This window comes from Flavobacterium sp. Leaf82, assembly GCF_001422725.1.
GTDB lineage: Bacteria > Bacteroidota > Bacteroidia > Flavobacteriales > Flavobacteriaceae > Flavobacterium.
The window spans coordinates 57,672-115,342 of record NZ_LMMA01000004.1 but is presented as its reverse complement, the minus strand read 5'-3'; the positions used below and the strand labels follow the sequence as shown (position 1 = coordinate 115,342).

At 33.1% G+C, this 57,671-nt stretch carries 50 protein-coding genes and 1 pseudogene (2 of these 51 cut by a window edge); 37 read left to right on the top strand and 14 right to left on the bottom strand.

What is annotated here, in order from left to right:
- Positions 1 to 768, top strand: the 3' portion of a protein-coding gene (locus ASF10_RS05380; RefSeq protein ID WP_056246403.1) for an aldo/keto reductase. The gene continues 243 nt to the left of window position 1, outside the view; 768 of the gene's 1,011 nt are visible here — the last part of the coding sequence; its start codon lies beyond the left edge, outside the window; the stop codon is at positions 766 to 768.
- A gap of 141 nt (positions 769 to 909) precedes the next feature.
- Positions 910 to 1,830 carry a helix-turn-helix domain-containing protein gene (locus ASF10_RS05375; RefSeq protein WP_056246400.1) on the top strand — a complete coding sequence of 307 codons (921 nt, stop codon included), beginning with the start codon at positions 910 to 912 and terminating at the stop codon, positions 1,828 to 1,830.
- Here the strand turns inward: ASF10_RS05375 and ASF10_RS05370 are convergent.
- From ASF10_RS05370 to ASF10_RS05360, 3 genes are all read right to left on the bottom strand, one after another.
- Entirely contained in the window at positions 1,827 to 2,627 is an 801-nt protein-coding gene (locus ASF10_RS05370) for an ABC transporter substrate-binding protein (protein WP_056246397.1), read from the bottom strand. The two genes, ASF10_RS05375 and ASF10_RS05370, sit on opposite strands and share 4 nt — an antisense overlap.
- A gap of 271 nt (positions 2,628 to 2,898) precedes the next feature.
- Positions 2,899 to 3,717, bottom strand: a complete 819-nt coding sequence (gene pyrF, locus ASF10_RS05365) for an orotidine-5'-phosphate decarboxylase (protein WP_056246395.1) — start codon at positions 3,715 to 3,717, stop codon at positions 2,899 to 2,901.
- Positions 3,718 to 3,832: 115 nt separating this feature from the next.
- Positions 3,833 to 6,016 carry a DUF5723 family protein gene (locus tag ASF10_RS05360; protein WP_056246392.1) on the bottom strand — a complete coding sequence of 728 codons (2,184 nt, stop codon included), beginning with the start codon at positions 6,014 to 6,016 and terminating at the stop codon, positions 3,833 to 3,835.
- A gap of 161 nt (positions 6,017 to 6,177) precedes the next feature.
- Here ASF10_RS05360 and ASF10_RS05355 point away from each other — a divergent pair, with 161 nt between their 5' ends.
- The 11 genes from ASF10_RS05355 to ASF10_RS05310 all read left to right on the top strand — a co-directional run bounded on the left by ASF10_RS05355 (position 6,178) and on the right by ASF10_RS05310 (position 12,928).
- Entirely contained in the window at positions 6,178 to 6,651 is a 474-nt protein-coding gene (locus ASF10_RS05355; protein ID WP_056246390.1) for a Dps family protein, read from the top strand.
- Positions 6,652 to 6,757: 106 nt separating this feature from the next.
- On the top strand, positions 6,758 to 6,943 hold the full coding sequence (locus ASF10_RS05350) for a CsbD family protein (protein WP_055098382.1): 186 nt from the start codon (positions 6,758 to 6,760) through the stop codon (positions 6,941 to 6,943).
- A gap of 157 nt (positions 6,944 to 7,100) precedes the next feature.
- A complete protein-coding gene (locus ASF10_RS05345; protein WP_055098383.1) occupies positions 7,101 to 7,652 on the top strand; it encodes a helix-turn-helix domain-containing protein in 552 nt (183 codons plus the stop codon).
- 21 nt (positions 7,653 to 7,673) lie between these two features.
- Positions 7,674 to 8,123 (top strand): response regulator, encoded by a 450-nt coding sequence (locus ASF10_RS05340; protein ID WP_055098384.1) that lies wholly within the window; start codon positions 7,674 to 7,676, stop codon positions 8,121 to 8,123.
- A 12-nt stretch (positions 8,124 to 8,135) separates the two neighbouring features.
- On the top strand, positions 8,136 to 9,920 hold the full coding sequence (locus ASF10_RS05335) for a CHASE3 domain-containing protein (RefSeq protein ID WP_056246387.1): 1,785 nt from the start codon (positions 8,136 to 8,138) through the stop codon (positions 9,918 to 9,920).
- 486 nt (positions 9,921 to 10,406) lie between these two features.
- Positions 10,407 to 10,907 carry a DUF4142 domain-containing protein gene (locus tag ASF10_RS05330; RefSeq protein ID WP_241774910.1) on the top strand — a complete coding sequence of 167 codons (501 nt, stop codon included), beginning with the start codon at positions 10,407 to 10,409 and terminating at the stop codon, positions 10,905 to 10,907.
- Between the two features lie 38 nt (positions 10,908 to 10,945).
- A complete protein-coding gene (locus ASF10_RS05325; protein WP_056246382.1) occupies positions 10,946 to 11,593 on the top strand; it encodes a porin family protein in 648 nt (215 codons plus the stop codon).
- Between the two features lie 37 nt (positions 11,594 to 11,630).
- The gene (locus ASF10_RS24055; RefSeq protein WP_109746162.1) at positions 11,631 to 11,783 is read left to right on the top strand and encodes a lmo0937 family membrane protein; all 153 of its coding nucleotides are present in this window, start codon (positions 11,631 to 11,633) and stop codon (positions 11,781 to 11,783) included.
- Between the two features lie 48 nt (positions 11,784 to 11,831).
- Positions 11,832 to 12,116 carry a YtxH domain-containing protein gene (locus ASF10_RS05320; RefSeq protein WP_056246379.1) on the top strand — a complete coding sequence of 95 codons (285 nt, stop codon included), beginning with the start codon at positions 11,832 to 11,834 and terminating at the stop codon, positions 12,114 to 12,116.
- Between the two features lie 35 nt (positions 12,117 to 12,151).
- A complete protein-coding gene (locus ASF10_RS05315) occupies positions 12,152 to 12,535 on the top strand; it encodes a hypothetical protein (protein WP_056246377.1) in 384 nt (127 codons plus the stop codon).
- 18 nt (positions 12,536 to 12,553) lie between these two features.
- On the top strand, positions 12,554 to 12,928 hold the full coding sequence (locus ASF10_RS05310; protein ID WP_056246374.1) for a hypothetical protein: 375 nt from the start codon (positions 12,554 to 12,556) through the stop codon (positions 12,926 to 12,928).
- Between the two features lie 456 nt (positions 12,929 to 13,384).
- Here ASF10_RS05310 and prfA read toward each other — a convergent pair whose 3' ends face one another.
- Positions 13,385 to 14,461 (bottom strand): peptide chain release factor 1, encoded by a 1,077-nt coding sequence (gene prfA, locus ASF10_RS05305; RefSeq protein ID WP_056246371.1) that lies wholly within the window; start codon positions 14,459 to 14,461, stop codon positions 13,385 to 13,387.
- A gap of 334 nt (positions 14,462 to 14,795) precedes the next feature.
- On the opposite strand from prfA, the gene ASF10_RS05300 reads away from it, so the two are divergent.
- The 4 genes from ASF10_RS05300 to ASF10_RS05285 are packed head-to-tail and all read left to right on the top strand — an operon-like array spanning position 14,796 to position 17,851.
- The gene (locus ASF10_RS05300) at positions 14,796 to 15,176 is read left to right on the top strand and encodes a hypothetical protein (protein ID WP_056246368.1); all 381 of its coding nucleotides are present in this window, start codon (positions 14,796 to 14,798) and stop codon (positions 15,174 to 15,176) included.
- Between the two features lies 1 nt (position 15,177).
- Positions 15,178 to 16,368 (top strand): PfkB family carbohydrate kinase, encoded by a 1,191-nt coding sequence (locus tag ASF10_RS05295; protein ID WP_056246366.1) that lies wholly within the window; start codon positions 15,178 to 15,180, stop codon positions 16,366 to 16,368.
- Positions 16,356 to 16,955, top strand: a complete 600-nt coding sequence (locus ASF10_RS05290; protein ID WP_056246362.1) for a 7-cyano-7-deazaguanine synthase — start codon at positions 16,356 to 16,358, stop codon at positions 16,953 to 16,955. The genes ASF10_RS05295 and ASF10_RS05290 overlap by 13 nt, the downstream gene beginning before the upstream one ends.
- Positions 16,956 to 17,011: 56 nt before the next feature.
- Positions 17,012 to 17,851: a hypothetical protein gene (locus ASF10_RS05285; RefSeq protein ID WP_131726508.1), complete on the top strand. Its 840-nt coding sequence runs from the start codon at positions 17,012 to 17,014 to the stop codon at positions 17,849 to 17,851.
- Positions 17,852 to 18,102: 251 nt separating this feature from the next.
- Here the strand turns inward: ASF10_RS05285 and ASF10_RS05280 are convergent, their stop codons facing one another.
- A complete protein-coding gene (locus tag ASF10_RS05280; RefSeq protein ID WP_056246358.1) occupies positions 18,103 to 18,351 on the bottom strand; it encodes a helix-turn-helix domain-containing protein in 249 nt (82 codons plus the stop codon).
- 148 nt (positions 18,352 to 18,499) lie between these two features.
- Here ASF10_RS05280 and ASF10_RS05275 point away from each other — a divergent pair, with 148 nt between their 5' ends.
- Both ASF10_RS05275 and ASF10_RS05270 read left to right on the top strand, forming a co-directional pair.
- The gene (locus ASF10_RS05275) at positions 18,500 to 18,796 is read left to right on the top strand and encodes a hypothetical protein (protein WP_056246355.1); all 297 of its coding nucleotides are present in this window, start codon (positions 18,500 to 18,502) and stop codon (positions 18,794 to 18,796) included.
- 106 nt (positions 18,797 to 18,902) lie between these two features.
- Positions 18,903 to 19,310: a hypothetical protein gene (locus ASF10_RS05270; RefSeq protein WP_056246352.1), complete on the top strand. Its 408-nt coding sequence runs from the start codon at positions 18,903 to 18,905 to the stop codon at positions 19,308 to 19,310.
- Between the two features lie 121 nt (positions 19,311 to 19,431).
- Here ASF10_RS05270 and ASF10_RS05265 read toward each other — a convergent pair whose 3' ends face one another.
- Both ASF10_RS05265 and ASF10_RS05255 read right to left on the bottom strand, forming a co-directional pair.
- Complete coding sequence (locus tag ASF10_RS05265) at positions 19,432 to 20,193, bottom strand: response regulator transcription factor (RefSeq protein WP_056246349.1); 762 nt, start codon at positions 20,191 to 20,193, stop codon at positions 19,432 to 19,434.
- A gap of 385 nt (positions 20,194 to 20,578) precedes the next feature.
- Entirely contained in the window at positions 20,579 to 20,917 is a 339-nt protein-coding gene (locus tag ASF10_RS05255) for a hypothetical protein (protein WP_056246343.1), read from the bottom strand.
- A gap of 115 nt (positions 20,918 to 21,032) precedes the next feature.
- Here ASF10_RS05255 and ASF10_RS05250 point away from each other — a divergent pair, with 115 nt between their 5' ends.
- From ASF10_RS05250 to ASF10_RS05210, 9 genes are all read left to right on the top strand, one after another.
- The gene (locus tag ASF10_RS05250) at positions 21,033 to 21,269 is read left to right on the top strand and encodes a helix-turn-helix domain-containing protein (protein WP_056246341.1); all 237 of its coding nucleotides are present in this window, start codon (positions 21,033 to 21,035) and stop codon (positions 21,267 to 21,269) included.
- 31 nt (positions 21,270 to 21,300) lie between these two features.
- Positions 21,301 to 22,098 (top strand): PhzF family phenazine biosynthesis protein, encoded by a 798-nt coding sequence (locus ASF10_RS05245; protein ID WP_056246337.1) that lies wholly within the window; start codon positions 21,301 to 21,303, stop codon positions 22,096 to 22,098.
- 295 nt (positions 22,099 to 22,393) lie between these two features.
- Positions 22,394 to 23,473 carry an acyltransferase family protein gene (locus ASF10_RS05240; RefSeq protein ID WP_056246334.1) on the top strand — a complete coding sequence of 360 codons (1,080 nt, stop codon included), beginning with the start codon at positions 22,394 to 22,396 and terminating at the stop codon, positions 23,471 to 23,473.
- Positions 23,474 to 23,508: 35 nt separating this feature from the next.
- On the top strand, positions 23,509 to 24,264 hold the full coding sequence (locus ASF10_RS05235; protein ID WP_056246331.1) for a helix-turn-helix domain-containing protein: 756 nt from the start codon (positions 23,509 to 23,511) through the stop codon (positions 24,262 to 24,264).
- 61 nt (positions 24,265 to 24,325) lie between these two features.
- Positions 24,326 to 25,486 carry an FAD-dependent oxidoreductase gene (locus ASF10_RS05230; RefSeq protein ID WP_056246330.1) on the top strand — a complete coding sequence of 387 codons (1,161 nt, stop codon included), beginning with the start codon at positions 24,326 to 24,328 and terminating at the stop codon, positions 25,484 to 25,486.
- A 246-nt stretch (positions 25,487 to 25,732) separates the two neighbouring features.
- On the top strand, positions 25,733 to 28,036 hold the full coding sequence (locus tag ASF10_RS05225; RefSeq protein ID WP_056246327.1) for a type IA DNA topoisomerase: 2,304 nt from the start codon (positions 25,733 to 25,735) through the stop codon (positions 28,034 to 28,036).
- A gap of 244 nt (positions 28,037 to 28,280) precedes the next feature.
- Positions 28,281 to 28,757 (top strand): DUF6265 family protein, encoded by a 477-nt coding sequence (locus ASF10_RS05220; protein ID WP_056246324.1) that lies wholly within the window; start codon positions 28,281 to 28,283, stop codon positions 28,755 to 28,757.
- 97 nt (positions 28,758 to 28,854) lie between these two features.
- Positions 28,855 to 29,205, top strand: a complete 351-nt coding sequence (locus tag ASF10_RS05215; RefSeq protein ID WP_241774909.1) for a DUF4844 domain-containing protein — start codon at positions 28,855 to 28,857, stop codon at positions 29,203 to 29,205.
- Positions 29,206 to 29,374: 169 nt separating this feature from the next.
- The gene (locus ASF10_RS05210) at positions 29,375 to 29,914 is read left to right on the top strand and encodes a hypothetical protein (protein WP_056246318.1); all 540 of its coding nucleotides are present in this window, start codon (positions 29,375 to 29,377) and stop codon (positions 29,912 to 29,914) included.
- A gap of 106 nt (positions 29,915 to 30,020) precedes the next feature.
- On the opposite strand, the gene ASF10_RS05205 is transcribed toward ASF10_RS05210, so the two are convergent.
- Complete coding sequence (locus ASF10_RS05205) at positions 30,021 to 31,181, bottom strand: MFS transporter (RefSeq protein ID WP_056246315.1); 1,161 nt, start codon at positions 31,179 to 31,181, stop codon at positions 30,021 to 30,023.
- Between the two features lie 254 nt (positions 31,182 to 31,435).
- On the opposite strand from ASF10_RS05205, the gene ASF10_RS05200 reads away from it, so the two are divergent.
- From ASF10_RS05200 to ASF10_RS05175, 7 genes and pseudogenes are all read left to right on the top strand, one after another.
- Positions 31,436 to 33,340: a TonB-dependent receptor gene (locus ASF10_RS05200; protein WP_241774908.1), complete on the top strand. Its 1,905-nt coding sequence runs from the start codon at positions 31,436 to 31,438 to the stop codon at positions 33,338 to 33,340.
- 56 nt (positions 33,341 to 33,396) lie between these two features.
- A pseudogene (locus ASF10_RS24495) lies at positions 33,397 to 33,759 on the top strand (TonB-dependent receptor domain-containing protein); the annotation flags it as partial.
- A gap of 305 nt (positions 33,760 to 34,064) precedes the next feature.
- Complete coding sequence (locus ASF10_RS05195; protein ID WP_056246313.1) at positions 34,065 to 36,521, top strand: TonB-dependent receptor; 2,457 nt, start codon at positions 34,065 to 34,067, stop codon at positions 36,519 to 36,521.
- 117 nt (positions 36,522 to 36,638) lie between these two features.
- A complete protein-coding gene (locus ASF10_RS05190) occupies positions 36,639 to 37,364 on the top strand; it encodes a hypothetical protein (RefSeq protein ID WP_056246310.1) in 726 nt (241 codons plus the stop codon).
- Positions 37,365 to 37,875: 511 nt separating this feature from the next.
- Positions 37,876 to 40,170, top strand: coding sequence for a TonB-dependent siderophore receptor (locus ASF10_RS05185; RefSeq protein WP_056246307.1), 2,295 nt, complete (start codon positions 37,876 to 37,878; stop codon positions 40,168 to 40,170).
- A 201-nt stretch (positions 40,171 to 40,371) separates the two neighbouring features.
- Positions 40,372 to 41,682, top strand: coding sequence for an APC family permease (locus ASF10_RS05180; RefSeq protein ID WP_241774907.1), 1,311 nt, complete (start codon positions 40,372 to 40,374; stop codon positions 41,680 to 41,682).
- Positions 41,683 to 42,176: 494 nt separating this feature from the next.
- The gene (locus tag ASF10_RS05175; RefSeq protein ID WP_131726507.1) at positions 42,177 to 45,092 is read left to right on the top strand and encodes a S8 family serine peptidase; all 2,916 of its coding nucleotides are present in this window, start codon (positions 42,177 to 42,179) and stop codon (positions 45,090 to 45,092) included.
- Between the two features lie 121 nt (positions 45,093 to 45,213).
- Here ASF10_RS05175 and ASF10_RS05170 read toward each other — a convergent pair whose 3' ends face one another.
- On the bottom strand, positions 45,214 to 47,850 hold the full coding sequence (locus tag ASF10_RS05170; RefSeq protein WP_056246298.1) for a valine--tRNA ligase: 2,637 nt from the start codon (positions 47,848 to 47,850) through the stop codon (positions 45,214 to 45,216).
- A 277-nt stretch (positions 47,851 to 48,127) separates the two neighbouring features.
- Between ASF10_RS05170 and ASF10_RS05165 the strand changes: the two genes are divergently transcribed.
- Positions 48,128 to 48,508: a DUF1573 domain-containing protein gene (locus ASF10_RS05165; RefSeq protein ID WP_056246463.1), complete on the top strand. Its 381-nt coding sequence runs from the start codon at positions 48,128 to 48,130 to the stop codon at positions 48,506 to 48,508.
- Positions 48,509 to 48,906: 398 nt separating this feature from the next.
- Here ASF10_RS05165 and ASF10_RS05160 read toward each other — a convergent pair whose 3' ends face one another.
- The 5 genes from ASF10_RS05160 to ASF10_RS05140 form a co-directional block, all read right to left on the bottom strand.
- Positions 48,907 to 49,377, bottom strand: a complete 471-nt coding sequence (locus tag ASF10_RS05160; RefSeq protein WP_056246295.1) for a hypothetical protein — start codon at positions 49,375 to 49,377, stop codon at positions 48,907 to 48,909.
- 159 nt (positions 49,378 to 49,536) lie between these two features.
- A complete protein-coding gene (locus ASF10_RS05155; RefSeq protein ID WP_056246460.1) occupies positions 49,537 to 51,708 on the bottom strand; it encodes an OmpA family protein in 2,172 nt (723 codons plus the stop codon).
- 10 nt (positions 51,709 to 51,718) lie between these two features.
- The gene (locus tag ASF10_RS05150; RefSeq protein WP_056246294.1) at positions 51,719 to 52,654 is read right to left on the bottom strand and encodes a type IX secretion system membrane protein PorP/SprF; all 936 of its coding nucleotides are present in this window, start codon (positions 52,652 to 52,654) and stop codon (positions 51,719 to 51,721) included.
- A gap of 32 nt (positions 52,655 to 52,686) precedes the next feature.
- The gene (locus ASF10_RS05145) at positions 52,687 to 55,314 is read right to left on the bottom strand and encodes a gliding motility-associated C-terminal domain-containing protein (RefSeq protein WP_056246291.1); all 2,628 of its coding nucleotides are present in this window, start codon (positions 55,312 to 55,314) and stop codon (positions 52,687 to 52,689) included.
- A gap of 159 nt (positions 55,315 to 55,473) precedes the next feature.
- On the bottom strand, positions 55,474 to 56,799 hold the full coding sequence (locus ASF10_RS05140) for a PDZ domain-containing protein (RefSeq protein ID WP_056246288.1): 1,326 nt from the start codon (positions 56,797 to 56,799) through the stop codon (positions 55,474 to 55,476).
- A gap of 122 nt (positions 56,800 to 56,921) precedes the next feature.
- Between ASF10_RS05140 and ASF10_RS05135 the strand changes: the two genes are divergently transcribed.
- Positions 56,922 to 57,671: the 5' portion of a pyridoxal phosphate-dependent aminotransferase gene (locus ASF10_RS05135; protein ID WP_056246285.1), read on the top strand. Its footprint extends 447 nt past the window's final position; the window shows 750 of its 1,197 coding nt (coding positions 1-750); its start codon is at positions 56,922 to 56,924; its stop codon lies beyond the right edge, outside the window.

Sequence of the window (57,671 nt, the reverse complement as noted above, 5' to 3'; positions counted from 1 at the left end):
AACGCCTATAGTATTGCAACTAAGTTTGGTTATGAAATAGACGACAATGAGCAACTTACGTGGCAGTTTAACGGTAAAAAAGAGTATGTAAAAAAAGCTGTAGAACGTTCCCTGAAAAATTTAGGTACAGATTATATCGATTTATATTATCTACACAGACTTGATCCTAATACACCAATTGAAGAAACTGTTGCTGCAATGTCAGAATTGGTAAAAGAAGGAAAAGTGGGTTATATCGGACTATCCGAAGTTTCATCAGACACGATTCGAAAAGCACACAAAATTCATCCTTTGACTGCTGTTCAAACCGAATATTCTTTGTTTGAAAGAAGTGTTGAAGAAGCTGGTATTTTAGATACGCTGAACGAATTAGAAATTGGATTTGTGGCTTATTCTCCGCTAGGAAGAGGTTTTATTTCCGGAGATATTAAAAGTCCTGATGATTTTCCTGAAAATGATTTCAGAAAAGCAATTCCACGTTTTCAGGGAGAGCAATTTCAGAAAAATATTGAACTGGTAAATGAAATCACGAAATTAGCAAATGAAAAGCAAATTACAGCTTCGCAATTAGCGCTGTCATGGATTGCTTCAAAAAATATTTTATCGATTCCGGGAACGAAACGTGTAAAATATGTAGAACAAAACATTGCTGCTGCCCAAATGGTTTTATCAACTGATGAAATGAATCGTTTAGAAAAAATTATTCCGCTTGGAACCATTACCGGTGCAAGATATGATGTGGCGAACATGGCGGGTATTGATCAATAAAATTCTTTGGCTTCGCTCAGTCTGAAAATAATAATCTCCTGAGCGAAGTCGAAGATTATTGCAAAGAACAATTAAAAGAAAAGTTATCTTTACGAAAGCTTTGCTGTTTATATATTTCTTAAATATTCTATATATTTTATCATGAAAAAAGAAGCCCAAACTCCTTATACCATTCACTCTGTTTCTGAATTACATGCTTTATTAAAAATTCCAAAACCGGAACATCCGTTAGTAAGTTTTGTAGATTTAAGCAATATAACGTGCCATTTTGATGACAATCTAAAAAGTGTTGTCTACGATTTTTATACGGTTTGTATCAAGAAAGGTTTTACAGGAAAAATGAAATATGGACAAAATTATTATGACTTTGATGAAGGTGTCATGACTTTTATGTCGCCCGGACAAGTAATATCTACAGAAGTCTCTGTTGATTCTGCAGTTTATGGTGCAATGTTGGTCATACATCCTGATTTTATCCAGAATTATGCTTTAGCCAAAAACATCAAAGATTTTGGTTATTTTGCTTACTCTGTTAATGAAGCGCTGCATCTTTCTGACAAAGAAGAAATTATGATTACGGGAATCATGAAAAATATTGAACAAGAATATCTTTCATCAATTGATGCTTTTAGTCAGGATGTAATGATTTCGCATATAGAATTGCTGCTTAATTATTGTAACAGGTTTTATAACCGACAGTTTCTAACGAGAAAAAGTGCCAATCATACGCTTTTAACTAAGTTAGAAACGTTGTTGTCTGATTATTTTGAAGGTGATAAAGTGCAACAATTCGGATTGCCTACAGTAGCATATATTTCGGATGAGTTGAACGTTTCTGCTAATTATCTAAGTGATATGCTTCGTTCTTTAACGGGACAAAGTACACAGCATCACATTCATAATAAAATCATTGAAAAAGCAAAAGAATTACTATCGACTACTTCATTAAGTGTTAGTGAAACGGCTTATCAATTGGGCTTTGAATATCCGCAATCGTTTAATAAATTATTTAAAAGTAAAACCAATTTTTCGCCTTTAGAATTTAGAAGTTCTTTTAATTAATCCTTTAATCGTTCGTGCAGTATTTTAAAGTAACTAAATGCTTTAAGTAATCTGCTCCCGTGCCAGGAGAACATTTCGCCGTCAACAAAGATCGTTTTGGCGTGATGCGTAAAACGTCCTATTTCAAAAGCGTCTTCTTCCTTAAAAGGATAAGGTTCTGATGAAAGAAAGACAATATCAGGATCGCCTTCGATACGCATTTTTTTTATTTCGACTTCGGGATAACGTCCTTTGTCCTGGTAGATATTCGAGAAATGATTTAATTTTAATAATTCATTTATATAAGTATCATTTCCAGCGACCATAAATGGATTTTTCCAGATAAAATATGCCGCTTTCTTTACAGGAATATCTGCCATATATTTTTTGAAATCGCTTAAAGCGAAAGCCAATTTGTTATTCCATTTTTGCGATTCGGTTCTGCAATTAAAAAGCTGACCAAAATCTGAAATCATCTGAAAATTATCTTCTATTGTAACAATATTCGTTACCCAAACCGGACAAATGACACTTAATTGTTCGACAATTTCTGGTGTGTTTTCTTCTTTATTACAAATGATAATATCCGGCTGAAGCAGTTTTATTTTTTCAAAATGAATTTTCTTAGTTCCGCCAACCATTTTTTTAGTTGATTTAAAATGATACGGATGTACACAAAACTTAGTGATTCCGATAATTTTATCTTCTAATCCCAGATCATAAAGCAATTCGGTTTGAGAAGGCACCAACGAAATAATACGTTTAGGAGTCGTCTCAAAAGAATGTAAAGTGCCGAGTTGATCTGAGAATTGTTTCATTTTTTTGTTTCAGGTTTCAGGTTGTTTGATTGTGTTGATTTTACCGCAAAGAGCGCAAAGTTTTTTCGCAAAGTTCGCTAAGCTTTGTGCTGATTTTACCGCAAAGTTCGCTAAGTTTTTTCGCAAAGGACACAAAGTTTTCGCAAAGCTATTCGTAAAATTTTGTGAACTTTGACTACTTATTAGATATCGATTAAAAAATCTTTGCGAAAAAACTTAGCGAACTTTGCGGTAAAACTATGTTCAAAGTAAAGTAATGAGACTGTAAACTTTATTTATTAGCCAGAATCTCTTCCATTTCCTGTTGTACTTTCAAAGCTTCTTCCCTCGCCTTTTCTGCGAAATCAGTTCCTTTTGAGGCATAGATAATTGCTCTTGCAGAGTTTACTAATAAACCCACTTTATCATTCATTCCGTATTTGCAAACTTCAGACAGACTTCCGCCCTGAGCGCCAATTCCAGGAACTAATAAAAAACTATCCGGAACAATTTTTCTGATATCAGCAAAATATTCTGCTTTTGTTGCACCAACCACATACATTAGATTATGGCTGTTTTTCCAAGTTTTAGAGGTTTCCAGAACTTGTTTGTATAATTCTTTTCCGTTTGTTGTTAATGTCTGAAAATCAAAAGCACCTTCGTTTGAAGTCAAAGCTAACATTATAGTATGTTTATTTTCGAAAGCTAAAAACGGTTCTACCGAATCTTTTCCCATATAAGGCGCAACGGTTACACTATCAAAATTCAAATCTTCAAAAAAAGCTTTCGCATACATGCTCGAAGTATTGCCTATATCACCGCGTTTTGCATCTGCAATGGTAAAAATCTCAGGGAAATTCTCGTTGATATAGTTGATCGTTTTTTGCAAAGACATCCATCCTTTTATTCCGTATGCCTCAAAAAAAGCGGTATTAGGCTTGTAACCTACTGCAAGATCGTGTGTCGCATCGATTATGGCTTTATTAAATTCGAAAATAGGATCTTCGGTTTCTAATAAATGAGGTGGAATTTTGGTTAGATCGGGATCTAATCCAACGCATAAAAATGATTTTTTCGAAAGGATTTGTTCGTGTAGTTGTTGTGTTGTCATTCGTGATTTTTTAATTCTTCTAATACATCGGTAGTAATTCTTTTTTAGAAGTACGCAAAAATAAAAAAAGCCATTCAATTACGAATGGCTTTTTAGTTTTATATTCTGTTTAGGCTTATAAATTACCTAAGTAAACAATTTCTGTTCTTCTGTTTTCTGCTCTTCCTGCAGCAGTTTTATTAGTTGCAACCGGTTTTGCAGAACCAAATCCTTGTGAAGATAAATTCTCAGGATTTATTCCTTTTGCGATTAAAGCATCCATAACAACTTTTGCTCTGGCTTCAGATAATTTTTGGTTTGCTTTTGCATTTCCAACATTATCTGTATGTCCGTTGATTGCAAATTTAGCATTTGGATAATTTTTCAGGATTTCTTTAATAGCATCTAGTCTTCCTGAAGTTACTCCTTTTTTAGCATCGCTTAATGTTGCTTTTCCGGTTACGAAAAAGATAGATTTAGCTTCTACTTTTAATTTTTCTAAAGTTGCTTTAGTTACTTTAGGGCATCCTTTATTTTCTGCCGGACCAGCAATTAGCGGACATTCGTCAACATTATCCGGAACTCCGTCTTTGTCAGCATCTAAAACCGGACAACCTTTATTTTCTACTAAACCTGCAACAGTTGGGCACGCATCGTCTTTATCAAGAACTCCGTCTCCGTCTGTATCCGGCCATGGACAACCTTTGTTTTCTACCGGACCAGCAATTGCAGGACAAGCATCTACATTATCTAACAGTGTATCTCCGTCAGAATCTTTCCAAGGACATCCTTTATTTTCTACAGGACCCGCAACATCAGGACAAGTGTCATCTTTATCAAAAACTCCGTCTTTATCTGTATCCGGCCATGGACAACCTTTGTTTTCTGCCGGACCAGCTACTTTTCTACAAGCATCTTCTTTATCGATAACGCCGTCTTCGTCTGTATCTTTGAATTTCTTTTCGTAAACCGGAATTTTTATCCCAAGATGAAAATCAGCTGCTTTTGATTCTTTCGAAACTAAATTTGTCAGGATAGAACCAGAACCAATAAAGAAAGCTCCAACTCTTAATCCAGAACCAACCTGAACTCCGCTATATTCCATGTATGTCATTGGCACATAGAAACTAAACCATCTTGTTTCGTAACGAGGCGTCAATGTTACACGATCAGCGATTCCGTAACCGTTTAGTTTGTTTGCAGAAACCATATTGATATCTCCGTTAAGATTCAAATAGAATTTTCTGTACATATTCCAATCTACATCAGCGTGAAGTGCCGTAGGTAAATTCGTTTTCATTCCTTTTGTCGAAGATGTTTTTGTATAATGTTCATCAAGGAAATCATAGAAATTATCAGCATCATTGATCATTTCCTGAGTAATAGTTCCGTTTACATTATAAACATCCTGTCTTGAGTTTTTGTAATTGATTGATCCAATATCAGTAACCGATAAACCAAAACGTAATTTGTATTTATTTAAATCTCTAAAATTATTATCAGCTGGTTTTGCCTTGCTTAAATCATATTGATCATAATCAGGTCTCCATTCGTACACTAATCCAAAATCAAAACCAAATCCTCTTGAAGCTGAGTCAAATTCATAATCTTCATTTTCTTCAAAATCCTGGCTTGTTCCTACAGTAATTTGTCCGTTTGAGGTTAGTGTTCCTTTATCCGGATTTATGGTGTTTTCGTTGTATTTAACATTAACATCATTTCCTTTAATATATCCGTTTACACCACCTTGCAGGTATTTTGCCGTTAAACCTCCTTTAAGAAAATGTTGGTCTTTTTGGTATAAAACAGCTGCATACGAAAGTCCAAGTTCTGCCCATGTATTCGACGCGCCATTTGCATTTCCTGCATTAAAGTTAAAATCATTTGCTTTATCAAGACCTTCTTTAACCTGATCTACAAGGCTACCATTTATGTTTCTAAGATTAGTAACAGACCTTGCTCTTGTAAAAACAGCAATAGTATGTTTAGGAGCAATATTAAACATAAAAGATGGTCCCATGATATCAAAATTCACGATAGCATTGTTAGCGTTTTTGGGTGTCATGATAGACTGACTGTCAAAATCATATCCTTTTTTATAGGTATCAAAAACATTAACACCATATAAATCGTTTCCTACTGAACCGCTGATCGAGAATAGATTAATATCGGTTTTAAAACGAGAATCGGCAATAGAAGCCGGATTAAAAAGTACACTTTGAACTCCTGCATAATTATCATGAGTATATCCCATATAAGATTGGGCTTTGGCCGAAAATGTAATTGCGATAAGTAATAAACTGAGTAAAGTTTTTTTCATTAATATTTGGTTTTAAGATAAATTCGGGGGCAAAACTACACTTTTAGAATCAGAATTATGTTACGCTAACATTGAATTCATGTAACATCTACAATAAATTATGTAAGAAAAATGGAAAGCCACTTTTATATTTTTGGTAACGAACAATAAATCAAACAATTATGACCCCACATATCGGAATAACGCCAAAAAATCTAAAAAAAAGTGCCACTATATTAGCCACAATCTTATCTAATGAAATGACTTTGTATGTAAAAACAAGAAAATTTCACTGGAACATTTCCGGAAATAGTTTTATGGAACTGCATAAATTGTTTGAAGACCAATACCGAATTTTAGAAGCTAATATTGATGAAGTTGCAGAACGTATTAGTCAGCTTGGAGAAAAAACAATTGGAACAATGAAGGAGTTTATCGATAATTCGACTCTAAAGGAATCTCCAAAAGAATATGCTTCGCAAAAACACATGCTTGAGGAACTTTTAGAAAACCACGAGCAACTGGTGACAGAATTTAGAGATTATATCCCTGCTTTTGAAGAAGATAGCAATGATATAGGATCGGCAGATTTTGTAACAGGCTTATTGCAACAGCACGAAAAAATGGCTTGGGTTTTACGCCGTTATCAGGTTTAATTAATAGTGAAATGTGAATTATGAAACGGTTTGCGAAATAAATGTAACACAAACCTAAGCCTTAATTCAGAATTTTACATGACTATTAATACTTAAAAATAATATCATGAATACTACAGAGATAAAAGGAAACTGGAATGAGTTAAAAGGTAAATTGAAACAACAATATGCAGATTTAACTGATGACGATTTATTATATGATGAAGGTAAAGAAGACGAAATGTACGGAAAACTTCAACAAAAATTAGGAAAAACAAAAGACGAGGTTCGCAAAATCATTGCTGACTTGTAACATGTTCTAAATCAATCAAAAATACCGTCTAGTAAAACATATTAGACGGTATTTTTTTGAGACTTTTATTTAAATTCATTAATGTTCTATATAGCTAACAAGCATTAAACTCTATAACCAAAAATAAATTAATTATCTTTAACCAAATTTCTATAAAATGAAACTATTTATAAAGTTCGACATAAACACCATTTGCTCGCTTTTTTTGAAACAAAACCTGGAACAACAAAATGTAAATTTTACAACTCTGGGATTTGGTGAAATCGAAATTGCGGATAATCTTGATGCGGATGCGCTCGAAGCTTTAAAAAATAATTTGCTGCCGTGTGGCTTTGAGGTTGTCGAAAACCAAAAAAGTGTATTAGTACAAAAAATAAAAGATGCTATAATTGAGCTTGTTTTCATGGAAGACAGCAATAATTATAAGAGTTCTGTGTTTTTAGCTGAGAAATTAAACCACAGTTACGGCTACTTGTCAAATGTTTTCTCAGAAGTTACATATTCTTCTATTGAGAATTTTATCATTTTACAGAAAATTGAAAGAGCGAAACAATTAATTATTATTAATGAAATGAGTTTGACCGAAATTGCTTTTTTACTTAACTACTCTAGTGTTGCCCATTTGAGTACGCAGTTTAAGAATACGACAGGAATTACGCCGTCAGCATTTCAGAGAATAATTAAGAAACGTAGAGAAAATTTAAAATAAAAACCCAAATACCATACTAAAATGCAAAAAAACGCATTATACATTTTATTGGCTGATGATGATGAAGATGATCGTCTTTTTTTTAAGGATGCTTTTGAAGAAATAAAAATTCAGACTAAAGTAGATTTTGTTCATGACGGAATGCAATTAATGGATCATTTAATGGATCCTGAAACTAAATTGCCGGATATCTTGTTCCTGGATTTGAACATGCCTAAAAAAACAGGTAAAGAATGTTTGATCGAAATTAAAAAAACAGAACATCTTAAAAATATTATTATTGCTATCTACTCTACTTCATCATCAGAAGAAGATATTGAAGATACTTTTATTCAGGGAGCCAATATTTATATAAAAAAACCAAGCGATTTTAATACGCTTAAAAAAATAATAAATGAAGTCGTAACAGTAAACTGGCATTATCATACTTCAGGTTTAAACCGTGATAACTTCTTGCTACGATTAAAATAATAATGCATACCAATGAAATGGATCCCAAATTTTAATTCTTCAAACTCTTTGAGAGTTATATTTGTAATCGCGGTTTTCATTCTGTTATTTCTTTCTTCTATTGCTTACAAACACAACAGGGATTTAGACGAATCCAGTAAAGTGGTAATGCATACGTATGAAATAAACATTCAATTAGAGCGATTAATGTCGGCGATTAAGGATGCCGAAACCGGACAACGAGGTTATATAATTACTCGTAATGCCCGATTTTTAACTCCTTATATTTATTCGCGTGATAAGGTAAATACTTCCTTTATTACTTTAAAGAAGTTGACTGCCGATAATCCAAGACAGCAAAAAAATCTTCAAAAGTTATTCAAACTAATTATCCAGCGGTTTGTTTCTTTTGAAAATTGTCTAAAATACAGCGACCCAAAAACATATGATAAACGAAAACTCGACAATCATATGTTTGGAGGCCGAATCCTGATGGAAAACATTCGTTTTCAGGTTGATGAAATGAATGACATCGAGAAAAACTATCTGGCAAAAAGACTTAAAATTTATGCCGCAGAAATCTCCTTAAGCCCACTATTTTCTATTTCGTTATTTCTGGTTGCCTTAACTTTTATTTTATTGGCATACAGACAAATTAGCCGTGATTTTGAACGTTTGAAGATTTACAATAAAAAACTTCTAATTTCAAGCGGTCTTATGGCTGAATCTGAAAGTATTGGTAAATTCAGCACCTGGCAATGGGACCTGGATTCTAATAAAATAGATTACTCAGACAATCAGTTTCGTTTACTGGGTTTTGAACCAAATGCATTTGTTCCTGAAAAAGAAACTTTTCTGGAATTTGTTCATTCTGATGATAAAGCAAAAGTTGCAAAATCCATGGAAGGTATTGTCGACAAAAAACAACTGCCTTTTGTTTACTATAAAATTACAAGACCGGATTATGAGATTCGCTATTTTAAATCTACCGGAAAACTGCTGACAGACCAACAGGGAAGTAAAATTTTACTGGGTATTAATTTTGATATTACCGATGAGCATTTATTAAACATAGAACTTCAGGAGCGTAATAGAGAACTTGAAAAAAGCAATAAAGAACTGGCTTCTTTCAATCATGTTGCAAGTCACGATTTACAGGAACCATTAAGAAAAATCCAGACTTTTATTTCGAGAGTTTCAGATGCTGATAAAGCTGTTTTATCTGACAGTGCAAAAGATTACATTTCTAAAATCGAAGTTTCGGCTAAAAGAATGCGTGTATTAATAGACGACTTACTTTTATTCTCAAGAACAAATACTACCAAAAAAGAATTTATAAAATTAAGCTTAAACGAACTGCTTGAAAACGCAGAATCTGAGTTGGCTGAAATCATAGAAGAAAAGAAGGCTGTTATTACGGTTTCTAAATTGCCTAAACTGGCGGTTATTCCCTATCAAATCGAACAGCTTTTTATAAACCTTATTGGTAATTCTTTAAAATACGGAAGACAAAATTCAGTTCCTGAAATTAAGATTGAAAGCGAAAAAGTAAATTCAAGTGATTTTCCTGATTTATTAGAACCTAATATAAAAAAGTTCTACAAAATTACTTTTACAGATAACGGAATGGGATTTGACCCTCAGTTTAAGGAAACGATATTTGTTTTATTTCAGCGTTTGCATTCAAAAACAGATTATCCGGGAACGGGAATTGGTCTTGCAATTTGCAAAAAAATAGTAGACAATCATAAAGGTCATATTATTGCCGACAGTATTCCTGGTAAAGGTTCTGTTTTTACCGTTTTCCTGCCGGAGTAGACTAGTTTATAGTATTCAGTATTCAGTCGCAGTTTACAGTAAAACCGAAACTGAGACTTGCAAACTGAGACTGTAAACCGAGACTGAAACTGAGACTGTAAACCGAGACTGAATACTGAGACTGAATACTGAGACTGAAAACTGTAAACTGAGACTGCAAACCGAGACTAAAAACTAAGACTAAATCTGTAAGAAAATAAAATCCCTTTAATTATACCCAAACATAAAAAGAAACCATCAGTTGCGGCTGATGGTTTTTTTTATGCGCTAATTTTAAAATAATAAATACCTGAAAATAAAGGATAAAACGTGTAAAAATTTGGATTATGGGAATTATATAAAGTTTCTTTTTTATGCTGTAAAGTAAAATGTTTGTTTCGTTAGCATCTTTGTAATGTAATACTTTAGGAACTAATAATGAAAGCAGCGTCACAATTAAAAGCGACAAATTTTAGACTAATTTTTTTATTGATAATGATAATTTGCATGTCATCATGCAAGAAAAATAATCCGATAGAAAATTCACTAAAAAATGAAACTTTTACTAAAACGGAGAAAGAAGAAATAGAAGCCTTTTTTTTTATTGCGACAGCAAATGTGAGTAAATCAATTATTTCTAAAAGTCAAATTGCACAACAAAAAAGTTCAGATTTTACGATACAGGAGTTGAGTAAAAAAATAGAAAGCAATCAAAATCAATTGTTGCAGGAAGTATCAAAAATGGCCAATAAAAAGCTCATTATTATTACTGAAATAAATGCAACACATAAACGGGATTTATACGATTTGATTGATGCAACGAGCGCAGATTTTAATAAAACATATCTGGAGTCTATAACAGAATCTTTACAAGAGCAAATAGGATTGCTGGAATCGATTTCGAAACAGACAAACGACAAAACAATATTAAAATTAGTGCTGCAATATTTACCTGAACAATATCAAATCCTTCGTGAAATGCAAAGGATCAAAAATGAGATTAACTAAATGCCTATATATTATTTTATTAACTAAATTATTTAACTATGAAAATGCAATCAAATTTTTTATGCGCCTTAACACTTTTTTTAACAGCTTCATTTGGAATGCTACACGCTCAGGACACTAATGTAACTACGGAGTTTGGTGTAAAGGGAGGATTCAACATGTCTAACTTATATAACGGAGATGCTGATGACAACAATATCTTATACGGTTTTAACGCCGGTCTTTATGCAACATTGCCTATCTCAGACTTTGTAGCAATTCAACCAGAGATTTTGTACACTACAAAAGGTGCAGAATTAAAATATGACAACGCTTTTGCGTCAGGAGAAGCAAAATTTAAATTAAACTATATCGAAGTTCCTTTATTAGTAAGAGTTAATATCACTAAAAACTTTAACGTTCAAGCCGGTGGTTACGCTTCATACTTAGTAAATTCTAAAGTAAAAGGAACTGGAGATGTTGAATTTGAAGAGGATGTAGACACAGACGATTTAAACAAGTTTGATGCCGGTATCGCTGCTGGTGTTGGAGTAGATTTTAATCCAATTAGTGTTGGTTTACGTTACAACTACGGTCTTACAAAAGTTGGTAAAGACAGAACTGATGCATTAGGAAACTCTTTCAATACTTTGGGAGATGCAAAAAACAGCAATTTGACTTTATACGTTTCGTATAAGTTAAACTAGAAAAAAAACAATTAATTAACCCTTAATAATAAAAACCATGTCAAATTTATTATATACAATCGCAGTAATATTGGTTATCCTTTGGGCTTTAGGCTTCTTTGTTTACAGCTTAGGAAGTATCATCCACATATTATTAGTAATCGCCATTATCGCAATTCTATTCAGACTTATTAAAGGTCGAGAAGTTTAAAAATCAAACATTTTAACAATAATTATATTAATCACTAAATCAAATATTATGAAAGCAAGTAACACAATTTTAGGAATTTTAGGAGCTGCAGCTGCAGGAGCATTTTTAGGTGTATTATTCGCACCGGACAAAGGGTCAAACACAAGAAAAAAAATCTCAGATAAATCAAAAGATTACGGAGATAAAGCAAAATCAAAATTTGATGGTATCGTAAGTACTATTACTTCAAACAGTAAAGATATTATCGAAGAAGGAAAAGCAAAATTCAATCAAGCAAAAGAAGACTTCAATTCTATCAAAGACGAAGCAAAAAGTGTAAAAACGAACTACTAAAAAGTGAAATTTTTAAACCATAAATACCCTATATCATGGAATCAAATGCAACAACAAACGAGGACTTAAATCTTTATGAAAAAGCAGAAAACTATACCAAAACAAGTTTAGAATTACTTAAGCTTAAAACGGTATCAGCTGTAGCCGATGTTTTATCGACACTAACATCAAGAATAGCAGTTGGGGCTGTTGTTGCATTTTTTACCCTGTTCCTGAATATAGGGATTAGTTTATGGCTTGGTAAAGTACTTGGGGAGTATTATTACGGATTTTTTATCGTAGCGCTTTTTTACCTTATAGTTGCCGTTCTAATGCATACACTGCAACATAAGATCATTAAAACACCTATTGGAAACATGATAATTTCCAGTATACTTAAAGAAACTAAAAAAGATATTAAAACTGATTTAAATAATTAATAACTAAAAAAGATTGTTATGGAAACTCTTTATACTATTGATGGATTAAATCAGACGATTCAACAATTAGAAGCCCGACAGGACGCAGAATGGTGCGCTATAAAAGACGAAATAGATGATATTAAAGAGAATTTAAAACCTCTTAATCTAATCAGGAATACAGTTGAGGAAATTAACGAAACTGTAGGTTTTAAAAGCAATATAGCACAATCTGCATTAAGTATAGGAATTGGATATCTTGCTAAAAGATTTGTAGTAGGTAAAAGTACCAATATGTTCAAAGGCATTGCCGGTTCTTTATTACAACTTGTCGTGACTAATTTAGTTTCAAAACCACATCATAATGAATCCTCAAATGAGGAATCATCACAAAAAGAATCATCAAGAGAGTAATTGTCTAACATAAATTTATGTATTATGGAAAAGTTAAGCGAAATAGTATTAAAAAATGGTGTATACGTTTACTCGAATCTATATAAATGTTTCGAATTTTCGAGAGTATTTCTAGGTATCTAACTTGCTTTATACGTTTTATAAACAAACGGTTAAAGGGTTAATATCCGTCACTATATCTAAGGTTCTGAGGTGCTAAGTAACAAAGGCGCAAAGGTTTCTTTGCAAACCTAAAATAAGACATAGCCTGAACCAAAAAAAGAGACTGTTTCATATATGAGACAGTCTCTTTTTCTTTTTGTTAAGAAACAAAGAATTTTGCTGGCAAGCCTAAATAAGATTTAATCTCAACTGAACAAATAAAAAAATCCTGTTTCACTAATTGCGAAACAGGATTTTTTTTATAGATATCAGAAGCCTTTGCTCCTCTGTAACTCTGTGCCTTTATACCTATTTTTAGAATACCTCCGAAGCTTCTTTCAATTTCTCCATATTATTTACCAATTGAAGCTCGGCAACGATTTTCTGAATGTCACCATTCATGATATTTCCTAAATCGTAAAGTGTCAAACCAACTCTGTGATCTGTTACACGACCTTGTGCGTAGTTGTAAGTACGAATCTTAGCAGATCTGTCTCCAGAACTAACCTGAGAAGTACGCTTTGTAGCATCTTCGGCTTCTTTTTTAGCCAATTCTTGTTCGTATAAACGAGAACGTAAAACGTTCAACGCTTTATCTTTATTTTTATGCTGTGATTTCTGATCCTGACATTGCGCCACTAATCCCGTAGGAATGTGCGTTAAACGTACCGCAGATTTCGTTGTATTTACAGATTGTCCTCCAGGTCCTGATGAACAGAAAAAATCAACACGAACATCATTCATATCAATTTGTACATCAAACTCTTCTGCTTCCGGTAAAACCATTACAGTAGCTGCAGATGTATGCACACGACCTTGCGTTTCTGTCTGAGGAACACGTTGTACACGGTGTACACCAGCTTCAAACTTCAAAGTTCCGTAAACGTCCTCTCCCGATACTTCAAAAATTACCTCTTTGAAACCTCCTGAAGTTCCTTCGTTCATATCTACTACAGAAGTTCTCCAACCCTGATTTTCGCAATACTTGGTATACATTCTAAATAAATCTCCTGCAAAAATACTCGCTTCATCCCCACCCGTTCCGGCACGAATCTCGACCATAACGTTTTTAGCATCTTCAGGATCTTTAGGGATCAACATAAACTTGATTTCTTCCTCAAGTTCCGGCAATCTGTCTTTTGCTTCATCTAGTTGCATTTTGGCCATTTCGGTCATATCTGCATCACTTCCGTCAGCAATAATTTCGTTTGCCTCATCTATATTAGCCATCAAAAGCACATATTCATCGCGCTTTTCAGCCAATGCTTTCAGGTTTTTGTACTCTTGATTCAATTGCACATAACGTTTTTGATCAGAAATAACATCCGGCTGGATAATCAAATCTGAAATCTCGTCAAAACGTTGTTTTACTATTTGAAGTCTATCTAACATTTTCTAATTCCTTTTATTGGAGTGCAAAATTACGAAATTTTTGTTTAAAATTCTAGTATTGATGTTTTGAGTTTTTTACGACTGATTTTTGTTGGAATTGTGGTTGTTTTTTGGAGCTTTTTCCTGCTTCCGAATCCTCGGGACGTTACAATCTTTTGTTTCGCTAAAGCTTCACAAAGGATTTTCACTTCTATCAGGGCTAGGTATTTCAGGTTTTTAATTGGCTTTTATGGATTTCCGTAAAATTGTTGAAGTGAAGGAGTTTATTTTTAATAAAAATTATTTCAAACAAAATCAGGTGTTTTTACTTGGTGGTTAATTTGAAATAAAGGCGATGTTTGTTAATTACGAAAATTCTATTAAAAAAAATGATATAAAATTAATTAAAAAAAAACTTATGAGTGGATCGGGAGGAGGTGGATATCAACCACCACAAAGAACTAAATTTGATTGTTATACAAGTATTATTATAACTACTGTTTCTTCTGTAAATATCAAAGTACTTGAGAAGCGTAAAATAGCCGATATTTTAGATGTTGTGCTTGGGAAAAATGAATCTTTATTATTGGAAGACGGAGATGGAGAAATACTTGGAGCAATTCTTCATCTAAATACCCCAGATATAATTGACTGCATTAAAAATGGATCATTATACATAGCAGAAATATTAATCATAAATTCACCTGCATGTCGTGTGCAAATAACAAGAAAATAATATGATAAAAGTTATTGGTGGAACTTATCGAGAAATCGATTATGATGATATTTCGATTGAAATTTATGGCTCCGGTTTTCGAGCAACAAAATTTCTTTTAGAAAACGGGTGCACTGTAGATTTTAAAACTGTGGGGAATAATGACATAATTGGATATCTTAAAGAAAATAAAAAAGTTTATGATGGATTTACTTTTCAATGTAAAGAATGTGATGAAATAATAACGTTTAAATATAGTTTTTCTCTTGACCAACCAACTATATTTCCTCATTTACTTACTATACCAAAAGCTGAGGATTTAAATGCAAGTTCTGAAAATCTCATCGCTTTTGGTATGTTAGAAGCAGATTTTATATTATCTGGAAACAAAGTTGTTTACGATCCACAAACTCCTATAAAACCAAAGAGATTTAGTGAATTTGGCAAGGCAAAAGAACTTATATATATTGTTAACAAAAATGAAGCATCATCAATTGCTTCTTCTGAAGATATTGAAGAAATTAAAAATTACTTTTTTAATTCAGAACAAGCGAAAGCGTTTATTATTAAAAATGGACCTTTTGGAGCAATTTTATATTTGAACAATAAGGAAATAAAAATTCCTTCTTACATTACTAATAATGTAAACAAAATTGGTTCTGGTGATATTTTCACATCTAGCTTTGGCTTTTATTGGATGGAAAAAGGTTTATCTTTAGAAGAATCAGCTATATATGCTTCAAGATCGACTGCTATTTACTGTGACAAAAAGGTGTATATTGACACATCAATTTTGGAATTTTTTAACTATAAGGAATTCAATAATCCAATATTTTCAGAAAGACAAGTTTATTTAGCATCTCCCTTTTTTTGTATTTCTGAACTAATCTTAATAGACAAGATACGTTCCGCTTTTTTATCATTGGGAGTTAAAGTTTTCTCTCCATTTCATGATATTGGTTTAGGTGAAGATACAATTATAGCAAAAAAAGATTTAGAAGGTATCGAAAAATCTGATATAGTTTTTTTTGTTCTAGATAACCTTGATTCAGGCACACTAATAGAGTCTGGATATTCGTTAGCTAAAGGAAAAAAAATAATTGGATATCATAGAACTTGCGAAGAAAGTAAACTATTAATGCTTAAGCCAGCTAATATCAATTTTTATCAACATCTAACAACTGCTATATATCACACAATATGGAATCTGTAAAAAAAGCGATTTTATTATCTGGTGGAATTGATTCAATATGTTTAACTTATGATCTTAAACCTGATATTGCTTACACAATTGATTACGGTCAAACAGTTGCTGAGAGAGAAATTTATGTTTCTGATTTTGTCTGCCAAAAATTAAAAATTCAACATAAAGTAATCCGTGTTGATTGTAAAAGTTTAGGAAGTGGAACTTTAGCAAATTCCGAAAATTTAAGTATTTCTCCTTCCGAAGAATGGTGGCCATTCAGAAATCAGCTATTAATTACATTGGCATCTATGCAAGCAATTAAAGACGGTATTTCTGAAATTTATTTAGCCTCTGTGAAATCTGATAATTTCCATAAAGATGGAACTAAAGATTTTTATAAATTATCTGATGAACTAGTTTCTTATCAAGAAGGAAAAATTCGAATATTATGCCCTACTCTAGAATATTTCAGCCATGAATTGGTTAGTAAATTTAATGTTCCTTTGGAATTGTTAAGTATTGCTCACTCTTGTCATATCTCAAATATCGCATGTGGAAAATGTTCTGGTTGCAGAAAACAGCTTAAGGTTAGACATGAAATTAATCTGGAGTAGATATTTAACTAAAATAAATAAGAAAACTAAAGAAATAATAATTAAAATTATATTTTATGAAAAGTATATTACTCGGAAAATATATAGACAGGCTAGCATCATTGAATGACCAATTATGCTTTTTCCAATTCAACAGAAATGAACTAAATAAGCGACTTTTAGAATTTGGACCAAAGGTTGGAAATTTATTTACTCCAGATGTTTTTGCACAAAATTCAATGTCTACAAGAATAAATGTGAAAATTTCAGATCTACCGACATTCCAAAATTTAAACCAAACATTTACTTTTGGCGCGTATCTTTCTACTAGTTATGAAGTCGTAAGCTATTACATAAAAGATAGTCTAGAATTGCTTAATCTTATAAATCCAGCAACATTTCAATTAACTGACAATAGACAATTAGAAGAAATGTATAGATTAACATTAATTTCTTCCAACTGTACAGTCGTTCCAATAGAAATCATACAAACATTGAAATATATAAGGTTAAGAAGAAATCATTTCACACATTTAGGCCATGAAGTGAGTGAGCATTTTAAAAATTTGATAACCCAATCAGGAAATAATTTAAACACCTTCTGGTCAGCAGCAATTACAAAACTTGATTTTACAAGTTTAGATGTATTAACATTTAAAGAAGAAGAAACCATTGATTTGTTAAAAATTCTCAGAATTATTGTCCAAACATTGGATGAAAATTTAGCATCAAATTTTTCACATGATGGAATTGCAACTTTTTTATCAAATCAAGAATTTCCGAAACCACAAAGAATAAATATTGATGTAGTACAAAAAAGAATAAATAAAATTCAAGCTATAGGTAAAATTAAATTTGGAATTAATTTATCGGAAAATACTATAGAACCAGTTGTCAAAACAATTGGAGTAAAATAGCTTTATAGTTATAGAAGTAATATTTGCCCCCTGCTGGCGCGAGCGTCCCGCTCGTGAACGCAAGCCACTTCAATAACATAAGAGTGACATATTGCATAGGCACGAGCGAGACGCTCGCGCTAGCCATGGAGCTTACAACAATTCATAAAAAAAGCTACAAAATCATGTAGCTTTTTTTTATGCTTCTAAAATATGAAAATAAATCTTTGCGGGCACGGATTGTAAATCTGCGCTTTCGATACTTTGCGCAACTATTTATATTCCTCATTTTTAAGGTTCAAATCTTTTAAAAGTTCACTGGAAGTTGTATCAAGCGCTTCTGCCATTCTAATAAGAAGATTTATAGTAATTCCTTGTTCGTTTCTAAGTACCCTTCTTACCGTAGTTTCAGTGCAGTTACTTGCTTTGGCAAAACTGCTCTTGTTTCCTGCGTATTTCTCTAAGAAAAGTTTATAAATTCTATCGACTATTTCTGCTTCTAATTTATCAATCGTCTTCATAAAACAAAGAAAAAGAAGTAACCTGATGAATTTTTAAAACAAATTCGACTTATAAGTCGAATTTGTTTATATTTGTAAGAAATTGGTAAAGCTTGATCAATTAACACATAAATATTTAAATTATTCAATCAATTTAAAACTACACACGATGACCGAAAACCGTACACAGCTAACTCATTTTTTAGAAACCGCAGGTAAAAAACATTATTTTACAAAATTACAACCAGATGACACAATCGATACTTCGTTTACAGCCAGTTTTAAAATAGAAACCTATACTGACTTAATGCTTACCATTACTTCACTTATTAGAACCAGTATCGCTATTCTTAGAAATGAAGAATACAATTCTGGACCCGATGCGGCGCTTTTACTCGAAATGGCAAAAAAACTCCTTCCTGATGATGAAATGGAACTTCTTGATGAATTATATTCTATTTTGTAAGACATTTGAGTAGCAATGATTTGGCAAATCCTAAAATTGGCATTAATTTAGTTTCAAACTTTATAATACAATAAAGTTAGCATCAATTTTTAAAATAAAATACATAATGAACTCTGAAGAAGAAATAGAGTGGAAAAAGCAAAGAACACTTATTGCAAAAATATTGTTGCCCATATTATTTCTTACACTTATAGGGGGATATTTCATGGTGAACTCAAAAAGTTATATTGATAAAAAATATCATGAATTTCAAAATTATAGTTTCTCTGGAGAAATTTATAAAAAAGAAGAGGATCAAAGTGGTGATGGTTGTAATATTGCAAGATATTTTCATTTAAAAACAGGAATTATTCACAGGGTTGATTGTTACATATATCCAGATATGAAAATTGGTGATTTTGTTTATAAAAATATAAAATCTGATACTGTATATTATGTAAAAAAGAATGGCGACACAATTAAGCAAAACGAAAATCCATATTACAAAGAATATATTGAATTGATGAAAAAATAAAGACACAATAAAACAAAAGCTGCAAAAAATCATGTAGCTTTTTTATATTTCCCGCTCGTGCTCACAATCTAAATGAATTTCAAAATCCCTCTTCACTTCAAGATCATTAAATCTATAAATTTCAAATAATCTTATTATCTAAAGCAAAAGACAATGCTTCGGTAAAATTTTTAACTTCAAAAGTTTCAAAAATTTTTCTTCTATAATATTTTATCGTATCCGGAGAAACAAACATTTTTTCGGCAATCTGATTTATGGTTAAACCCTGAGCATATAACCGAAGTATTTCTAATTCTTTGTCTTTTAATTTTAATTTATTTTTTGCAATCCAGACTTTACCGGACAAATCAAATTTCCACAAAGTATCTGAACCCTGCTTGTTTATAATAATGTTTCCGGCTTTTTTATTGTGTGAAATAGAAACCAGACACAACGATTTCCAAACTGCTCCTTGCTGATTAAGAAAAAGTGGCGTCAGTTTATGATTGATAAGAATAGATTTGTCATATTTCCCCTTTAAATGAAAATCATACGATATGCTGTATAATTTTCGTTCGTCATTGTTAGGTAGTTTATCATAAAAATCAAATCCGGCATTGTTGATGGTTTCTAATAACTGAAGATCTTCTGTTGGAACATTATTAAAATAGAATTCATAACCCATTTTAAGAACTTCTTCTGCCGAAAAGCCACATAAAAACAACGGATTATTAGACACATATTCAAACTTCATTTCTTCATAATCAATTACGTAAATGCTTTGATATGTTATTTTTGCAAAAGATTTTACCACTTCCAGATAATTACCAAACTGAAATTTGTCTGCCTCTGATGTAGCTTCTATCTTGTTGCGACTGAGTAAAGATCTTTTTTCATTTTCCATCTTATAAAAATACTAAAAACTACACAAAAGTGTAAATTGATTTTAAAATCAATTACTTTTTTTTGTACTTAGTTTTAACTTTTTTATTTATGAGAAACAAATCAGTATCAGAGTCTAGTTTAAAAGAACTAAATAAAAATAAAAAAGCGTTAAAAATAACTAGTATCGGGTTAAGCATTTTATGGATTCTTATTCTGACCTGGATCATTAGTGTAACAAAATACAGGTTAATTTTTACGCTGTTGACTCTTAGTGTTACAACAATAATCCCTATTTTAATTTTTATATATCATATAGATTCCGAAATTAAAAAACGTAATTCCCAGAACAGTTAATGAATCATACGCTAGCGCGAGCGTTCGGATCGCGCGATCAATAGAAAAACTTATACTGCATTAGACTCCAAATAAATCTTGTGCAAATCATCCAACAATTCCATTTCTTGTTCTGGTAAAAGCTGCAACGCAATTTCAAGCAAAGTCATTACATTAATATCTGTATTTGCTGTAATGCTTGACAGACTTTTTGCATCATCGTTAAGCAAAATAATACTTGCTTTTAATAAATCTGAAACCATCATATTAAGTTCGTTATAACCGGATACTTTTAGATTTACGCTAAACGAATTATCACCTTTATTTTCTTGTTTTAGTCTTCTGAAATCTTTTGTTTTATTCATTAATTCAAAAAAATCTGTAGCTTGTTTATTATTCTGTATTTCCATGATAAAATTGACTTGTTTAAATAATTAGAAAAACAAAAATACAAAATAATCGGTTATAAATAACCGATTATTTACAATCATATAAAAACAATCTATTACTTGTAATTTCATCTCCATGGATAAAACAAGAAAAAGTGAAATTCCGGAAGTTGTAATACAATTAGGAATTAAGATAAAAGATACAATTGAAGCAAATAAACTCAAACAAAGAGAAGTTGCTCACGATGCAGGATTGGATGTAGAAAACTTACGAAAATACATCAAGGGTTCTCAGGAAATGAAAATAAGTACTTTATTCAAAATTGCGAAATCTTTAAAAATAAACCCAGGCGATTTAATTAAAGATTTATAAAAAATAACATATCTAAACATAGAAAATTAAAATGAAAACATATTTTGTAGACTCGTTTACGAATGAAAAATTTAAAGGAAATCCGGCTGCAGTCTGTTTACCCAACTCAGAATTAGACACCAAAACGATGCAAAGTATTGCAACAGAAATTGGATTTTCTGAAACTGCTTTTATCAAACAAATTTCAGACAACGTTTACAGTATTAGATTTTTTTCGCCAAAAACTGAAATTCCGTTATGCGGACACGCGACATTGGCTTCTTCAAAAATTGTTTTTGACACCACATCTTGTGAAAATATAAAATTTATTAACCGTGATAATGTTGAGCTTTTTATTGCGAAAGAAGGAAACAAAATCAAAATGCAATTTCCTGTTTACGATATTCAGGAAATAGAAGTTCCTCAGGAAATGACAGATGCACTCGGAATTTCTGAGATTTTGGATAAAAGATACAGTCCTGTAAATAAAATAATTTTAATCGAAATTAAAAGTGCAACTGAACTGGCAAATTTAAAACCTGATTTCGCGGCTTTAATAAATTCATATACCGGAATAAACGGTGTTTTAGTAACCGCTGCTTCTGATACGGAAGCTTTCGATTTTCACTACAGATATTTTTGGCCTTGGTCTGGCACTAATGAAGATCCTGTAACTGGCGGCGTTCAAACTTTTTTGACGAAGTACTGGGTACAAAAATTGAACAAAACAAAACTGAATGCATATCAATCTTCAGCAAGAACAGGAACAATGAGTACAGAACTTATAAACGATAAAGTTTTTATTTTAGGCGAAGCGGTAACGGTATTTAAAGGAGAATTTGTTTTGTAATCTCCTAATCAACATGGCATAACAACATCTGAAATCTATATATGCGGAAAAGGAAAAATAGATCGAAAAATACAATATGATTACTTTTTATCTAAAGAAGATTTTGATTAAAAATACTAAAGCGAGATCTAGATCATACAGAAGAGTTATATCAATTTAATCTTGAAAAGTTGTCACAAACATTCCATATCTTTTGTGCAATGGAAAATGGAGATGTTTTTGACATTCCTTTTGATCCAAATAGTGATTTTTTATTACCACTTTAATTTAAAACCTTATCGAAAAGCCAACAAACATGACACAACCCCAAACCGAAACCTTAAAAGCAAAACAACATTTTGAACTCCTCGACGGATTAAGAGGAATAGCCGCTGTGGCAATTGTGATTTTTCATTTTATGGAAATCGTTCATCCGCCAAGCGAAAATTTTATTGCGCATGGTTTTCTTGCTGTTGATTTTTTCTTTTGTCTTTCCGGATTTGTTATTGCTTATGCATATCACGATCGTATTGACAAAATGAAAATTAGCGACTTTTTTAAATTGCGCTTAATCAGGTTGCATCCTTTGGTTGTTTTTGGTTCTGTATTGGGTTTATTGACTTTTCTGTTTGATCCATTTGGCGGTCATCCGGAAAGCTACGAAACAGGCAAACTAATTTTGATCTTTCTTGCTTCAGTTTTTCTGGTTCCTTTTCCGGTTATGGCAGATCGTTATTTTAATTTATTTGGTTTAAATGCGCCTGGCTGGTCTTTGTTTTGGGAATATGTAGCGAATATTTTATACGCGCTTTTTCTTTATAAATTAAGTCGTCGTTCGCTCTTTTTATTAACTGTTTTTGCTGCAATAGGTCTTTGTTTCGTAAGTTATCGTGCCGGAGGTTCTTTATTGGGCGGATGGAGCGGAGAAACTTTTTGGGATGGTTTTGCCCGTATTTCGTATTCGTTTTTAGCAGGAATGCTTATCTATCGTTCCAACTGGACTATTAAATCAAATCTGGGATTTATAGGTTTATCAATATTACTATTGCTGGCTTTCTTTGTACCTTTTTCTAATTTTAATTGGTTGTCAGAACCTATAATTGTTTTGTTGTATTTTCCGTTATTAATAATTTTAGGAGCCGGAGCAACATTAAAACCAGGATTTAGAAAACTTTGTGTGTTTTTAGGAAATATATCTTATCCGTTATACATGACGCATTATGCAGCAATGTGGATATTTGCAAACTATTACACCAAGTACAAACCAGAAACAAATGAGCTTACTTTGGTAGTAATAACAGGAACAATTCTTTTAGTTGGAATCGCGTATTTGACTATGGTTTTTTATGATACTCCAATTCGAAAATATCTAACAGGTAAAAGAAAAAAGGCTTAATTTTAATTTTTCCATTTAAGTCTTAATTAAAAAAAATGAAGAACGATTTCTACTACAAAGCCATAGAACCGGACGAGTCACTTCTTGACTTTGTAGAAAATATTGGAATGTTTCATAACAAGTCAGATAAAGGCATGGAAGTCGTCCTGATGCCAGACGGAAGAATTGATTTGTTTTTTATGCAATCAAAATCAGAGCCTTTTCAAGCTACACTTATTGGTCTCGAAAATGTGCCTGAGCAACAAATTATTCCGGCAAATACACTGGCTTTCAAAATTAGTTTTAAACCTTTGGGAACCGAATATCTTTTGCATACTTCTATTGCCGATATTTTAAATAGTGCCAAAGTTTTACCAAAAGACTTTTGGAATATTACCAACGAAGATTTAAAAGATTTTGAATCCTTTCATTCTAAAATAGACACAAAACTAAAGGAAATTTTGCCCACCAAAATCGACGAAAGAAAACGTAAACTTTTTAAACTGGTTTATGAATCAAACGGCGAAATAAAAATACAACAACTCTCTGAAGAAATTTCCTGGAGCAGCCGTGAAATCAACCGTTATTTCAATAAACAATTTGGACTTTCGTTAAATGCATTCTGTAAAATTTTGCGTTTCAAAGCTTCATTAGAACATATAGCAAAAGGCAAACTTTTTCCGGAATTAAACTTCACGGATCAGAATCATTTTATAAAAGAAATCAAAAAATTTTCCGGCGTAGTTCCCAGCGAGTTATTAAAAAATAAAGATGACCGATTTATACTATTATCCGTCCTGAAAGAGCAATAATTTTGTTCCGACGATAAGCTGAAAAGCTAAACGGAATAATTAATTTAAAACTTAAACAGGAATGTTACTAGAAAATAAACAAGTTGCCATTATAGGCGGCGGTCCCGGCGGACTTACTTTAGCCAGACTATTGCAATTACAAAACGCAAACGTAAAAGTCTACGAAAGAGATTTAAATAAAGATGCGCGAGTACAAGGTTCTCCGCTTGATTTGCATGACGAATCTGGATTGGCAGCAATTCATAAAGCTGATTTATTTGAGGAATTCAAGAATAATTTTATGCCTGGCGCAGACAAAACCCTGATTCTGGACGAAAACGCAAAAATATTTTTTAGCGATCACGAAACAAATGTTGAGGAAGATTTCGGCAATGAATATTTTCGCCCTGAAATAGATCGCGGTGCATTACGCAAAATATTATTAGAATCTTTACAACCAGAAACGATAGTTTGGAACAGTCATTTTATTTCGATGGAACCGCAAAACGAAGGTTGGTTGCTAAACTTTAAAAACGGTGAATCATTTTATGCCGATATTGTAATTGGTTCTGATGGAGCAAATTCTAAAATCCGACCTTACATTACTGATATCAAAGCATTTTACTCTGGCATTACAATGCTTGAAGGCAATGTTCATGAATCTAAAAAAGCTACTCCTGTTATCGATTCTTTATTAAACGGCGGAAAAATCATGGCGTTTGGAAACGCAAAAAATATATTGCTGGGACAAAAAGGAGACGGCGCTCTTGGTTTTTATGCAAGTTTTAAAACTCCTGAAAATTGGGCTGTTACAAATGGTCTTGATTATACTGATAAATCACAAATACTGGAATGGTTTAAAAAAGAATATCCTGAATGGAGCAATATATGGTACGAGCTATTCGAGAATGTGTCTGTACCTTTTATTCCGCGTCCTATTTATTGCATGCCTTTAGATCAGGACTGGAAAACCTTGCCTAACGTAACGATTATTGGCGATGCAGCGCATGTAATGCCTCCTTTTGCTGGCGAAGGTGCAAATATGGCGATGCGAGATGCATTAGAATTAAGCGAATATTTAACATCAGATCAATATCATTCGTTACAAGAAGCTATTTCAAATTATGAAATTTCTATGCGTAAGAGAGCTTCAAAAGCAGCACAGGAATCACTTGAAAATGGCGAAAAAATGCACTCAGAAAATTCATTAACAACAATGCTGGAATTTTTTGCATTTGAATAACGAAAGTAAATCCACAATCAAAGTCCTTGCGAGGAACAAAGCAATCTCACGGTAAAAATCGACCACTAAATGAGATTGCTTTGTTCCTTGCAAAACGTTGTGACTTCGCCAAATTAAAAAAACTTAAAAAACTTCATATCCAGCTTCTTAACAACAATACAAAAAACTTAGCTTGTTAGAACATTTGCTTCTTAGCAACTTTCTTATAATAAATCCCTAATTTCGCTTTTAAATTAGAAAGAGAAAATGAAGGTCTGTATTGCCGAGAAACCAAGTGTAGCACGAGAAATCGCAACCGTTTTGGGAGCCAATACCAAGCACGATGGATATTATGAAGGAAACGGTTATGCTGTTACCTATACTTTTGGACATTTATGCACTTTAAAAGAGCCTAACGATTACAAACCTCATTGGAAAAGCTGGGATTTGAATAACTTACCCATGCTTCCGGAAAAATTTGAAACCAAAGTCGTTCAGAATTCAGGAATCCAAAAGCAATTTAAAATTGTAAAAAGCTTATTCGACAAAGCCGAGTTGGTTATAAACTGCGGGGATGCCGGGCAAGAAGGAGAATTGATTCAGCGTTGGGTCATGAATGAAGCGCATTACAAAGGCGAAGTTCAGCGTTTATGGATTTCGTCCTTAACAACCGAAGCTATAAAAGAAGGTTTTGAAAATCTAAAACCCTCTGCCAACTACGATAATTTATTTTACGCCGGATTTTCAAGAGCTATTGGCGACTGGTTATTGGGTATGAATGCCACACGTTTGTATACGGTAAAACATGGAGGTTACAAACAAGTATTGTCTATTGGGCGCGTGCAAACGCCAACATTGGCAATGGTTGTCGATCGCTGGAAAGAAATCGAAAACTTTAAACCTCAACCCTATTGGGAATTACAGACTTTATACAGAGAAACCCTTTTTAGTTATGAAGAAGGTCGTTTCCTGAAAAAAGAAGACGGTGAACTTCTCGCCAATAAAGTCAAAGAAAGCGAGTTCGAAATTGTTTCGGTCGATAAAAAGAACGGAAATGAATATGCTCCTAAACTATTTGACTTAACTGGCTTACAGGTTTATTGCAATACCAAGTTTGGATTTTCTGCAGATGAAACGCTTAAAATTGTACAAACGCTGTACGAACAAAAAGTAGTTACCTATCCCAGAGTTGATACTACGTTTTTGCCAAACGACATTTACCCAAAAGTACCGGGAATTCTGCAAAACTTAAAAAAATACAGTGAATTAACGCAACCGCTTTTAGGAAAAAAGATTAAAAAATCACCTAAGGTTTTCAACGATAAAAAAGTTACAGATCACCATGCTATTATTCCAACCGGAATAGAAAGCAATTTGCAATACAATCAGCAGCAAGTATATGACATCATTACCAAACGTTTTATTGCTGTGTTCTACGACGATTGTTTGGTTGCCAATACTACAGTAGTAGGAAAAGCTGCCGATGTGATGTTTAAAACTAACGGAAAAGAAATCCTTAAAAAAGGATTCCGTGTTGTATTTGAAGATCCTAATGCCAAAGAAAAAGAAGCTGATTTGTTGCCGAGTTTTGTGGTGGGAGAAAAAGGTCCGCATGAACCTTCGTTTTTAGAAAAAGAAACCAAACCACCCAATCAGTTTACCGAGGCAACTTTACTGCGTGCAATGGAAACTGCAGGAAAACAAGTCGACGATGAGGATTTGCGTGAATTAATGAAAGAAAATGGTATTGGCCGTCCGTCTACGCGAGCAAATATTATCGAAACGCTGTTTAAACGTCAATATATTGTTCGAAATAAAAAGCAGGTTTTACCAACTCCTACAGGGATTCAGCTTATTGATACGATTCAGAATGAACTGATAAAATCAGCTGAACTTACGGGTTCTTGGGAAAAACAATTGAAAGATATCGAGAAAGGAACTTTCACCGCTGGAGCTTTTATCAAAAACATGAAGCGAATGGTCGAGGCTTTGGTTACTGAGGTTCGAAGTGAAACCAGGCACGCCAATATTTCGCATGCAGCCACAACTCAAAAAGAAGTTGTAAAAACAGAGAAAAAGAAAGCAGATGGAATCCTGGCAGAAACTTGCCCTAAATGCCAGAAAGCAACTTTAATAAAAGGAAAATCGGCTTACGGATGTGGTAATTATAAAGCAGGCTGTGATTTTGTTTTGCCTTATACTTTTGCCGAGAAAAAAATAACCGAGAATCAATATTTAAGATTAGTCCAAAAAGGATCAACCGTAAATATTAAAGGTTTTAAAACCAATGAAGGAAGTGTTGAAGGTTTAATTCGTTTTGAAGAAAACTACAAACTTAAACTCGAAGTCAAGAAAACCGCTCCGAAAGCAAAAAAAGCCGAAACATCAGATTCACTGACATGTCCGAAATGTAAAAAGGGAACAATCATGAAAGGAAAAACTGCTTATGGTTGTGGTGATTATAAATTAGGTTGCAATTTTAAAGTGACTTTTGATGATGTAAGAGCGAAACTAAAAGATCAAAAACCTACTAAAGAACTGGTTTATTCGATTTTAAGCGAAAGCGTTTAATTTTTTTTAGCCACAGATTACAGGATTAAAAAGATTTTTTTTTCGTTGGGTTTCTTTTGCCACGAATTTCACAAATTTTCGCAAATTTTTAATCTTTATAATCTGTGGCATAAATTTACGTTCCAATTAACATAATCAATTCGTGAAAATTCGTAACCCGAGCGATAGCGAATAGGCGAAGCAAATTCGTGGCAAACTTTTTTTAATATCTTAGCTTTTCAATTAACTTCAAATATCTACGCATATGTTTCAGAAAATTACTCTTTTAGCCCTTGTATTAGTAGCAATATCTTGTCAGAAAAAGGAATCTGTAGAGAAAGATAAAATCAAAATCGCAGATTGGCTTATTGGAAACTGGGAAAACAAATCTCCCGATGGAGCACTTTCTGAAAACTGGATAAAACTAAACGACAGTACTTTTAGCGCTGCTTCTTATTTTATAAAAGGAAAAGATACTTTGCATTTCGAAAACATTGTTTTGGCTCAAAAAGGAGAAACATTAACGTATTTTGCAACCGTAAAAGGTCAAAATGATGATAAACCTGTAGCATTTCCATCAACTGCAGAATCCGACAAACAGCTGATTTTCGAAAATCCAAAACATGATTATCCGCAAAAAATTACTTATACAAAAGGCGCTGATAATACTATAACAGCTGAGATTTCAGGAAAATTGGACGGAAAAGTTACAACGGAGAAGTTTGTAATGGCGAAGGAGTAATTTAATGATAAAGGTAATTAATAAAATATTTTTGATTTCTGTATCTCTCATGTTTCTATGTTGTGGGCAAGGTCAAATAAAAACTCCAATTGATGCAATGAATAAATTTGAAGAATTTAAAAGTAAAGAAAAATTTGTAACAGATAATGTTATTTTTTATCCTGGAATTGGTGATCCAAAACTAAAACCAATTTTAACAGATAAAATTAATTTAGCTTCAGATGATTTTAAAAAAGTTGCCCAATCAAATCATTCAAGCGATGAAGATTATCAAAATGCAATTAAAATAGGACTTAAAAGATTTTCTACAATATATCTAGATTTAGATACTGAAAATAGAGAAAGAATTTGTAGCTATTTTGAAGAACTTATGGATATTGTTGGGCTTGAAAGTTCTGATGGTCAATTAAATAATTTCATGTATGACTTTGATCCTACAGAAAATTAAAAATTATATAATTTAGAAGGATGATCCCAATCAAAAAAAGTCTAAAAGAATATCTCTACAATATAATCAATTGATATTGAATTCTAAACCAAAGAAAAAGAACCGAAGATTCTAAAAATATTGTAGAGCTGGACTTTAGTCCAGATGCAAGAGTTAGAACATTACAAGAATGCAAGAAACAAATCGAAAATTCAAATTTGGAAAATTGGAAATTAGAAAATTTATAATTTCTGATTATTTATATTTAATATCATATTTGCTGGCTGTTTTATACTATTTATATTCCAGTAAATACAATCCAGAATACAAATTAGGTATCTCTTTAATAATATCTTTTGCTGCTGGTTTTCAAACAATTTCCTCTCCTTTTGGATTGAGATTTAGAAATATTTATTTTTCAATTATCTGGTTAATACTTTCTCTACTTTTATTAATTGATAATTATTTTTTTTCATTAATTCCCCTATCAACTTTTATTTTATATCATGTAATTAGAATACTATTTTGGAAGAAAAACAATAGAGAATTTATCCCTTATCAATCCGGAAAAGGTCAAATGTTTCGATTTAAAAGTTATTTTGAAGGCCGATACGGAAATCTTACAGATAAAAAATATACTAAGATCCTTTTAGGTATTGGAATTTTAATAATTGGATGTTGCTTAATACAAATGATAGTTTTCAAAAATTACATTTCAGAAAACATTTGATTAGTTCGGAAACACGATCGAAAATATATTCAACTGCCAATAAATTAATTCCGTACAAAAACCTTAGACACTCAGTAACTTACAACCTTAGGAACTTTAAAAAAAACTATTCGTTCTCCCCTATTTTATTTACCATAAAAATCATTAGTATCCCTAAAAGTGCCATTACCAAAAATGCCCATTTCATACTTAAGTATTCAGAGATAAAACCCACCATTGGCGGAACCAATAAAAACCCTAGATAACCAATTGTAGATATTGAAGTTAATGCAGAACCGCTGCTTAATTTTGAAGATCTTCCGGCAATACTAAATACTAACGGAACTACGCAGGAAACCCCAATACCTATTAATACATAACCAAAAATTGTTGGATAAGCATACGGCAGGATAAAACAGATCGAGAATCCAGCGGTGATAAAAATTCCGCTGTAAAGCAGGATTCGTTTCGTTCCAAATTTCATTACTCCGTAATCTCCAAACAAACGTCCTAAAGTTACGGCGGTTGCAAAAAACACAAATGCTGCACTTGTTAACTTTGGCGAAGCATGCAAAATATTTTCAAAATAAATTCCGCTCCAATCGTACATCGTGTTTTCGCAAGCCATCGATACAAAACAAATCAGGGCAAACTTAACCAGATTTTTTTCAGGCATCGAAAAGAACTTCTTCTTAACGGGTACGGGCTGATTATGAATACTAAGTGGATAAAAACAAGCCGTAAGTCCCATCATAAAAATACTAACTCCCAGTAAATGATACGATGGCGAAATTTGCTGTGTAACCATTACATATCCTAAACCTGCTCCTGAAAAAACGGCTATACTCCAAACGGCATGAAAACGTGTTATAATTGATTTTGGATATAGTTTTTGAACTTCAAGAGATTGTGCATTAATAGATAAATTAAAAATATTACGAGAAGCACCAAAAATTAAAAGTATCAAAACCAACTGCCATACAAAAGCGGCTAAGCCCGGCAAAGACAAGGCAATATTAAACATGATTGCTCCTAACAGCATGATATACCTGCTGCTGTATTTATTTAATAACATTCCTGTAAAAGGCATTGTAAGCATTAAACCAATTGGAAAAGCAAATAAAACGGCTCCAAACTCAGCTTCGGATAAATGTAATTGTGCTTGTATGTGTGGAATTCGCGATACCCAGGAAGAATATCCAAATCCGGAAACAAAAAAAAACACAGTATTTGCTATACGAAATCCTTTAGGTGAGTTTTGTATTTTTTTAAAAAAGGGTAAAATCATGAGCATCATTCATTTTAAGCGCACAAAATTAAGTCTTTTGAAGTGTAACTTCTACCCTTTTCAAGTTTTTTAATGACCCTCTGAATTTATTGGGGAATACTTTATTCCGTGAGGTAAAAAAATTGCGGAAAAATTATAACAAAAACTACATTAAATCAAGTTAAATAATATTGTTAAGGAAAGAATAATTTTTACATTTGCACTGTTTTTATTCATTCTAAATAAAAATAAACTTAACCAAATTTAATTTAAAAATGAAATATCCTATTGTGAAAACGTATCGTTTTCTATTTACAATCAGTTTGCTATTCTCTGTTTTTTGTTCATTTGCGCAACAAAACTTCGGAAAAATAAAAGGAACAATCACTACATCAGACGGAGATGCTGCTGCAGGCGTAAATGTTATTCTTAAAAACTCAAAATATGGAACTACAACAAATGATGACGGTAGTTTTGAACTGAACAGAGTACGACCAAATACGTATACGGTACAAATATCCTTAACAGGTTACGAAACTACTGAACAAGATGTTCTTGTAACCGAAAGCGAAACGGCAACTATTAACTTGCAATTAAAAGTTTCTAACAAAGAACTGCATGAAGTTGTGGTTAATGGCAAAAAAAGTATTTTATCAAAAAAAACAGATTATGTTGCAAGAATGCCGCTAAAAAACCTTGAAAATCCACAGGTTTACAGTGTGATTCATAAAGAACTTTTGCAGGAACAAATAGCAATAGATATTAAAAGTGCCACGCAAAACTCCCCGGGTGCTGTACCTGTAAGTTATCCGTCAGGAGGAGTTGGAATCACTTTTAGGGGTTTTACAACAGGAATCAATGCCAGAAACGGTATGGAAACAGCAACAAATCGCTCCTCTGTAGATTTGGCAAACGTAGAACGTATCGAAGTATTAAAAGGTCCGTCAGGAACTTTATTTGGTTCAACGGTTTCTTCTTTTGGAGGTGTTGTGAATTTAGTAACTAAAAAACCGTTTGCAACAACCGCAGCAGAAGTATCTTATACTATGGGAAGTTTTGGTCAAAACCGTCTTACGGCTGATGTTAACACGCCATTAAACGAAGATAAAACGGTTTTATTCAGAGTAAATATGGCTGCCAGTACAGAGAAAAGCTTTCTGGATTATGGCTTTAGTAAAACATTTGCCATTACTCCCAGCCTTACTTTTAAAGCAAGTGATAAGCTGACTTTTAATATTGATGCTGAATTAATTAATTCCAATAATACGAGACGTACTTACAACAGATACGATGCTGCGTCAGGAATTACGAATCCCGGAGATTTAAAAATTGGATATAGAAAAAGCTTGTTTTATGACGATAATGATGCTAAGACTTCGGCAAATAAAATTTTCGCTCAGGGAGAATATCAAATTTCTGAAAACTGGAGATCAACTACCTTATTTTCTTTTGTGGGAGAAAATGTAGATCGCAGTTACCAGACTTATTTACTTTGGACTTCTCCAACTATGGCATCCAGAAGAGTTGGTAATTGGGGACCTATTTATGATAATTATACCAATATTCAGGAAAATATTAACGGGCAGTTTTCAACAGGAAGCATCAAACATAAATTACTTATTGGAGCAAATTACAGTTTCAATAAAAGTGGCTTTTCGTCTGGTGTAACCCCTTATTTGGATACTGTTGATGTAACTGGTACTTATACTCCGTTAAGACGAAAAGCGGTAGATGCTGTATTAACACAAACTACCTATCCTACAGATGGTACTGATACTTTTAGCGTATATGCATCTGATGTAATTAATTTTACAGACAGGCTTTCGACTATGTTGAGTTTGCGTATCGACAGTTTTAATCGTCCTGAAGTTGAAGGTACAGAAGGATATCATCAAACAGCATTATCACCAAAACTAGGATTAGTGTATGAGTTGGTTAAAGATCAGGTTTCGGTATTTGGAAATTACATGAACGGATTCCAAAATTCTGCTCCGGTTACGCAGCCAGATGCAACCAGATTAGTTTTGGATCCTATATATGCTGTACAATTTGAAGGTGGTATAAAAGCAGAAGCTTTCAATAAAAAATTAAGCGCTACTGCAAGTTATTACAACATTAGAATTGATAATGCTACAAGAGCAACTGCAGATAGTTTTACGGTTCAGGATGGTTACAAGTAAGTAAAGGTCTTGATCTTGAGGTAGTCGCTAATCCATTTTCAGGTTTAAGTGTAGTCGCAGGATATGCCTATAATGACAATCGTATCGTAAAAGCGTCAGACGAATCTATACAAGGAAACAGGGCTACAAGTTCTCCTGAAAACGTGGCAAACTTCTGGGCGACCTATACGTTGCAAAACCAGCTAAAAGGTTTAGGTTTTGGTGCTGGAGCCAATTATGTAGATAAAAATTATATGTTCGAAGATAATGTTTTCTATATTCCGTCTTACACGACTTATAATGCTACGGTATTTTATGACCAGCCAACTTGGAGAGTTGGAGTAAAATTCAATAATATATCAAATGAAAAATATTGGGATTTTTATGGAAATTCTCAAGCACCTACAAACTTTCTGGTAAACCTAACATTAAAGTTTTAAGCCAAAATTATATCAAAAACACCTCTGTTAGAGGTGTTTTTTTAATAAAAAGAAGAATCAAAATTCATTAGATAAAATATAGGCTACCGTGACCGAAAGAAACTAGATAAGCTTCATCTACTAATTATGTAATTTATTCAGGCGGAATATTACGCTTACCTGGAAAGTTATTAGCTTTTTTTATTAGTTTTATATGTGCGATTCTTCCTATATACAGATTCTGTGTTTGGTGGAAAATAAAGAAGAAAAACAAAATCATATTATTTAGAAATCATATTTAATTACTAACCTAACATCTTAACCAAATGACCTACGTTAATTTAAGATTATCCAAATTCTTAAACCTCATCATTGTATTTTTTGCTTCAACATCAACATTATTTGCTCAGCAAAACAACGGTAAAATAAAAGGAACAATCACAACATCTGACGGTGAACTGGCTGTAGGTGTAAACATTATTCTTAAGGATTCAAAATACGGCACAATCAGTAACGAAGACGGAGCTTTTGAGTTTAATCGTGTAAAAGCAAATACCTATACATTGCAGGTTTCATTAACAGGTTATGAAACCTTAGAACAGGAAGTAGCTGTTTCTGCCAACGAAACTACAACGCTTAATTTGCAATTGAAGGTATCCAACAAGCAATTAAAAGAAGTAATAATTACCAATAACAGAGCAAAACTTTTCCCAAAGCAAAGTAATTATGTTTCTAAAATGCCATTAAAAAATATCGAAAATCCACAGGTTTACAATGTCGTTTCGGCTGATTTATTAAAAGAGCAAGCGATTACAAATTATGAAGATGCGATGAAAAACGTTCCCGGAATTCAAAAATTATGGGAATCTACAGGTCGTGGCAGCGACGGAGGTTCGTATTATTCTTTGCGTGGTTTCGAAACTCAGGCAAATATCGTAAACGGATTACCGGGTTTATCAAACGGAAGCCTAGATCCTGCCAATATCGAAAGAATTGAAGTTATCAAAGGTCCATCAGGAACTTTATTTGGCAGCAGCCTGATTAGTTACGGCGGACTTATAAATACAGTAACCAAAAAACCTTATTCCGGTTTTGGTGCTGAGGTATCTTATCTTGCAGGCAGTTTTGGTTTAAACAGAGTTACCGCAGATGTAAATACCTCTGTAGATGATACTGATAATGTAGCTATTAGAATTAATGCTGCTTATCAAACAGAGAATAGTTTTCAGGATGCCGGTTTTCGTACTTCTTTTTTTGTAGCACCGGTTTTGTCTTATAAAGTAAACGAAAAATTATCTTTCCTGATTAATACGGAGTTTATGCAGGAAGAAAAAACAACTCCTTCGATGTTATTTTTAGGGAGAAATTCTCCAGTGCAATATGCCAATGTTGGCGATCTTAATTACAATACAAAACTCTCTTTTTACAGCAATGATTTAGCAATAAAAAATCCAAAATATAATTTGCAGGGTCAGATGAATTATAAAATATCAGATCAATGGACATCGCAAACAGCAATTTCGAGAGGTTCTACAAAATCAAACGGATATTACTCCTATATCTACGACAACGAAAATGGCAAGCGTGATTTTAGTATTTTCATAACCAGAGAACAATCCCAAACTGCAACAACAGATATTCAGCAAAATTTTATAGGCGATTTCAAAATTGGCAATATGCGCAATCGTCTTGTAATTGGTTTAGATTATTTTTCTAAAAATACCATTTTTAACGGTTCTGGCTGGGGCTGGATTTATAATGTAAATGCACAGGGAGACATCAATTATATTGATCCTGAAACAGGAACTGAAGCAACTGTAAAACGTTCTCTGACCCAAAGTTCTGTCGAAGATTTACTATCGACCACCGGAGCACAAAACAACAATATCAAAGATGCGACGTATAGCGCATATGCCTCTGATGTCATTAATATTACGCCAAAATTAGTTGCAATGGCAAGTTTGCGTCTGGATTATTTTGATACCGAAGGCAACATCAAAACAGATACTGATGATTATAACCAAACCGCTTTATCTCCAAAATTTGGTTTATTGTATCAGCCTATAGAAGATAAATTGGCTTTTTTTGCCAACTATATGAACGGTTTTAGAAACATTGGTCCCGGACAAACTGCTAATCCTGACGGAAGCAACCCGACCAGTAAATCGTTTAAACCGGAACACGCCAATCAGTTTGAGTTTGGAGTAAAAGCCAATCTTTTGGGCGATAAATTAAATGCAACTGTAAGCTATTATGATATAAAAGTGGCAGATCTTGTTACGGCAGATCCGGATAACTTTTACAATAGTCTGCAAGGCGGAGAAGCGCAAAGCAAAGGTTTTGAGTTTGATTTGAATGCAAATCCGTTTAAGGGATTTAATATTATTGCAGGATATAGTTATAACGACAGCAAAATCATAAAAGGTGATGAAGCAAATGTTTGGTTAGAAACCGGAAAAAGACCAATCTGGTCAGGACCGGAAAACTTAATCAATCTTTGGGCAACTTATAAATTTGATTACGGAACGCTAAAAGATTTTGGTTTGGGCTTTGGTGGAAATTATGCCAGTGAAAATGCTATTTTGGACAGTCAGATTACCGGAAAATTTGTAATTCCGTCCTATACAGTCCTAAATGCATCTGTTTTTTATAACGTAAACAAATTCAGAGTTGCATTAAATATGAATAACATTGCCAATAAAGAATATTTTAATGGAGGCTGGTCTACAATCAATCCTCAAAAACCAAGAAATGTTGTGGCTAGTTTTACTTATAAATTTTAAAAATGATTATAAATCTTCAAACTTTAACGTCTCTTTTTATCTTTTTATTTTTAATTATTCTAAATAAGCCTTAAGTTTGTAAAATATAAATCACTAATAAAATTTAAACTTCCTCTTATGAAATCTAAAACTTTAAAATCACTGGCATTTTTACTTTTAATGTTAGTTGCAAGTCCGCAATTATTTGCTCACGCTCTCTGGATCGAAACTAAAGCAACCGGAACAAAAGGAAAAGCACAAGAAATTTCAGTTTTCTTTGGAGAATTTTCAGATAATGATATTACGCCTGCTGCAAAGTGGTTTTCTGATTTAAAAGATTTTACATTGGTTGTTATTAGTCCATCAAAAAAAGAAATTAAACTTACTGCAACCGCTTTAGAAAATAAATATCAAGCATTTTTTACTCCGGATGAAGATGGAGTTTACACAATCGCAATGCACCATAAAGTAAAAGATGTTTACGGAACTATGGTTTTAGATTATAATTCAAGCGCAACAGTTACTGTTGGTAATGCTGCAAAAGGAAATGAAGCTGCTGCAAACACAAATATCATCAGTTTATTTTCTAAAGATGCAACAACTGCAAAACAAAAAGCAAAGGTGAACGTAAATGCTTTATACGAAGCAAAAGTTGCCAAAGAACAAAAAATGAAAGTTATCGCTCCTAACGGATGGGAAAAAGAATTATGGAGTAATGAAAACGGAGAAATCTCGTTTACACCAATCTGGCCAGGAAACTATATGGTAGAATTTGCTTATACAGAAAAAGCTGCCGGAGAACATAATGGTAAAAAATACGACGAAATCTGGAAAATGGCTACGTACTTAATTACAGTAAAATAGTTTATTCCTTTCTTACTTTACAATACAAACCTTGTTCTTTTTGAGCAAGGTTTTTTTTATGCCTTACATTAAAATACGATTATAATAAGTAGTTTTTTTGTTTGGGCGTTCCCTTCGGTCGGGCTATCCGCTAAATTCCCAATAAGTAAAACTACGGCAAAAAAACCTTGTTTTTCTAATTGCGAGATACCGCTTCTATCCCTAACGCAAACTTAGGTTATGAGAAATTTATTATTTCATTTAAAAAAATCCATATTTATTGACTGATTATCATAAGCTTCGAATTTAGCAATTCTAAAATACTTCATTAAAAAGAAAAAAACTGCTATTTAAACATCTCAAAAGCACATTATTTATATATAATTAAATTGTTTTAAACAAAATCTTAAGCAAATCTTAAGACAAAACTAAGCAAGGTTTAAGTACGAAAACTTATCAATAAATTTTGTTAAAACAAATATGTGAACTTATATTTGCAAAAACTTATTTTTATTCAATCTAAATAAATACCATGAGATATAATTTACTATTTGTTTTATCTTTTATAAGCCTTGCCTCTTACAGCCAGCAATATACCAGTACAGAGAATGGTTCTACAGCAAATGATACTGTAAAAAATAAAAAAGGAGAAATTCTTAATGAAGTTTTAATTACAGCAAATAAACCAAAAAAACCTATTGAAGCAGCTCGTTCAGGAATCAAAGTAATGGATTTACCACAAAGTGTTCAAATCATAGGTAATGAAGTAATCGAACAGCAACAAGCGATTAGATTAAGCGAAGTAGTAAAAAACCTAAACGGAGTTTATGTAGGATCAGCTCGTGGTGGTGCGCAGGAATCTTTTTTCTCAAGAGGATATGATATGTCTGCCAATAATATGTTTAAAAACGGTTTTCGTTATAATGCAGGTTCAATACCTGAAGTTTCATCTCTGGAAAAAGTAGAATTCTTAAAAGGAGGTTCGGCTTTATTATATGGAAATGTTGCTCCCGGCGGAATCATGAATTTAGTTACCAAAACACCAAAATTTACACAAGGCGGTGAATTATCGATGCAAATAGGAAGTTATGCTTTCTACAAACCATCTTTAGACATTTATGGACCATTAAATAAATCAATCGCATACAGATTTAATGCTTCTTATGAAAACTCAGAAAGCTTTAGGGATTTTGTAAAAAACGAACGTATTTATATCAATCCATCGTTTTTATTTCACATCTCAGACCAAACACAAATTACCGTACAAGGAGATTATTTAAGTGCAGACTGGACTCCAGATTTTGGTACCGGAATTTACGAAAAAACAATATTAGATTTACCACGTAACGAATATTTTGGAGCACTTTGGTCAACTGCAAATACAAAATCTGCCAGTGCATCGGTATTATTAAATCATGATTTTAATAAAAACTGGAAATTAAATTTTAATTCTTCTTACCAATCTTACCGCAGAACGCAAACTTCAACAGCGCAATTAAGTACCATTGAAGCTAATGGAAACTGGAAACGCGGATTAACAAAATCTGATGGTGCTGAACAAATATTTGGTGATCAGTTAAGTTTACAGGGAACTTTTAATACCGGAAGCATCAAACACCAAATATTTACAGGAGTTGACTACGAAAATTCTATCGCTCCAAGTTATACTTATGGTTTTTATGCAACACCAAACGGTACAACAGCTATCACTACAGAAGCTACTGCGATAAATCTTTACAATTACGATTACAGCACACAAAGTCTTACGATACCTTACCCAACCAGAGCAACTCAATTGGCTACTACAAACACACAACGTTTTGGTGCTTATGCTCAGGATTTAATCTCTGTTACAGAATATGTAAAAGTTTTAGCCGGTTTAAGATGGTCATGGCAGGAAAGTGAAGTTGAAACGTCTAAAGAAGTAATAGAAAAAAACGTTATTACAACAAGTCTTGAAAATTCAATACCGGTAACTGGCGCTAAAACTTTAAACAGAGCTTATTCGCCAAAAGCAGGATTGGTAATACAACCTACTAAAGATTTGTCTTTGTTTGCAAGTTACTCGAACTCTTTTACACCTAATACAGGAACAACAGTAGACTTAAAACCTTTAGATCCGTCGATTATTGACCAATATGAAGTTGGTATTAAAAAAGATTTCTGGAGAGGTTTGTTAAGTACCAATATTACAGCTTACCAAATATCTAATAATAATTTAGCACAAACAGCTCCGTTTTTAGCAGATGGTGTGACACAAAACGCTACTACAACATTAAAAGAATTAGTAGGAGCAACAAAAGGAAAAGGGGTCGAAATAGACATTACAGCTACTCCGGTAGAAGGTTTGAATATTATGGCAGGTTATAGTTTTAATGAAACCAAAGTATCAAAATCATCCGGAACAAACGGAAGTCTTGTCGTTGGTGATGTATTAGCAAGAACTCCAAAAAATACTGCCAATTTGAGCTTTTTCTACAAATTACCTGAAGGTTTATTAAAAGGATTATCATTTGGAGCCATTGCAAACTATGTTGGTGATCGCACAGGTGGTTGGAATGATGATTATTTATGGACAGCTGTTAAACCTACAACTGCAAATCCAAAACCGGATCCTGCTTACATTGTAACAATCAGAGACAGAGATATTCCGTTAAAAGGTTATACTACTATCGATGCATCTTTAGGATATGAGTGGAGAAAAATCTCAATCTTATGCAGATTGTCAAACATTACAAATGAATTAAATTATACGGTTCACGAAAATTATAGTGTAAACCCAATAGCGCCACGTCAGATTATGACAAGCTTAAGATATAAATTTTAAAAATTGAATTAGATTTTTATCCTCCAAAGCTTTTTCTGCATTTTCTTTATTGAAAGTCAGAAGAAGTTTTTGGTTTTTAAAACACTATAAAACCTCATTTATAAACTAAATGAGGTTTTTTATTTCCACAAAATAAAGTCTACTAATTGTATTACTTTTGTTGGGCAGATATTTTTTGCCCCATCAAAATAAATTCCAAATATGTCAAAAAACCAATTAAAGAAAAGTTTAGGATTAAGTTTTAATATTGCCGTATTAATTGGTGGAACAATAGGAGTTGGAATTTTGAGAACACCGGGTTCAATTGCAGGTTTATTAGATAATTACTGGCTTGTCATTGCTTCATGGCTTTTTGGCGGATTATTTGTTTTAATAGGCGCCAATTCATACGCAGAGCTTGCTACAATGCTTCCTAAAGCCGGAGGATCTTACAATTATATCAAAAGAGCTTTTGGCGAATATGCCGGTTTCTTATCCGGTTGGTTTGATTATATTACCAATGTTATTCCGCCCGCTTTTTACTGTATTGTTATCAGTGAATACATGATTATTTTATTTCCGGGCCTTCGGGAGTTTTCAACCCAAATGGCAATCTCGTTATTAATTGCTTTTGTATTATTACACTTAAGCGGCGTAAAAAACGGAAGCTTAATTCAGCAAATTACCAGTTTACTAAAAGTCATTTGCTTTTTTGCTTTGCTTGTGGCGTGTTTTATGTATTCAGGCGTTAAATTAGCGCCAATTCCTAAAGATAATTCACTCGTACAAATTGGTTTATTATTTGGATTTTTTAAATCACTTCAGCTTATCATCGGAACGTATAATGGCTGGAACAGCGTTTGCTTTTTTGCAGAAGAAAATGACGATCCAAGTAAAAATATTCCAAAATCATTGTTTAGCGGCGTATTACTGGTAATCGCAATTTATGTTTTATTGAATGTTGCTTTCTTTCACGTTTTACCAATAGAAACTATAGCAAAATCAAATTTGGCTGCCGCCGATGTTGCCAATGTCATTTTTGGAAAAAACGGAGCTATAATAGTTACTGTTATTTCTATATTTTCATTGATCAGCATTCTAAATGCCTTTATGATGATTCCGCCCAGAATTTTATACGGATTAAGCCGCGATGGTTTTTTTATCGAAAAAGGAACTTCTGTCAATAAAGGCGGAACTCCAATTGTGGCGCTTTTAGTTTCCTCATTATTCAGTTTGTTCCTGATTTGTATTGGTTCCTTTGAAGTCTTATTTTCATTTGCCGCCTTTACCTCTATTATTGTTTGGGGATTGGCATATTGCTCTCTTATAAAACTAAGAATTTCAGAACCTCATTTACCAAGACCCTATAAATCTGCCTGGTATCCTTTTACAACAATAATTGCAATTATAGCTTCGCTGGCATTATTAATTGGGTTTGTTTACAGTGATCCAAAAAGTTTTATCATTATCGTGGCTATTACTTTAATTTCTTATCCTTTGTTTTTAATATTAAGAAGAAAGAAAAAAGTATAACAACATATTAAATTACACAGGATTTATCAAAATAAGATACATGCTGTAATTTCAAAAAAGCAACCGTCTCCATGTAAAAATTGAGACGGTTTTTTTGTGGCTTTATATCAATATTTTATTCTAAAATCGCGATTCCAGCCCTTTAGAACAGTATAAAATAACTGACACACCCTTTATTTACCTACAATTTTATGATTTATTCTTACAAAATTACAATTAATTAAAAATCAGGTATTTATACGCTATTCAACTTCATTTACTTTAACGAGCTTTGTTATCCTTAAAGTAATTTCATACAAAAAAAATGTGTTTTGTAAATAAAATGACAGATTAATTTTTCAGAAGTATTTTTTTATTAACCTTTTAATACTCAAAATTATGAAAATGAAATTTAGCATGCTGCATGAATTCTCAGGAAGCATCAGCGACAGAAGTCCTCCTTTTTCTCCACAAGAAAGTTTCATAAAATTTAACCCCATAAAATCTATAATCATATGAAAAATCTATACAAAATTATTTTCTTTTGTGTGAGTGGAATGATGTATTCCCAAACTCAAAATGATATCGAAACAATTAAGTCCGGTACAAATGTTACAGAACTGGAATCTTTAAGCGTGAGATATAAAGACGAAGCGGCTAAAAATAAAGAGAGAGCTATAAGTCTTGCGCGGGCAAATGGCTGGGCTCTGACATTTATTAATAAAGATGGTACGCAAAGTGAACTAATGGATGTTTCGCCAGACGGAAAATCTCCTGTTTATTTTACACCCGAAAATGCAGATGCGGCAAAATCAACCCGCGCTAATTATTTGAATTCCGGCGGTGGATTAGGTCTCGCACTCAACGGACAAAATATGACTGCTTATGTTTGGGATGGCGGAGCCACACTTCCTACCCATAACGAATTTGGAGGAAGAGTCACTATTACGGATGGCGTTACCACTATTATCACCACAAACAACAATAGCCAGCATGCCAATCATGTTACCGGAACTATCGTTGCTGCAGGTTTAGTCGCTCAGGCAAAAGGAATGGCTTTTCAGGGAAATGCAAGAACCAATAATTGGGATTTTGATTTATCTGAAGCTACAACCGCAGCAGCAAACGGAATGTTGATATCGAATCATTCTTACGGCTGGGGATTAAGAAATGCAGCCGGGACAGTTGTTATGGCACCATGGAGATTTGGAGCATATGAATCTGTTGCCAGAGACTGGGATCTTTTAATGTTTAATGCGCCTTATTATTTAATGGTAAAAGCTGCCGGTAATGATGGTAATGACAACACTGCAAACACAAGTCCGTTAGGAGGTTTTACTGCTTATGATAAACTTACAGGATATGCAACTGCAAAAAATAATCTTGTAATTGCTAATGCAAATGATGCTGTAATAAACAGTTCAGGAGCATTAACAAGTGTTACTATTAATAGTTCAAGCAGTCAGGGCCCAACAGACGATTTAAGAATTAAACCTGATCTTACCGGAAACGGAACTACACTTTATTCGACTGCTACACTTACATCCGTAATAACACCATTAACGAATACCAGTTACGGAAACGCAACCGGAACGTCAATGGCGTCTCCTAATGTTACCGGAACATTGCTATTATTACAACAGCATTACAAAAATAAAACAGGAGGTTTTATGCGCGCCGCAACCTTAAAAGGATTGGCTTTGCATACCGCAGATGATGCCGGTCCAGTTGGTCCTGATGCTATATTTGGCTGGGGTTTACTGAATGCAAAATTTGCAGCCGAAACTATTACAAAAAAGGGAACAAATGCAATTATCGACGAAAACACGCTCAATAATGGAACTAATTATAGTTTCACAGTAACATCTGATGGGGTGAATCCTTTAATTGCTTCTATCTCCTGGACAGATCCCGCAGGTGTGGCTTATTCCGGAAGTACGGCTAATATTGGTACAGCCAAATTAATCAACGATCTGGATATTCGAGTAACAAATTCAGCTGGAACTACTTTTCCTTACCGATTATTAACTGCCACCACAAACGGATTAGGCGATAATACCAAAGATCCGTTTGAGAGAATTAGAATCGTTGGAGCGGCAGGAAATTATACGGTAACGGTTTCTCATAAAGGAAGTTTGGTTAACGGTAATCAAAAATATAGTGTAATAGTGACGGGAATAGTTCCTCCGTTGGCTGATCTTTATATAAAAGACAGACCATATGATACAGGAGTTGAACCAAACTCAGATACTGGACCTATGTGGATAAGCGATGATATTTGGGTACGCCAAAATATTGATGCAGGACTTGTACATGAAAACCCTGAGTATAAAACAAGTTCACCTAATGCCGTATATGTCAGAGTTTATAATAGAGGAACTGCCTCTAGTTCTGCCTCTAAAGTAAAACTTTATTTTGCCAAAGCTTCATCTGGATTAACATGGCCAACCAACTTCGTGAATTTTAGTGTAGGTGGCGTAATAAATGGTGATTTTATTGGCGAAGTAAATATTCCTGCTATTACAGCAGGCAGCAGCGCGATTGTAATGATTCCTTGGTATCCGCCAAATCCTGGAGATTTTACTTATGATCAGCATCATTTTTGTCTGACTGCCAGAATTGAAGCTTTTGGTGATCCTATGTTTAATGAAGTAAACAATATTAGTATTGGTGCAAATGCCAAAAACAACAATAATATTGCCTGGAAAAACTTAAGTGTTTATAATTTAAATACTACTGATGTTGTTGCACCAACAGCTGTTTTTATTAGAGGAATTAGATCTAAATCTGTAAACATTAGATTTGTGGATAAAGGATTTAATGAAGAGCTTAAAAATAATTTCTTTGAATTGGGAGGAACTATAGAAGCAACTCTTGATGAACGCTTATTCGAAAAAGCGCAAGCTAACGGAAGTTTAAGAGGTGTGAAAATTATCGATAAAAATAAAATCCTAATTGCTTCGAGAGATGCTGCAATTACAAATTTACCTATCGAGATTGGAGAGACTTTTGGAATAACTTTTGACTTCAGAGTAGCGAAAGATTTTCCTGCCGAAGAACAAATTACTTTAGATCTTATTCAGGAAGATGCACTAAGAGGTGAATTGGAAGGCGGAGAACGTTTTGCCCTTGTAAAAGCCGGAAAACCAAATTCTAAAACAGAAGAGATACTGCTTAAAGAAACGGAAGAATCACGAGTATTTACTATTTATCCTAATCCTACAAACGGAATATTTAAAATAAGCATTAACAATGCTGAGCAGGGAACTTTAAAAATAACGAGTATTTATAACGGTGTTGTTTTTGAAGAAAAAACCAATAAAGACAGGGAATTTAATGTAAATATAGCAAACCAAAATGCTGGAATTTATATTGTTCAGTTTATTTCTGATAATGGAATTGTAACTACCAGAAAGATCATTAAAAACTAATCTCTAAAAATCATCTTTTTTGCCCCATTCAATTCAAGTTAGTTAGTTATTTAGTTAATGAAAAAATCCCAATACTAAAATTTAGTATTGGGATTTTTATATTAAAAAGCTAAGCCGTTTCTTATTTCAAACCGGCAATACTTTGCTCGATTGTAGCAATTTTTGCTAAAGCATCAGCTTCTTTTTGTCTTTCGTTAGCCAAAACTTTTTCTGGTGCTCCGCCAACAAATTTTTCATTTGATAGTTTTGCCTGAACAGATTTTAAGAAACCTTGCGTATAAACCAACTCTGCGGTTAGTTTTGCAATTTCAGCCTCAACATCAATATTTCCTCCTGAAATTGGAATGAAATATTCATTTGATTTTACACGGAAAGATAACGCTCCATCAACTTTAGCCGAAACATATTCGAAAGCTGAAATATTACCCAATTTTGTTACGATTGTATCAAAATAAACAGAGATATTCTCGCTGTTGATTGCTTTTAATTCGATAGCATCTTTAAACGGAATATTTTTATCTTTTCTGATGGTTCTAATTCCTGAAATTACTTCAATTGTATTTTCAAAATCAGTTATCAAACTTGCGTTAAAAGGTTTTAATTCCGGCCAAGTCGAAACAATTAAAGCTTCTTCAGGAGTTCTTTCAGCAATTAAATGCCAAATTTCCTCTGTTAAGAAAGGCATAAATGGGTGAAGTAATTTTAAGTTACTTTCTAACATTTCGATTGCTTTATCAAACGTTGCTTTATCAATTGGTTGTTGATACGCTGGCTTGATCATTTCTAAAAACCAAGAACAGAAATCATCCCAAACTAGTTTGTAAATCGCCATTAACGAATCAGAAATTCTGTACTTCTCGAAATTATCTTCAATATCAACTAAAGTTTGCTGCAACTTCGCTTCGTACCATTCGATAGCTACTTTTGATGATTCCGGTTGTGGAATTGTTTCAGAAACTTCCCATCCTTTAATCAATTTAAAAGCATTCCAAATCTTGTTAGAAAACCCTTTTCCCTGATTACATAATTCTTCATCAAACATAATATCGTTTCCTGCAGACGCGCTTAAAAGCAATCCTACACGAACTCCATCGGCACCAAATTTTTCGATCAAGTCTAAAGGATCAGGAGAATTTCCTAATGATTTAGACATTTTACGACGTTGTTTATCACGTACTAAACCTGTTAGATACACATTTGTAAATGGTTTTTCGCCTGCATATTCGTAACCTGCAATAATCATTCTGGCAACCCAGAAAAACAAGATATCCGGACCTGTAACCAAGTCGTTTGTTGGATAATAATATTTAAAATCTTCACTTTCAGGATCCATGATTCCGCCAAAAACCGACATTGGCCATAACCAGGAAGAAAACCAGGTATCTAATGCATCAACATCTTGTCTTAAATCTTTTGTTTCAAGTTTCAAGTTTGAAGTTCTTTCTTGTGCTAACTTTAATGCATCTTCGATGTTTTCAGCTACAACAAAATCTTCTTTTCCGTCTCCGTAATAAAAAGCAGGAATTTGTTGTCCCCACCATAATTGGCGGGAAATATTCCAATCGCGAATATTGTTTAGCCAATGTGCGTAAGTATTCTCAAAACGTTTTGGGTGCAATTTAATATCTCCATCAACCAAAACAGATTGGATCGCCGGTTTTACTAAATCTTCCATTTTCAAAAACCATTGATCTGATAATCTTGGTTCGATTACAGCTTTAGTTCTTTCAGATGTTCCTACTTTATTCAAGTGGATTTCGGTTTTTGCCAAAGATCCAATTTCTTCTAATTCTTTTGCAATTTCGGTACGAACCACAAAACGGTCTTTTCCCTGATAATGCAATCCGAAACTATTTAATGTAGCATCTTCATTAAAAATATCAACGATTTCAAGATTGTGTTTTTCTCCTAACGTTTTATCGTTCATGTCGTGCGCCGGAGTTACTTTTAAACATCCGGTACCAAATTCTACATCTACATATTCATCTTCGATAATCGGGATTACACGTCCACAAATAGGAACTATTGCTTTCTTCCCTTTTAAATGTGTAAAACGTTCATCGTTCGGGTTAATACAAATAGCTGTATCTCCAAAAATAGTTTCCGGACGAGTTGTTGCAATCGTCAGGAAATCTTCAGATCCTTCAATTTTATATTTTAAGAAAAATAATTTTCCTTGTTGTTCTTCATAAATAACTTCTTCGTCAGACAAAGTAGTTTTCGCTTCCGGATCCCAGTTTACCATTCGGTAACCTCTATAAATTAATCCTTTATTATATAGGTCAACAAATGATTTAATTACAGATGCTGACATATCAGGATCCATAGTAAATTTGGTGCGTTCCCAATCACATGAAGCACCTAATTTTTTAAGTTGCTCCAGAATTGTTCCGCCATATTTATCCGTCCATTCCCAGGCATGTGCCAAAAATTCTTCACGGGTTAAATCATTTTTATTGATTCCTTCGGCTTTTAATTTTGCTACAACTTTTGCCTCAGTCGCAATAGAGGCGTGATCCGTTCCCGGAACCCAACAAGCATTGAAACCTTTAAGACGCGCTCTACGAATTAAAACATCCTGAATTGTATTATTTAACATATGTCCCATGTGCAAGACACCAGTGACGTTTGGAGGCGGAATTACAATAGTATACGGCGTTCTATGATCTGGCTCAGAATGAAAATAATTGTTTTTCATCCAGTAATCATACCATTTATTCTCAATCGTCTTAGCGTCAAATTGTGCTGGAATTGTCATTTAAATAGGTTGTTTAATCGTTAATTCGTTGATTTGGTAAATCGTTAAATTGCTTAATCGTTGATTTGTTTTTAATGGTCCTTTATTACCAAAATTTTATAAATCAATTAGCCGGCTAAACAGTTAAACAAATAAACCATAAAAACTTTGGTTCAATTTTTGTATTTATAACTGACAGCAAAAGTAAATAATTAAGTACACTATAAAAAGCGAATTAATAATTTGTGTGTTAATTAAAAGAATGTATATTTACTTACAACTTAAAAACAAATTTAAAATGAAAAATGTAGCCTCTTTTATTGCTGTCGTATTGTTTAGCGCAATAGGTTATGCACAAAACGGCCCAAAAATTGAATTTGCAGCCCAAGATAATACGATCGATTATGGAAAAATTTCGAAAAGTGACAATGGAGTTCGCTCCTTTGAATTTACAAACACCGGTGATGCCCCACTTTTAATTACTGGCGCAGAATCTACTGTAAGTTCTATTGTTGTTACAAAACCTGCAGCAGCAATTATGCCTGGTAAAAAAGGTAAAATTGATGTAAAGTATAACATGGCAGCTGGTCCAATTCGTAAAACAATTACAGTTGAAACTAATGCCGTAAACTATCCTGACGGTAGAGTTGCCCTTAAAATCAAAGGGGAAGTTTTATAATAAAACAAAAAACTAAAAATAGTAAAAGCCGTTTCTTAATTAGGAACGGCTTTTTTTATGAAATCAATTAAGGCTATTGTTATGATTTTGTCATTTCGACCGAAGGAGACCCGAGCGATAGCGAACAGACGAAGTAAATCACACTAGAAATTCTACGATCAAAATCGCCAATGTTTATTGAGTTACGCGTGCGATTTCTCCCTTCGGTCGAAATGACAAGATTGTGGTTAATTTTTGTAAAACCAATAAACCCGACAGGTTTTTAAAACCTGTCGGGTTTGTCGTTGCGGAGTTACTTATGAAGATTTCTCCTTCGGTCGAAATGACAAAATTGTGGCTACTTTTCTGCAAAACCAATAAACCCGACAGGTTTTTTAAACCTGTCGGGTTTGAATATCTTATTTACAATCAGCAGTTGAAAATTTATATTTTACACGATCAAAGTCAATTGGTTTATCCTTTACTAAATAAGTTACTCCCATTGTAGTTTGCATGGTTCCGTTTCCTAAAATAAGTTGATTGTCTCGTTTTAAAAATGCCATTGGGTTTTTGAACGTTTTATTTTTATTGGTTACTTCAACAAAAGTATAATCTACAAACAAAGTATCTCCACGAAATTCTCCTGTAATATCACCGGTTCTTTCTGTTGCGCTTGCTACTTTCATGACCATATTTCCGGCAATTTTACCGTTTTTCAGGGTATTTAATTTTAGATTGAGAGTATCTTTTTCATAAACAGCTTTATAACATTGAGTACTTACAGGCTTTTCAGCTTCTGCATCGACAACTTTTTTTGGTTCTTCATTCTTTTTACAGCTTTGAAGTCCAACGAAAGACAAAAGCAAACAGGATATAACCAGATTTCTCATAATTATTATTTTTTAGATTGATTGTTATCTTATAAAGTTAAATAAAAAGATGCTAAAAAAAAGCTTCTTTCTTAAAATCTTACTTTAAAAAACAAACCCGACAGGTTTTTAAAAACACTGTCGGGTTTACTATTTTTGACTTTTATCTTCAATTTAATTTTAAAGATTCTTAATCACAAATTCAGATCTTCTGTTTAATTCGTGTTCTTCTTCTGAACAGGCATCGTCTGTCTTGCATTTTATAATCGGCACAGATTCTCCGTAACCTTTTGCCTGAACTCTTTTTGCATTAATTCCGGACTGGATGACAAACTCTCTGGTCGAATTGGCTCTTTTTTGAGATAAATCTTCGTTAAACTTCGCGTTTCCTCTGGAATCTGTATGTGATCCAATTTCGATAACCATATCCGGATATTTTTTCATTAGTTCTACAACACGTCCTAAAACAACTTTAGATTCTCTACGGATGTACCACATATTATAGTCAAAATAAATAGGATCAGTTTTTATAATAAGCCTGTCCTTGTCTCTTATAACATCTTTTTCATCAATTAAAATCTGTTTTATTTTTTCTTTTTTCTTGACTTCCGTAGCGGCAATTTCGGCTGCTTTTTCTTTCTTCTTGATTTCTGCCGCTACAATTTGATCTGCTTTCGCTTTTTTCTGCGCTTCTTTTAGGGTAATAACAGCCAGAGCTTCTCTTTCTTTTTTACGGGCAGTTTCAATTTCCTCTTCTTTCTTTTTAGTTTCAGCAATTTGTTGCTCTTCTTGCTTTATAACATCCAGAGATTTTAATGCCATCGAAGCATCATTGCTTGCATTTCTGGTTTTTCCTGAAGATAATGATCTTGATTCGCTGGTATATTTTTCTTTAGAAGCTAAAACGGTAAACGAATTTTCGCAAGCAACGGTAAAACTAAATTTTCCGTCAGCGGTTGTCGTAACCGTATTCAACGTTTTTTGATTTGAATCCTGCAATGTCACAATTGCATTTTCTAATGCTAATTTGGTATCAACATCTGTAATTATTCCTGCAATAAACTGTTTGCAATCTTCTACAATTAGTTCTTTAATTTCTTTAAACCAATAAATATCATCACTTCCTTTTCCGCTTTCACGATTCGATGCAAAAAAACCTTCTTTGGTTTCTGAATCGATATTAAAAGAGAAATCATCTAAATTGGAGTTTAATGGCAAACCTACATTTACAGGTTTTGTATATTCATTGCCGTTAATATCCGAAACAAAAACATCCAGCGATCCGTATCCCAAATGTCCATCTGAAGAAAAATAAAGCTTATTATCATCTGAAACAAAAGGAAATTGTTCTCTTTTATCTGTATTAATAATTGGTCCCAAATTTTTAGGCGTATCAAAAGCTCCTTTATTGATGTTTACAGAATAAATATCAAATGAACCGAATGTTCCCGGCATATCAGATGCAAAATACAAAACTTTCTCATCTGAACTTAAAGCAGGATGTTCTACTGAATAATTAGCACTATTAAAAGGAAGCGACGTTATATTAGTCCACTTTCCATCGACCAATTCTGCTTTAAAAATTTGAAGGTTTGAGATTTTTTTGTCGTCTGTTTTTTTGCTTCCTTTTTTAGAATTATTACGGGTAAAATAAATCGTTTTGCCATCTTTTGTAAAAACAGCATTCGATTCGTGCATTCCGGTTTTTAATTCTTTAGCAAAATAATGTCCCGTAGAATCCGCCGAATTAATATTTTTTAATGGAATTTCGACTAAATTTAAATACGTTTCATTGTCCCATTTGAACTTTTTATCAAACAATCCCGGCTTTAGTTTTACTCCTGCAAAAACTAAATTATCATGGTATTTAACTGCTCCAAATTCTGAATTTGGCGTGTTTATCGCCAGATTTTTAATATCAAATCGCTGCCCAATTGCCGATACATTTTCTAAAATTTTGATATTGTTTTCGAAATTGGCAACATCATCAGCATTTGCAGATTTTGAATAATATTCTTTTAAGGCAGCATTTGCATCGTCATAACTATTGCTTGCCTTTAAAGTCTGAGCATATCTGAAATAATAATTTCGATCTAAATCATTGCTATAGTTCTGAATCAAAAGCCTGTAATATCTTTGTGCTTTTATCAAATCATTGGTATAGAAATAAGAATCTGCGAGATTTTTGATTATTTCCTGCGATGGTTTCTTTTCGGCTAATTTTTCATAAAGAACAATTGCTTCGCTGTAATATGTTTTATCAAAAAATCGCTTGGCTCTTGCCAATTCGAGATCCTGTGCATTTATAAACTGTATTGAAAATACGAATATAATAACGAGTAGTTTTTTCATATTTTTCATTTTAGAAGAATCTTGGTGATTTATCATATCCTTTTCCTAATAAATCTAAATTAAAAAGCAGCATAATTTCATGTGTTCCGGAATTAAACTGCCCCATATTCGAAAGGGTATGATCATAAGCATAACCTACTCTAAGCGATGGTGTAACATTTATATTCATTAAAGCACTTACGGCATCATTTACCCGGTAAGCAGCACCAAGTTCAAATTTATTATTATACAAAACGTTTGCCGTAACATCTACAGAAATTGGTGCTCCGGCTACGTATTTTGACATAAATGCAGGTTTTAACTTGACCATATCATTGATTTGAAAAACATATCCGGCGGTTAAAAAAGTATGAATGTTCTCTGATCCGTAAGCATTGATTCCGGACTTTTCTTCGATATGTTTTGAACTCAATAAATTTGGAGCAGACAATCCTACATAAAAATTATCTCTAAAATAATACGCTCCTACTCCAATGTTTGGTTTGGTTACGTTTATATTTTCGGCGAAAGCCAAATCTGTATTTGCATTTCCACTCTCCAAAACAAAACCATTAAAATTGGTTTGCAACGAGGTAAATCCAGCTTTTAATCCTAATGAAAGTTTGTTTTTTCCTCCAAGATTTAAGACATAAGCAAAATCAGCATAAAAGTTATTTTCCTTTTTTGCGCCATCACCAATATCATCAGAGATTAATGAAAGTCCAACTTCGACTTTATCTGTCACGGCGGTATGACCAAAAAAGGTAAATGTTTTTGGTGCTCCTATCGCTCCAACCCATTGCGTTCTGTACAATCCTCCAAGATTTAACATAGCAGGAACTCCTGTAGCATACGCCGGATTTACAACACTCATATTATACATATAATGTGTGTATTCCGGATCTTGCTGCGCTGAAGCTGATGTTATATAGAAGAGAAAAGATATAAAAAGTATTATTTTTTTCATTTGAAAATTATATTAAATAATATAAAAAGGAATTATCTATTTAGGTAAAGTCGCCCTTGTTGCGCTTTTCTATTGTCTTTATTAAAATTGACAATATAAAAGTAGACTCCGTTTGGCGCTATTCCGTCTCCAAAACCTGCCGATTCAGAATTTCTTCCGTCCCAGTTGGGTTTATTTGCATTTCCTTTAAACATTACATTTCCATATCTGTTGAAGATTTCAATTGTATAATCGGGGTATAAATATTCGATATCCGGAATTTTGAAAGTATCGTTTACATTATCTCCATTTGGCGAAAATCCGTCAGGAATAAAAAAATCATATTGCGAGACATCACAATCAATTAAGGAAACTTTTACTTCAAGATTGGCATCAGATATACAATCTGTTACAGTCGAAAGATCAAATCCGTAATAAGTAGCATTATGAACAAGTAAAGATGTAGACGCTAATAAGTTTCCGTTGTTTTCAGCATCGTACCAGGCAACCGTTGAAGGTACATTGGTTGAATTTGATAAATCTGCAATCGTAGGATTTGCAAGACCGCAAAAATTTTGTCCGTCCTGATTTAAAGTTGGAGCCGGTGTATCATTTACTAAAACCGAAATCATTGTGGGCGCAGATGTACAATTTGAAGAGGAAGTTTCTCTTACATACAAATTTTCTGTTTTTAGAATATAAGTATCTGCCAGAGCCGTTACAGATGTTGCAGAATTATACCATTTATATTGAGAACCACGTGGTACTAAATTTGCTATCGATGCGCGCTCTACTTTGCAAAATTCCTGATCTCCGGCAACTGGTGCAGCCGGAATAGGATTTATTAAAAAGGTATCAAAGACATTATTTAAATTAACGTCGCAAGTTGTTATATTGTTTATTAAATTATTAGCTGTAATCGTTGTAGAACCTGTGTTAAGCAATAAACCTGCAGGAATCACAAAATTGGCGCTTCCGTTTGTAACAGCTAAAATAATCGTTTGTACTGTCGAAGAATTACTATCTGAAAGTGTGTACGAAAGTGTTGCATCTGTTAGATTTCCTAATCCGGAAACAACAGCTGAAACAGGATCATTTAAACAAAAATTATTTACCTGAACACTTACAGTTGCTGCATTGGGCAAAGGATTAATAATTAAATTGCCCTGAGCATTCGCAACATTGGTACAACCTGTAGCCGTATTGGTTATTTTAATAATCGTTATTGTCGATGTACCGCTATTTCTATTGACACTTGCCGGAATAACAAAAATCGAATTACCTCCCGTTACCTGAATATTGGCAGAAAGTCCTGTTGCAAAATTATCTCCGGTTACATTATAAATAATATCATAATTGCCATTTGCTAATTGTGATGCATTTGTAATTTGAACCCTTGAATTTTTATTCTGACAAACGGTTTCTGCAGTTAAAACTGCACCGTCTAAATGAGGCAATGCATTAATTTTTAAATCATCAGATAAATTATTGATAATATTTCTACAGGCTTGCTTTCCAGTCGTGGCAGCAATTCCGGTAACATTTATTATATAGGTACCTACTTGTTGAAAATAAGAAGATTTAACCGGAAAACTAACTACACCGTTTACAAAATTTGCAGTTACAGTTTCTAATCCTCCATTTGGTCCTGATACATTAAAAGTGATTTTATATTCTCCGTCAGGAACCAATTCTGGTCCTCGCGTAATTGTAGCCGAATATGTGGCTGTAGGAATCTTATCCTCGCATATATCAGACGATAATTCGATTTTTGCTCCTGTAAAATCAAGTCTTTTTTCGAGCGTAATGGTTATAGGTACGCTTTTATCAGGGCAAATTCTATTATCAGGAAAAGATCGAACTGTGTAGGTATAAATATAATCTCCGGGACCATTATTGTCAAATACTTCCTGAAGATTTATCTCATGATCTGTTAATGAAGTTAATCCAGTTCCATCCCACTCGCCTCCCAAATCTTCTCCGGCAAGTAAACTGTGCAGGTCTAAATTAGTATAAGCCCCTAAATCTGTATCTCCGCATAATACTAAATCAGTCGCTGTTCCGGGTTCTGGTGCTTTAAAAATCGTTACTGTTACAGTTACCGACGGCGGTATTGTTTCACAGGCAGGAACTGCAGGAACTGTATAAATAAAATCGAACGATCCTTGCATACCCGTAATTGGAATTACTGCATCTACAGATCCTCCTGAACTATTCTTCCAGCTTCCGTTTGAGTGTGGTCCCATTACAGTACTGTTAAATGCTGTAAAAAGGTTGAATGTGTTCTCAGAACTACATACTGTTGCAAAAGGAGCCGGAACTCCCGGATATGCACCTATTGTGATTGTAACGGTCGATTTATTATCTGTACATCCGGCAACAGCTGGAGCTGTATACGTATAATGATAAATTCCACCACTGCGTATAAGTTGTCCGTTTAAGATTCCCGTCGTAATGTCTAGTCCTCTTGATTTATTATCATCAGACCAGGTTCCGCCCGGAGTTGGTGTTCCGCCTAATAAGGAAAATAAGGATATTGATTGGTTTACAGAATTCTCAATATCACAAATTACTTTGCTTCCATCATTTCCCGCACATTGTGCAGACATTTGTGAAGGTAAAACCGATAAAAAAATAAAAAACAATACAAATTGTAAGAAATTAAAGTATTTTTTAACCATAAAGTGTTATTTTTTTATAAACATAATAAAATAATAACGTTCATTAAACAAAAAACATGATTTAATAGTTAAATTTTCACAAAACTCAAACATCTTTCAAAATAAATAGCAATAATGTGTCATTTACTTTAAAATTTTAAATTATTCTAGCTGAGCATTTTACAGCTCATCTTCAAGCTTAAATCTAAATTTTAAAATAAGACTATTTCGTTCAACTTCCAGGGTAATCCAAATGTCTTCTTCAGATTTTAAAAGGGCGTTTATTTGCTGCAAAGAATATTTATAAGGAACATTATTATTTATTCTAACAATAATATCTCCTTTTTGTAATCCGCATTTTTCAGCAGCTGAATTTTTGCGGATATTTACGATTTCATAAATTGGTTTTAATGAAAATTTATATTTAAAATTACCATCTTTTTTATCATTATACCCTGTTTCTTCAATTGTTGTAACGACTTTTACGGTTTCTAAATGAACGGTTTCCTGAACCCATTGAAGCCCGTTGTGCTGAATCGTGATTCCGCTTTTATTATAACTGAAAGGTTCTGAAAATTTATTGTTTTTTTTAAGATATAACATCTTATCTGCATAGTCTAAAACTACTGTAAACCGTTTTAAAACCTCTCCGCCAACAGAACCAATACGGTCCGGAACCATTTTTACGTTTTTAATGGAACTTGAATCCGGAAAGGAAACGATTGGTTTTTTAAAGTTAAATTCATCGATTAAAAAATTATCGATTTTAGCCCGATGTCCTTCAATATCTCCACTAAAACCTTTGCCCAGGAAGTCAGGAAAATTCTTTTTAGGCAATTTAATTTTATTATTTTCAAAAATCCAGAAAGCATCACTATTACCAACATCAATTAGTAATTTTGCCTCGACCCTAGTAGTATCAACAACAGCAGTTGTATAAATATAAGGTTTGGATCTTTCTATGGTTATTGGTATTGCTCTAAATTTTTTCTGAAGTCTTTTACGTGTTTCTTCATTATTGGCATGAACCACCAGTCTTTTTTTCTGGTAATTGATTTCAACAATATTATTTCTAAAAAATTTATAACCAATAATACCATTTACGGGAATACCAATATGAGACGACAGATTAAAATTCTGATCTAAAATAATATAAACCAACTGGCTGTTTGATTTTAAGCCATGGGTTTCTAAAATGTTGTTGGCAGATTTTAGTCCTTCTATCTCTTCTTCGCTTCCTAAACCTTTTAGTTTTATTTTTTCTACATTCTTAAAACTAACTTCCTGTTTTTCTTCCATACTAAACAAGATGGTTTCCTCGACACCGGAATCCAGCAAGAAATTAAGTTCGATACCGTTTACTTTAATAGGAATAAAAACAAGATTATTTATCAATTTAAAAGGAATTGTAACCTTCTTACTGTGGTTTTCGATCAAGAAATCGACTTGAGACATCATTGGCAAAGATGCCAAAAGCCCAAAAAACAACATGAAATATTTTTTCATTGATAATATTTTATGATAAAATTACTAAAAATATTGATAATTGTTACATTTTAATAAGTACCCGTAATGTTTACGTTAAATTCGAAAAAAAAATGCAAATTTGCACTTCAATAATTAAACTCATGCCAACAATTTCACTCAAAGGCAGAAACATGCCCGAATCTCCGATACGTAAACTTGCTCCTTTTGCAGATGCTGCAAAACAAAAAGGGAAAAAAGTGTATCACTTAAACATTGGTCAACCGGATATCAAGACACCCGAAGTGGCCATCGAGGCGGTAAAAAATATTGACAAAACTATTATCGAATACAGTCCGTCTGCCGGATATGAAAGTTATAGAAAAAAATTAGCTCAATTTTACCAACGTCAAAACGTAAATGTTAACTCAGAAGACATCATTATTACTACTGGTGGCTCTGAAGCCTTATTGTTTGCATTGGCCACAATTACAGATCCGGGAGATGAAATTATTATTCCGGAACCTTTTTATGCTAATTATCACGCCTTTGCCTCGTCTACGAGCGCAACTGTTGTTCCGGTAATTTCGACTATCGAAAGTGCCTTTGCTTTGCCAAGTATCGAAACTGTCGAAAAGTTGATTACGTCAAGAACAAAAGCAATATTGATTTGTAATCCCGGTAATCCAACTGGTTATTTATATTCTGAAGCCGAAATAAAACAATTAGCAGGTTTAATTAAAAAACATGATTTGTATTTAATTGCTGACGAGGTTTATCGTGAGTTTTTATACGATGGTGATGATGTTCACTATTCTGTGATGAATCTTGAAGATGTGCAACAAAACGTAATCATGGTCGATTCTGTTTCTAAACGTTACAGTATGTGTGGCGCAAGAATTGGTTGTCTGGTT

Bases quoted from the DNA above. Each gene is read 5' to 3' on its own strand.
- ASF10_RS05155 (WP_056246460.1), bottom strand. From the start codon at position 51,708: ATGAAAAAACTACTCGTTATTATATTCGTATTTTCAATACAGTTTATA.
- ASF10_RS05320 (WP_056246379.1), top strand. From the start codon at position 11,832: ATGAAAGCAAGTAACACAATTTTAGGAATTTTAGGAGCTGCAGCTGCA.
- ASF10_RS05210 (WP_056246318.1), top strand. From the start codon at position 29,375: ATGCAAGAAACAAATCGAAAATTCAAATTTGGAAAATTGGAAATTAGA.
- ASF10_RS05190 (WP_056246310.1), top strand. From the start codon at position 36,639: ATGAAATCTAAAACTTTAAAATCACTGGCATTTTTACTTTTAATGTTA.
- ASF10_RS05295 (WP_056246366.1), top strand. From the start codon at position 15,178: ATGATAAAAGTTATTGGTGGAACTTATCGAGAAATCGATTATGATGAT.
- ASF10_RS05230 (WP_056246330.1), top strand. From the start codon at position 24,326: ATGTTACTAGAAAATAAACAAGTTGCCATTATAGGCGGCGGTCCCGGC.
- ASF10_RS05215 (WP_241774909.1), top strand. From the start codon at position 28,855: ATGAATAAATTTGAAGAATTTAAAAGTAAAGAAAAATTTGTAACAGAT.
- ASF10_RS05300 (WP_056246368.1), top strand. From the start codon at position 14,796: ATGTTTGTTAATTACGAAAATTCTATTAAAAAAAATGATATAAAATTA.
- ASF10_RS05220 (WP_056246324.1), top strand. From the start codon at position 28,281: ATGTTTCAGAAAATTACTCTTTTAGCCCTTGTATTAGTAGCAATATCT.
- ASF10_RS05240 (WP_056246334.1), top strand. From the start codon at position 22,394: ATGACACAACCCCAAACCGAAACCTTAAAAGCAAAACAACATTTTGAA.
- ASF10_RS05140 (WP_056246288.1), bottom strand. From the start codon at position 56,799: ATGAAAAAATATTTCATGTTGTTTTTTGGGCTTTTGGCATCTTTGCCA.
- ASF10_RS05200 (WP_241774908.1), top strand. From the start codon at position 31,436: ATGAAATATCCTATTGTGAAAACGTATCGTTTTCTATTTACAATCAGT.
- ASF10_RS05250 (WP_056246341.1), top strand. From the start codon at position 21,033: ATGGATAAAACAAGAAAAAGTGAAATTCCGGAAGTTGTAATACAATTA.
- ASF10_RS05175 (WP_131726507.1), top strand. From the start codon at position 42,177: ATGAAAAATCTATACAAAATTATTTTCTTTTGTGTGAGTGGAATGATG.
- ASF10_RS05315 (WP_056246377.1), top strand. From the start codon at position 12,152: ATGGAATCAAATGCAACAACAAACGAGGACTTAAATCTTTATGAAAAA.
- ASF10_RS05270 (WP_056246352.1), top strand. From the start codon at position 18,903: ATGAACTCTGAAGAAGAAATAGAGTGGAAAAAGCAAAGAACACTTATT.
- ASF10_RS05335 (WP_056246387.1), top strand. From the start codon at position 8,136: ATGAAATGGATCCCAAATTTTAATTCTTCAAACTCTTTGAGAGTTATA.
- ASF10_RS05205 (WP_056246315.1), bottom strand. From the start codon at position 31,181: ATGATTTTACCCTTTTTTAAAAAAATACAAAACTCACCTAAAGGATTT.
- ASF10_RS05185 (WP_056246307.1), top strand. From the start codon at position 37,876: ATGAGATATAATTTACTATTTGTTTTATCTTTTATAAGCCTTGCCTCT.
- ASF10_RS05275 (WP_056246355.1), top strand. From the start codon at position 18,500: ATGACCGAAAACCGTACACAGCTAACTCATTTTTTAGAAACCGCAGGT.
- ASF10_RS24055 (WP_109746162.1), top strand. From the start codon at position 11,631: ATGTCAAATTTATTATATACAATCGCAGTAATATTGGTTATCCTTTGG.
- ASF10_RS05310 (WP_056246374.1), top strand. From the start codon at position 12,554: ATGGAAACTCTTTATACTATTGATGGATTAAATCAGACGATTCAACAA.
- ASF10_RS05150 (WP_056246294.1), bottom strand. From the start codon at position 52,654: ATGAAAAAAATAATACTTTTTATATCTTTTCTCTTCTATATAACATCA.
- ASF10_RS05265 (WP_056246349.1), bottom strand. From the start codon at position 20,193: ATGGAAAATGAAAAAAGATCTTTACTCAGTCGCAACAAGATAGAAGCT.
- ASF10_RS05195 (WP_056246313.1), top strand. From the start codon at position 34,065: ATGACCTACGTTAATTTAAGATTATCCAAATTCTTAAACCTCATCATT.
- ASF10_RS05235 (WP_056246331.1), top strand. From the start codon at position 23,509: ATGAAGAACGATTTCTACTACAAAGCCATAGAACCGGACGAGTCACTT.
- ASF10_RS05160 (WP_056246295.1), bottom strand. From the start codon at position 49,377: ATGAGAAATCTGGTTATATCCTGTTTGCTTTTGTCTTTCGTTGGACTT.
- ASF10_RS05355 (WP_056246390.1), top strand. From the start codon at position 6,178: ATGACCCCACATATCGGAATAACGCCAAAAAATCTAAAAAAAAGTGCC.
- ASF10_RS05145 (WP_056246291.1), bottom strand. From the start codon at position 55,314: ATGGTTAAAAAATACTTTAATTTCTTACAATTTGTATTGTTTTTTATT.
- ASF10_RS05375 (WP_056246400.1), top strand. From the start codon at position 910: ATGAAAAAAGAAGCCCAAACTCCTTATACCATTCACTCTGTTTCTGAA.
- ASF10_RS05180 (WP_241774907.1), top strand. From the start codon at position 40,372: ATGTCAAAAAACCAATTAAAGAAAAGTTTAGGATTAAGTTTTAATATT.
- ASF10_RS05225 (WP_056246327.1), top strand. From the start codon at position 25,733: ATGAAGGTCTGTATTGCCGAGAAACCAAGTGTAGCACGAGAAATCGCA.
- ASF10_RS05345 (WP_055098383.1), top strand. From the start codon at position 7,101: ATGAAACTATTTATAAAGTTCGACATAAACACCATTTGCTCGCTTTTT.
- ASF10_RS05165 (WP_056246463.1), top strand. From the start codon at position 48,128: ATGAAAAATGTAGCCTCTTTTATTGCTGTCGTATTGTTTAGCGCAATA.
- ASF10_RS05290 (WP_056246362.1), top strand. From the start codon at position 16,356: ATGGAATCTGTAAAAAAAGCGATTTTATTATCTGGTGGAATTGATTCA.
- ASF10_RS05370 (WP_056246397.1), bottom strand. From the start codon at position 2,627: ATGAAACAATTCTCAGATCAACTCGGCACTTTACATTCTTTTGAGACG.
- ASF10_RS05330 (WP_241774910.1), top strand. From the start codon at position 10,407: ATGTCATCATGCAAGAAAAATAATCCGATAGAAAATTCACTAAAAAAT.
- ASF10_RS05325 (WP_056246382.1), top strand. From the start codon at position 10,946: ATGAAAATGCAATCAAATTTTTTATGCGCCTTAACACTTTTTTTAACA.
- pyrF (WP_056246395.1), bottom strand. From the start codon at position 3,717: ATGACAACACAACAACTACACGAACAAATCCTTTCGAAAAAATCATTT.
- prfA (WP_056246371.1), bottom strand. From the start codon at position 14,461: ATGTTAGATAGACTTCAAATAGTAAAACAACGTTTTGACGAGATTTCA.
- ASF10_RS05350 (WP_055098382.1), top strand. From the start codon at position 6,758: ATGAATACTACAGAGATAAAAGGAAACTGGAATGAGTTAAAAGGTAAA.
- ASF10_RS05255 (WP_056246343.1), bottom strand. From the start codon at position 20,917: ATGGAAATACAGAATAATAAACAAGCTACAGATTTTTTTGAATTAATG.
- ASF10_RS05285 (WP_131726508.1), top strand. From the start codon at position 17,012: ATGAAAAGTATATTACTCGGAAAATATATAGACAGGCTAGCATCATTG.
- ASF10_RS05245 (WP_056246337.1), top strand. From the start codon at position 21,301: ATGAAAACATATTTTGTAGACTCGTTTACGAATGAAAAATTTAAAGGA.
- ASF10_RS05170 (WP_056246298.1), bottom strand. From the start codon at position 47,850: ATGACAATTCCAGCACAATTTGACGCTAAGACGATTGAGAATAAATGG.
- ASF10_RS05280 (WP_056246358.1), bottom strand. From the start codon at position 18,351: ATGAAGACGATTGATAAATTAGAAGCAGAAATAGTCGATAGAATTTAT.
- ASF10_RS05360 (WP_056246392.1), bottom strand. From the start codon at position 6,016: ATGAAAAAAACTTTACTCAGTTTATTACTTATCGCAATTACATTTTCG.
- ASF10_RS05340 (WP_055098384.1), top strand. From the start codon at position 7,674: ATGCAAAAAAACGCATTATACATTTTATTGGCTGATGATGATGAAGAT.